Genomic DNA, 55120 nt, shown 5'->3' on the forward strand with positions numbered 1-55120 from the left:
CCATTTCACCGTCGCCGCCGAAGAACCAGACCTTGCGTTCTTCGGTCTTGAGAATGTCGCGGTTCTGAAGATATTTAAGGAAGCGGGCCTGATAGATCGACATGATGGGACCAAGCCCCATCGATACGGTCGGAAACTGCCAGAAATCCGGCATCAGCCATGGATGCGGGTAGGAAGACAGGCCGCCGCCGTCCACCTCCTGGCGGAAACGTTTGAGCTGCTCTTCGGTCAACCGGCCTTCCAGGTAAGCGCGCGAATAAATGCCCGGCGCCGCGTGGCCCTGGAAGTAGATCAGGTCGCCGCCATGTTCCTTGGTGGGTGCACGCCAGAAATGGTTGAACCCGACGTCGTAGAGCGTGGCCGCCGACGCGAAGCTGGCGATATGCCCACCGTATTCACTCGACTTGCGGTTGGCTTGCAGTACCATCGCCAGCGCGTTCCAGCGCACGTATGAACGGATGCGACCCTCGATTTCCTGGTCGCCCGGTATGCGGGCTTCCATTTGCGGCGGGATGGTATTGAGGTAGGCCGTATTCGCCTTGTACGGCAGGTTCGCGCCCGAGCGGCGAGCCTTCTCGACGAGGGACTCGATCAGGAAATGCGCCCGCTCGATTCCCTCCTGCTCGATGACCGCGGCCAGCGCATCGAGCCATTCCCGCGTCTCGCCGGGGTCGACATCGCGGTCGTGTGGGACTTGCGCGAGCGTGAGGGGATTGACTGCTGCCATGTGTGCCTTTACGTACGCTGGGGTTTGAACAATCGGCGGATTATAGTCTTACCGCTCCCCTGGTATCCATGCCCCAAGGGGGAAACGGTTTGTGGACGGGGAGGGATGGTGCGCGGGTGTTTGCACTCAGAGCGCGAACAGGGACAACAGGCCGCGGGCCGCGGTTTCCGGGTCGTTTTCGCCGAAGACGGCATCGACCACGGCCAGCAGATCCGCGCCGGCTTCGATGAGCTCCCCGCCATTTCTTTTCGTGATGCCGCCGATCGCGACGATCGGGATTGCCAGCCGTGATCGGGCGGCTAGCAAGGTATCGAGACGAGCGGGAGAGGCCAGAGGTTTGGTGACTGAGGAGAAGAACCGGCCGAAAGCGACATAGTCTGCACCCTGGGTCGCCGCATGTTCGGCTCGTGCCAACGAGTCGTAACAGGAGATGCCGATGATCGACCGCGCGCCCAGCAGGGCGCGGGCTTCCATTATCGAAACGTCCTCGCGGCCCAAATGTACGCCGTCCGCCCCGATGCTGGCCGCTAACTCGGCGTCATCGTTGATGATGAGCGGGACGTTGAATTCCCGGCAGATACTCCTCAGAAGCGCGGCTTTGCGGGCCCGTTCCGAAGGCAGCTTCTCGCGCAACTGAACTACTGCGGCGCCACCCTGCAAGGCGCTCGTGACTGAGGCGGTAAGCGCCGCATGCGGCTCACCATCGCGCGTGATGACGTAAAGACCGCGGCGCGGGAACGGCAACGGGCCCATGCGCCTGGTCAGGCGTAACGCCTCGCCAGCGACCCGGTTACCAGCCCCACGGGCCCCACATGCCCCAATTCATCGCCGCGTCTTCGTTCATCATTGCCGCCTGCCGCTGTTCGTCGGCGATCGACTTCTGTATGGCGAGCTGCTGATAGCGCTGATAAGCCGCGCCGTCACCAGCGTAGAGGCATTGGCAATATTTGGCGTCGGCGTAAATGAAACGCACCGAGTCGTTTTCGTTGTGCGGAACCAGTTTGAGCTGGGTCAGCGTCTGGAGGTGGGCTTTTTTGTCCGGTGTGTCAGCGTATTTGATCTGGAAGCCCGACGCCGCGAGCATCTGCTCGATGTCGGTGACTTCGTTGCGCTCGATTGCGGCGCACCCACTCATCAGACCGGCTACGGATGCCGCGATGATCACGCCCCGGATGTTCTCTATGCCCATGCCTCGAATCCCTCGTGTGACGAAATACCCAGAGGGACTATTATGCCGGAAGTTCGTGCTGGCTGCCCTCGCCTTGGCCGACCCACGGCCGGTTCGCGCCTAACCGTGTTCCCACAGTTCTACAGACCGCCCCCATACGGGCCCCACATATCCCAGCGCATGCGGTTGGCGTGGTTCCACATGGTCTGTTGCCGCTGCTGGTCCATCTTGGAATTTTTGCGCGCGTAGTCCTGGTACCGCTTGTAGGCGGCCTGATCGCCAACATAGAGGCACTGGCAGTAGGTCGCGTCGGCATAAACAAAGCGGGGCGTGTCGCCGTCCTTGTGTCCTGTGATATCCAGCTGTGGCAGGGACTGGAGATGCGCCATTTTCTCGGGCGTATCCGCGAGCTTCTCTTCAAATCCGGCGGCGATGAGCATTTGTTCGACTTCCGTGACCTGCCCCTTCTCCATGGTCGCACAACCCGACGCAGTAAAGGCTACAAGAAGCGTGGTCAGGCTTCCGGCCCAGTTCGGGCGCAGTCGCGTTGCGGCGTTCATGTTCATCATCGGGTTTCGGTTCTCCGACTTGGTTATGGGTGGATCGGCAGCGTCTGAGGCCGCCGAAGAGCAGGCAGGCTGGTCCGCTTGCGCCATCTCTTCCGGATACTACACGGGGTCCGCGCAGCTTGACAAAGGACTGACTGAGCCATCGCCGGGAAAGCGTTGGGGCGTGCGCTTGGTGAGACTCGCAATCAGAAGGACTGTGGTGGGGTTGAACTGATCGCTTGCGCGGATCGTCCTTGAGCCGGTTGCCGGGGGCGCAGCAGGCCCGCAGTTCGACGAGGACTCCCGTCATTCAAGAGCGCTGCGCAGTGAGGAACCACCCCGATTCAGGTCGGAGGGGTAGTGCATGCTGCGTGGGCGAGCGGCGGGGCGAGCGGGTGTGTGCAGCCAGACGCCAAGGCTCAGGATGCCCAGTACGGCAAGGATCCCGTCGGCAACCCAGACCCAGAACAATCGCGTTCCCGCCTGCGTCATGAGTTCGGCCCCCAGTTGATTGCGAATCTCGTGCAGCAGGTCGGTGCTCGCTTCGCGATAGACAAGATAGCTGGCCACCCCGATGACGAGCAGACCGAAAAGGCGCCGCAGCGCCGTGCCATTGACGAAGCGTGCGATCAGTGCGCCCAGAAGACTGCCGCCGACTGTCCCGCCGACGATGATGCCGGCCAGATCGAGATCGATGCTGACGTGCTGGATGTGCCCCGCGAGGGCGGCGAAAGACTGCAATGCCAGCACCATCAAGGAAGTGCCGACGGCCGACTGCATGGGCAGCCCTCCCAGCAAGGCCAGGGCGGGCACGATCAAAAAGCCGCCGCCGGCACCGACCAGTCCGGTAAGGCAGCCTACCAGAATGCCGTCGAACGCGATGGCCAATAGTGGCAGGTGGGCTGGACACAGCGGGCCTCCGAGCTCACTTTCGGGTGTCCGCCGGCTGCTGCTCAGCATCGCAAACGCCGTCCCGAACATCAGCATCGCGAAACCCAGCAGCAGGACGCTGCTTGGAACGAACTCGGCCAGGCGCCCGCCGGCATAGGCGCCGAGCATGCTGGCGAGCCCGAACGAAAGGCCGGTCTTCCAGCAGACACTCCCGCGCAGGGCGCGACCGATCATGGCCACCGCACTCGTCGTTCCAACGACCAGCAGCGAGGTCGCGATGGCCGCTTTGGGCTCCATGTGGACGAGATAGACCAACAGGGGTAGCGTCAGTATCGAGCCGCCGCCGCCGAGCAGTCCCAGCAGCAGTCCGATCCCCGCCGAGAGGATGACGATCAGCGTCATGACCGGTTTACTCCGTTGCAGTCAGCGAACGGTGCGCTGGAGGTGTCTGGCGTTGAGGTGCGGTTCATCGAAGCAGCTGCTCGGGTCAGTGGCGATGCAGCAGGCTGCCAGCTACTTCCGTGCCAGGGAATGACAACGGGGCGTGCGTTGCGGCACGGGCTCCGGTGGCCGCAGGTCGTCGGTCTGGGGATCTCGCGAGAGAGGGAGGTTCGAATGTCTCGGTCTGTTTCGTAGTGAAACGTGTGAGGCGCCTTGAAACGGGCGCCTTAACGCTCCGCTCGGCGGTCAAAGCGCGGGACTGGGAAAATCTTGACGAGCCGCTCGGACAGCCTGGATGCGCAGGTCGCGTAGCGCTTGTCCGAAGGCTTCGCCGCGGAGGCCGCGTTCCGTCAGGGCCTGGGTCTTTACCTGGCGGGCGGCGTTGCGCGCTGCGCGGATCCAGTCGGCTTGCGGGTAAGGTCGGTTCTCATAACCCGCACGCCCACGGGCGTCGGCTTCGCAGGCCAGGAGAAAGTTCTGGGTGTCGTCGCCGCGATGAAAGGCGTCGATGCGCTGGAGCAGGTCCACGAGCGTCGCGGCACGCAATTCGAAGACACGGTGACACGTCCCGTGATGGAGCATGACCTTCTCGGCCAGTTTGCGGTAGGCATTCGGAACCTTGAGCCGAGTGCACAGATCGCGGAGGGGGGCGAGCCCGCGCTGTTCGTGTCCGTGATGACGCGGGATTAGCTCCGGCGGTGTGGTGCCTTTGCCCAGGTCGTGCATCAATGCCGCGAAGCGCACGCAGGCATCTTCGCTCAGACGGACCGCCTGGTCGAGCACCATCAGGGTATGCAACCCGGTGTCAATCTCCGGATGGTACTCAGCTCGTTGCGGGATACCGAACAGGCGTTCGATCTCCGGAAACAGCACGCGCAACGCACCGCAGGATCTCAACGTTTCGAAAAAGGCGCGAGGCACCGCTTCGCCGAGCGCGCGTTCCAGTTCCAGCCAGACCCGCTCCGGCACCAGCGCGTCAGCTTCCCCGGCAGCGACCATTTCGTCCATCAGGCGCCGCGTCTCCTCGGCAACCGTGAATCCGATGCCCGCGTAGCGAGCGGCAAAGCGCGCAATCCTCAGAATCCTTACTGGGTCCTCCCGGAATGCCGGCGACACGTGGCGCAGGCAGCGGCCTTCGAGATCACGCTGGCCTCCGTAGGGATCGATCAGCCGGCCGTTCTCATCGATTGCCATCGCGTTGATGGTGAGGTCGCGTCGGAGCAGGTCGTCCTCGAGCGTGACGTCGGGGCCAGTATGCACGGCGAAGCCGCGGTATCCCGGCGCCGTTTTGCGCTCGGTTCGCGCCAGCGCGTGCTCCTCGTGCGTTTTCGGGTGCAAAAACACCGGAAAGTCCTTGCCGACGGGTTTGAACCCCAGTGCGATCATCTGCTCAGGCGTGGCGCCGATCACGACCCAGTCGCGTTCTGAAACCGGTCGCCCCAGGAGTTGGTCGCGCACGGCGCCGCCGACGAGATAGCGCTTCATGTTGCGGTTGTTGAAGGGATACCTGATAGGATTCGAGCATTCTAATCGGGGCGTAACGGTCTATGTGGGAATCCCTGCTGCTGTACCTGATCTGTGGGGCCATCGCCGGTCTGGCGGCCGGCTTGTTCGGTATCGGTGGCGGCATCGTGATCGTGCCGTTTCTCGCCTGGTTGCTTCCAGGTCAAGGCTTCCCGGATTCTCTCGTGATGCTGTCGGCAGTCGCCACATCGCTGGCGACTATCGTCGTCACGTCCATATCATCGGTCTCCGCGCATCACCGCCAAGGCGCGGTCTCGTGGCCCACCGTGTGGCGTCTGGCGCCCGGCCTCGTTCTAGGTTCGATCCTGGGGCCACTGGTCGCCCGACACCTGCCGGTGCCGGTGTTCAAGTCGCTGTTCGGACTGTTCCTCTGGTGGGTTGCTGCGCGGACGTTGGGGCAGTCACGGCGCGGCGCCCCGATGCACCCGACTGCGGGCGTGGCCTTTGCCGCTTTCGGGACACTGATCGGGCTCTCATCGGCGGTACTCGGTATCGGCGGAGGCACCTTGAGCGTGCCGTACCTGTTGCGTAACGGTTATCCAATGACCGAAGCCGTTGCCGTGGCCGGTGCCTGCGGATTTCCGATTGCAATCGTCGGCACGGCGACCTACCTCTTGCTAGGCTGGTCGCAGGCCACGATGCCCGTGCCGAGTATTGGCTATGTTTTTCTGCCTGCCTTCGTCGGCATCGTCGCGGCCAGCGTGCCCGCTGCCGCCGTGGGCGCCCGACTCGCGCACCGGCTCCCGACACAACGACTGAAACAGGCGTTTGCGCTGATCCTGATCGGTGTCGGTGCCCGCTTGCTCTGGCAGGGCGGAATGCCACTGGGTTCAGCGCTGTGGCAAACCCTGCGACCGTTGATCATCGAGTGAGGTTCGCTATGTCGAAACCGCGTGTGGAAATCGAGTATTGCACCCAATGCCGCTGGCTGCTGCGCGCGGCCTGGCTGGCGCAGGAGTTGCTGACCACGTTCGAACAGGAGCTTGGCGCCGTCAGTCTCCTGCCGGGTACCGGAGGCACCTTCGTCGTCGCTGTGGATGGAGTTGTCGTCTGGTCCCGGAAAGATGAGGGACGCTTTCCGGAGGCCAAGGAATTAAAGCAGCGTGTGCGGGATTTGATCGCGCCGGAGCGGAACTTAGGGCATTCGGAAGCGCATTTTCCGCCCAGCACTTAGGATGAGCCCAGGTCGGCACCTGACCTCTGCTGGGGGCTGTTCGAAGTAAAATATCCGACCGGCAGAACGTTCCTGGGTGGTTCTGGTGCCGGGATAGAGGCTGGAGGGCGTTGGAGGTGTTCGACATGTCGTTGGGCGAGCGCTGTGAGTTGGTGATGACAGGCGTTGACGAGACGTGCGCGTCTCTTCCAGTAATTCATGAAGTGCTTGCGAAAGTCTTGCGGTGTGATCTCGCCGAAGTCACCCTGCCGACGTTGTCGGACCCGATCAAAGTCCCGGGTGCGTTGTCCCAGGATGATGCGAGGCGCTTGAGCGATGCTTTGCAGAGCTTTGGAATTCAGTGTCACATAAAGCTCGATGATGTGGGCGTTTCGGGTTTGACGCTTGCCCCGCTTGAGGGTGAGTCAGAACCGAGGATCAAGGTCTTCGATTGCCCGGATTGTGGACACTCCATCGATTTCCTAGTGGGCAAACCCGAGCCCGAAAAGTGTCCGTCTTGCGGTTTGGTGTTTTCGAAACACGAATACCAGGTTAAAGAAAAGGCGATTTGTGAGCGCGTAGTTCGCCGCCTGCGGGAGAGCGCCGACAGCGATCAGGAGACTGGGCTGAATGATCGCGAAGCAAAAAATCCAGATGACTAAGCGGAGTCTGGCGACCGTGCTCTAAAAAAAGCGCTTGGCTTCCGTGATCTCCTTGATTCTTGGTGCCATATTGTGCTCGCAGCAACAGCGAGAAGAGAAAGGGAGGGAAGTAATCAATCTGGCTAGATTTTAATCACGCAAATATGTATCCTCTCACCAGCATTGCTTTATATCTTCCGCGCCGGTTTTCCCCTTTACTCCCAGTTGGTTGATCGTAAGGGTCGCGCAGCGGTCAGTTGCCTGTGCGCCTTGCGGCGCAGCCTCAAGGGTGAAAGTCAATGCGGTCGATCCGGACGCAACCTTGATTTTGTAGAAGCCTTCGCCGCTTGGTGCCGGATCTGTGCTGTAACCCAGATTGGTCATGCTGCTGGTGTAGGTTTTGTTGTCAAGAAAGTATTGTTCTTGTTGGGCCAAAGCCTTCATTAATGCCGCTTGCCCGTCGCTACGCCGTGTCTTCATGACTGCGGATTGATACGATGGTAATGCTATGCCGGCCAGAATGCCGACGACGGCCACGGCAATCATTAGTTCAATGAGCGTGTAGCCCTCCGATTTTCGTGCGTTCATGATCTTACTCCTGTTTGTACCAGTAGATTTGCCACAGCGGCTTGCTAAAGACGGGAAGCCTGAATTGTTCTGTCTGTGGGATGTTTCCTGGAGTTATGTAGGTGCTGCCCTTGTAGGAAATGAACACGGGGTCACTCGGTAAGCCGCCACCGGTGATCGTGGCGCGTTCCATGACGATTTCTGCACTCGTTTCTCCCGCCGTATCGTTTCCCGTATTGAAGTTGAAAACGCCGCCGCCGGTGCTTAGGTTGACGACGTAGCTCTGGGATAGGCCCTCCGTGGGTGCGCATTCCAATGCCGGGTCTTCCACATTTTCGTTGGGAAGATACGTGCTGAAGTAGACTCTTCCAAAATAAGTCAGGGGTGAGGTCAGCATCTTCTCGCCACTCGCGGAACTACCCAAATCGAAGCGCCAACCCGACGGAAAGCTGGCAGCAGAATAGACTGTCGCGGTGTCCGTCAGGTCCTGAAGGTCAGTTACCAGCTTTGCGGTGGTGGGTGGATTACCCACTGTAAGGTTCGGGGGGCGCTCCTTGAAAACATAGAACTGATTCTGAACGTTGGTATCGCGCGGCGCCTCGCGGTTGCCGGAACCGATGATCACGGCGTCGAAAGGACCCACACTGTCTTTGGCTGGAACGAAATCAGGGCTGTGAAAGAAGCGGCGGTCAGGCTCGCCGGCATGCCGGCCGACCGACAGGACCGGTACCAAAGTCCAGGTGCTGGTCGGATCCGCCTGGCTGGCGATTGGCGCTGGGAGGTCGCCACGCCAAACCACCCCACCGGTATCGCCGACATACAGCCGGTCAGTCCAGCCATTGCCATCGGTATCGATTGCTGTGACGGTAGAAGGGATCGAGTCCGTACCTGCGGTGAACTTTCGCACCAGACTTCCGTTCGCCGCATCAACTACATAGATGAAGTTGCCTTCCGTATCGTTGGTACCCAGCAAGGCGTTGCTCGGATTGTCGGTTGCCCTCAGGTCCTTGTTGAGGTCGTAGCCGCCGGCGAAAATCAAGACTGGCTTCACGTCTGCTGTCTCGAAGGTGCCCAGATTCACGCGTCCGAGGACCGGGGTTGCGAAAGTCAGGCCGAGGTCGTCGAAGTCTCCGCTCGAGTCGCCCTTGTAGATAGACCAGAGCATCTTCGGCGTGGCCGGGTTGGTGATATCCAAGGCGTAGTAGCCCTTTCCGCCTCGGCGCATGCCGACGTAGGCATAGACCTTGTCGCCGGTGCCGATAGTGCCGTTGCCGTCGACATCATCGGTATAGACCGCGATTCCGCCGTCCAGACCGTAGAGCGGGTTCGCGGCATCGGGGTTGTCCGCGAATTTTTTAACGTTTCCCAGCAAGCGACGGGGAATGAAGGCCCACATCTCCCGGCCATCGTCGGTTCCGTCGCTCAGTTTGTTGCGGAACAGCCGCAGGTAACCGTCGTTGCCGGCCGTCAGCATGTACAAGGCCTGATTGGTGGTCGTATAGCCGCCCGCCGTGCCGTAATTGACCGGCGTTGGTTTGGCGTGGATCGGGTCGCCAAACAACCAGGGTCGAACCGGCTTGCCACTCGGCTTAGCCCAGGGATGGGCCTGCGTTTCCGTTCCCGCATACTCGTTGTAGATATCGAGGCCGCGGATGAATTTGAGCAGGTTGATTGCATCGACGTCGTCACGTACGCCGTTCGCGTTGGTGTCGGTCGAGGCGGCCGCGGCATAGGTCGCGGCGTTGGTCCACGTTACTGTGCCGAGCGCGCCGCTCAGTTTCAACCATTCCCAGGCCGCTGCCGCAGTCGTGCCGTCGGCATTTAGTGCGCGCAGCGGAGCTGCCGTGCCATTCGTGTAGCTGTCGGGTTCCGTAAAGACCTGGCGGGTGCCGGTGCCGTTCGCATCGCCGGGGCTCCCGCTCAGGAAGCCCGGTATCTGCTGGCCCGCACCGCCGCGCCCGACGCTGCGGCCGTCCTTGCCCGCGACCTCGCCTTTGCTGGTGTCGGCATACAACACGTCGAAGCCACTGGCAGTTGTCCAGAAGCTCAGCACGTCGTTCTTGATGCGGCCGTCGGTCGGCGAAATGGCTTCGGTGCCCTGCTGATCCACGACTTTCAGGTTACCGGTGGCGGAGTCCTGATCGATCCTGAAGCGCTTCAGGTTACCGTTCCAACGGACGGATTCCTCAGGCTGAAACAAGCCGAAGAAGACATGTTCGAGCGTATCCACGCGGTTGAACAAATTGCTCGGCACCGTGGCGGAGACGAAGCTGGTGCTGACGCTGAGGATTTGCTTGAAGATATCGGTCAACTGCTGGATCAACACCCTTGGGTCCGAACTCAGAGGCAGGGCCGTATTGGTGCCGCCAGCCGAGGCATAGCCCTTCTGGTTGGCCTGGGTCAGTTGCGACTCGTCAACAAAAAAATACGACGTGACGTTCTGCACGCCGTCTAGGTCACCGGCGGTGCCATAGGTGCCGTCGGCCAGGTCGGCATCCCGCATGAAGCGTATCACGGTCGCGAAATTGTTGTTGTTGCCCGACAGGTTGAGGCTGTTCATGCCGCCGGCGGCCTTCGCGGCCTTGATTGCAGCATCCGAACCGTCTTCCTGCTGCGAGACTGCAAACATGAAGTTGATCGCGAAGATCCGCGTGCAGTCGCCTCTCAATGGACTGATATAGCGGGTGTGATCGTCCTCGATGTCGGTGTCCCATTCCACCAGCGGGTCGTAGAATGTCGTCGTGCCGGGGTTGTCGACGTTCAGATTATCGGCCTTGTTCTTGTCGCCGAAATCCTCCCACCCCTTGTGCCCGTTGTAGATGCCTTGTCCGGTCAGGTAGCGAAAGAACTCGAAGTAGAGTTCCTTGCCCTGGAAGGGGTGTGCCGCATTGCCCTGAGGTAGCGGAATGTGGCTCAGCGCCTCGTGGAAATGATGCTTGTCGGCGTCGAAGCCGTGCAACACATAGCCGCCGTTGCTGCACTGACCGACCGGTCCCGCGCCGCACGCCCCACCGGTCGTGTCGCTGTGATTGATCATCAGCCCAACTTTCACGTTCTGCAGTTCGACCGCCATGTCGTCCAAGACCTTGCGCAACACCGCGCGCAGCAACTGGAAGAATGAGACTGTGCCGGAGGCCGGCAGATAGGTGGGACGAAGGCCATCGCATTCGGTCCCCTGACATACGGTGGAACTCAGGTTCGAGCGCCAATCCACCGTGAACATCACCAGGGGCTGGCTGGATCCTGCGTCGCCGAAGTCTCTTCGCAGGTAGACCTCGGTGTCGTCTGCAAGAAGTCCAGACGAGCAATGACCCACGAGCAACAGGGCCAGCCAATGCCATTTTGCGTTCATGGAGCATCTCCCGCTAATCGGCCCGGATGATCCGCATCAGGCCGGTCATCAGATCGGTTTTCCCGTCGCCGGCGCCGCTGGCGTCGTAGCAGCTTCGTGCTTCGTAATAGGCCGTCTTGAACAGCTTAGAACTGGTCGCAAAGACACGCGGTGGGACTCCGCCTCCCATACCACCGCGCGTGACTTGCAAGGCGCTGGCACTGCCCATCGGTGACGGCAACGTGAGGTTCGTCTCGTCACAACTGATCCAGCGGCCGTTACATAGTGTCGAGGCGTGAGACAGATTGGACGAGCAAAATGTGTATCCTGTGGTACCCAATACCGGCATCAATTCCGGGTGGCCGACCAGATAGTCGAGTCCGGCTTGGGCCTGCTGGAAGGCCACGTTTTGGGCTTCGAGATTGTTGGCGATGCGCAATTCGGCCGTATTCGAGCGGATTGCGGCAAAACCCAGCACGCTGATGATCAACAGCAGGATGAGTCCGGTCACCAGGGCCGCGCCAATCTGGCGCACTCGCAGTTTTGGCGTGTTCATTTCGGCAGGGCCATGTTGAAGGCATTCTGGTAAACGGGGTTTCGCAACTGCACGGTGGTCGTGTAGACCCGCCGCTGGTAGTGGTCGTTGAACGTGGGGTTGCCCGTCAGTGCGCTGCTGACGTTGATCGTGCCGAACTGATAAGTCTTGTCGTCGAGCGGCAACGTCGAGTCCGGCTCCAGGCTGCGGACCAGCACGTAGATTCGCGCATTCAGCGCGCATTCGAGCGGATGATTCGCCGACTTGTATACGTCGCTTTCTCCCACATACCGATCGAGGTGCGTATCCGCGTCGCAGGCCGAGGTGCTGAGGTCCAGGTCGTCGACCCCGAATTGAACATGGAAAAATTCGACGCCCTCGGCGATCTCACCTTCCTCCTCGATCGCTGGGGTGCCGCCATTATGGGTCAGGCCTTTTCGCCGCAATGACGGTATTCCGGTGGCGTCGTCGGTGGCGATGTAGTAGACGCGGACGGTGTAATCCCAATCGACGGGTGATGCGGTAGGGTCGACGCCTGTGGGCGGTGCGCCCCCGCTGGACAAGATGAAGGAACCCGCCTCACCGTCGACCCGGACATACACGTGTCCGGCCTGTCCGGCCTGAGTGTCGCAAACGTAGTTGCCGTCCTTGTTTGTCCGCTGCGACACGCACGAACCCGCAACGTGCTTCACGGCCAGTACGTTCGCTCCGCCTCGGACGGAATAGCTGTCGCCGTCCTGCAGGCATCCGAAGTGCGTGCTCGGTGCATCCGAAGGACTTGACGGCTTGAAGTATTCGACGGCGCGGGTGACGTCGTAAGCCCAGCGGTCGATGTCGGAAGGGCCGCAGTCAGCGCTGAGCGCGATGCCCGGGCCGCCGCTCACGTCGGTGCTGAACCCCCCCCAAAAATCGGCGAGTGACAGGTCGTGGACGAGGACATCGAGCGCAAAGCGCCCCGCGTCCTGCATGCGTGCGAAGCGCTCGGCCTGGTGGTAGTGCTCCCGGCTGCCGAGATAGACGCCTGACAGGGCCAGCGTCACCAGCAGACCCAGCGTCAGGGCGATCATCAGTTCGATCAGCGACAGGCCGGACTGCCGCCGTGGGCGCGGTCGCTTAGTCATGGGAGTGTGCAATATAGGTGCTCAGGACGAGGATACGACGGAATTCGTCGTTGGTTCCGTAACGGCCTTGTCCACAGCTGTTGCCGTCATGTGCATCGGTCATCGCCGCCTTGCCGCGCCATGCCACGGTGACGCGATATTCCCCGGATTCCCCGTTGGCGGGCCCGGTGACGCACAGCGTCGGGTCTACCACGCCGCCCACACTGGTGGTGCCTCGCATTTCGGGCGACCCGTTCAAGACGCCAAGTACCCGATGCAAGTCGAAGTTGGCGAGTTCGGAAGTCGTGCAGTTGATAGTGGTGCAGTTCGTGACCGTCCAGCCGGTGAGGCTGGAAGCGGTCAGGTCCGCCCCGGCAGTAAGGTAGGTCGCCAACGGTGATGTGGCGCTGATCAAACTATGACTGTTCAACCGCATACGCTCAAGCAACTCAAACGCGGCCGCGGCGGCGATCGTCCGCTGCGAGGCTTCGGCGCCGGCCTGTTTACTGACCAGTTGCAGCGCGCCCATTCCGAGCATGCCGATCGCAAAGACGAAGACGGCGACCAGCACTTCAACCAAGGAGAAGCCGCTGGATGAGTGCAGCGCGGTCGCTGGCGTGCTCGTCGCCAGTCTCGGGTCTTCGGGCGTCAGGCAAAGTGTGTACCGGCACATGGCATCGTCTCTAGGGACAGGAAAACGCGTCACCGCTGCTGTCTTCATGATATCCGTCGCCATTGCTGTCGCGGCTCGCCTTGACGCGGCCGGTGCCGCTGAGGATCCTGCCGCGCGCCGAACGCACCAGATCGCCCTGGCACACCTTGAAAGTCCCATTGAAGCCTTCCGCGTTCCCACGCGCGTCGAAAGTAACTCGGCTACGAGAGAACGTGACCGCGAGCGTTCCCTGAACGGCGTCATGCAGGCGCAACACGCCTTCGCGCCCGCCGTCCATCACACCGTCGTTGTCGAGATCGTTGAAGACGAGCCAGCCGTCGTTCCAAGTGCCGCCATTATTGCAGGCCGTGCCGTCGGAATTGCGCTTGCAGACCGTCACCGGAGCATTGCGTTTGATCGCTTCGCTGCGGGCGACTGTCAGGTCGGCGGTCAGGTCATTGGCGAGGAGCGTCGTGCGGTTGTTGGCGATGGTTTCTCGGAAACTGGGCACCGCTAGGCTAAGCACGATTGCGGCGACGGCGATCGTGACCATCATTTCGATTAGAGAGAAACCCGCTGTGCGATTTTGCGTGTTCATGGACAAAGCCTAAGGGAGCCAAGGCCCCTCTCGGCCGACGGGTGTGCGAAACGGCTCACAGAACGCTGAGATTCAGGTGGGTGTTCCAATGTCTGCGCATTTCAAGGGCACTTGCTTTCAATAGTTTTACTGCCGCACTCATGCGGTTTAAGATGCCGTGGAATAGACACTGAGCGCTGATCGCTGACACCTTGGGAAACCGGAAAGTACACCGTGCGACTGAATCCAGAGCAGATCTATGCCATCACCCGGACCATAGGCTGCCTCACTCATGGAACGGCAGACATTTTCCTGTTCGGTTCCCGGCTTGACGATCGCGCGAAGGGGGGGGACGTCGATCTGTTGCTCGAGACCGCAGCTCCGCTGACCCTGCGGGAGCGGGCACGTATGAAGATGGAACTTGAGGCCCAGATCGGTTTGCCGGTCGACATTGTGTGTTATGCACGGGACGCCACCCGCAGCCCATTCCAGCGCATGGTGCGGGCCAAAGCCGTCAGGCTGAAGGCACCTGCGTGAGCGACAGCCCGCTCGACGCGGAACGGGCGCATCTTGCGGGTTTGCTCGAGGCCATCCACCGCTGCGTCTATTTCCTCGATGCAGCGGATCACCGTCAAGCGTGGCCGCTTTCGGGGGAGGGCTTGGCAACCCATAAGAAAGATGTCCCGCTCTTCGAGTCTCTTGCTGCCATGAACGAACGATTTGCCAAACTGCAGGACACCCTCGGGGCCGCTATGCGCCACGCCGCACTTCTCGCGGGTGAGCGGGGCGATACCTTCCTGCGCATTCTGGCCTTCTACGAAAAGATCGCGGTGATCGAATCTATCGAGGAGTGGCAACTTTGCCGAACGACCCGCAATCTCGCAGCGCACGACTACGAAACCGATTACACCGAGATTGCTGAACACTTCAATTCGCTCCACACGCTCATCCCGCATCTGTACGGCACTGCAGGTCGGTTTCTGCGCTACTGCCAAGGTGCATTGGGCGTCATGCCGGATCCCGGTGACTTCGCAGGTGAGTTCGCCGCCATTGTCGGTCCGGCGTGCAGTTCCCTGAATCCTGATGCCTGATCTGCTTGCGCTGAGGTCGGATCGCCCTGAGATTGAGCTGGATTAGCGGTCGGCGGTGGGCCTCGGATATGCCGTCAATGAAGCAAATTCAATCCTTGACAGCAAAAGGAAACCACTGGGGTTGCGCTCATCCCCCCTGCAACAGGGCGCGGAGCCGCTCCCAGTCGAACGACGGTCCCGGATCGGTCTTGCGGTCAGGTGCGATATCGCTATGACCCGTGATGCGCTCCGGTGACAGGTTTGGATACGTTTTCAACAGCGTCCCGATAACTTCCCCAAGTCGATGGTATTGCTCGTCGGTGTACGGAACCGTCTCGGTCCCTTCCAGTTCGATCCCGATCGAAAAGTCATTGCAGGCGGTGCGGTCGCCGTAGCGCGATATTCCGGCGTGGTAAGCGCGCTTGTGAAAGGGGACGTATTGCACGATCTCGCCGTCGCGGCGTAGCAGCAAGTGACTGGAAACGCGGAGATGACAGATGCCTTCGAAGTAGGGATGGGCAGAAGGCTCTAGAGTGTTCGAGAACAGCCGGTCGATCCACGCGCCGCCGAATTCGCCGGGCGGCAGGGAAATGCAGTGGATCACGATCAGGCTGATGTCCTCTTCGTTGGGGCGGTCGTCGAAATTGGGCGTTTCGCCGCGGCGCGCCGCGCTCAACCAGCCCTGATCGATTGCTCCGCCGGCTGTCGTGATCTGCACTGTCATCTTTTGTAATCCGGGTGAAGGGGGCGCGCGTCACGAAACGTAAACGGTCGCTTGATAGCCGGCTGGGTCGATGCTTGCCTGACCAGTTGCCGCGTGTATGATTGGCCTCTCAGAAATCCGTCGCGCCAGCATCGCCATGTCCATTCGTGTGCGTTATTTTGCCAGCCTCCGGGAAAAGATGGGCCGTGTCGAGGAAACCTTGGCGGCCGAAGGACTCGAGACCGTGTCCGACGTCTGGAAAGCGGTCAGCGAAGGACGACCACTACCCGAACAGATTCTGTGCGCGGTGAACATGGATTACGCCACGCCGGAGTCGCTGGTCGCAGACGGTGATGAGGTCGCCTTTTTTCCACCGGTAACGGGGGGTTAACTGTGACGGTCGAGTTGCGCCCGACGCCGTTCGAGCCGTTTGCTGAGTTAAGTCGATTTCACGAGTTGATGGCGGAACAGCGGCGGTCAGCCGGTGCCTTGGCCACCTTCATTGGGACGATGCGCGACTTTAATGAAGGTGACACGGTTACGCGCATGACACTCGAATACTACCCCGGCATGACCGAGCGACAACTCGCGGCGATCGTCGAAACGGCGAAGGCGAGATGGCAGCTCATCGATGCTCTCGTGATCCATCGGGTGGGCGAGGTATGGCCGGGCGACCCGATCGTGCTCGTCGGGGTCTGGTCAACGCACCGTGCAGCCGCATTCGACGCTTGCCGCTACCTTATGGAGGAATTGAAGAGTCGGGCGCCGTTCTGGAAGAAGGAAGCTCTCGGCGTCGGCGAACGCTGGGTCTCGTGCAACACCCCGGGTTATTCGTCATGTGGCTGATCGGGGCCGCTGGCATCCGAGTCGAAGCGGTCATGCGATATCCGCAGTGCGACTGCCGCCGCTGATCAAGCCGTAGCGATGGCTTCAGACGCAGACATGTCAGAGTCCCGGACACACCTTCTTGCCAAGCTGAACGGCGAGACCGGCAAGCTATCCTGGCGCGAGCTTGAACGGCATTTCGCGCGCGGTGCCGTCGTCAAGGTCGACGCGGCGCTTGATCTCGTCGAGGTGGGGGTCAGCCTGGCGCAGGACGACGCAGCGACGCTGGGTGTCTGGCTGGAACAAGGGCTTATCGCACGCGCCAGTGATTCCGACGCCGCGGCGTGGAGCGCCGAGCCGGACAGCCAGTTTTGGGCCGTTGTCGTCGCACCCTGGGTCGTCGTGCAACCGGTGGTCGGCGAGATCGAGGCACCGGTCAGGGTTTGACTGGTCCGATGGACAAAATGCCCATGATGTCGCACCATGCGGCTTTTCGTGTTGGGGCCTAAGGAAACTGGGCGGGTTCGCGCCGGGGTCGTCGTCTTGCTCCGTTGCCATCGGACCATCCGGCTAACTCACCCTTCCGCCAAACCCACGGCGTCGGACACTGATAGACCACACAGCGATGGATCTTCGTTACCCTCCCTCAGTTTATTTTGGTTTGCTGCTGGCTTTCTGCTCGGTGCTGATTGCCGCGGCGCTGTACTTTCAATTCAGTGGCGGGCTGGAACCCTGCCCGCTATGCATTTCGCAGCGCATCATGGTGCTGGTCGTGGGAGCTGTGATGCTGGCAGCCGTACTGCATCGGCCAGGCCGAGTCGGTACCCGCGCGTATGCCGTGGCCGGATTTCTGGCGGCGATCGGCGGCGCTGCAATCTCTGCGCGGCATGTCTGGCTGCAACACCTGCCGCCCGAGGAAGTCCCCTCCTGTGGTCCGGGCCTCGGCTACATGCTGGAGAACTTCCCGATCGGCGATACGGTCAAGGCCATGTTGAGTGGCACCGGTGATTGCGCCAAGGTTGACTGGACGCTGTTCGGCCTCAGCATGCCGGCCTGGGTGCTGTTGTGTTTTCTCGGGCTGGCCGTAGCTAGTCTAGCGCAGGCCTGGAATACCCACGGTGTCGACAATCGCTTCCGCTGAGCGGCCCGCGCAGGGTAATCAAGGCATTACATGGCTTACCTGCAAAGCGTTCTGATCGGGTCAGTTTCCTGATGAGCGTTGCCCCCGTTACGCCGGCTCGTTCAATCCTGATCACGGGATGCTCGTCGGGGATCGGGCGTTGCGCGGCCGACCTGCTGCGAAAGCGCGGCTATCGCGTTTTTGCCAGCGCCCGCAAGCCGGAAGATGTCGAGGCGCTGCGTCGAGATGGTTTCGAAGCCGTGCATCTGGATCTGGCCGATTCCTCGTCGATTCGTGCTGCCGTGGCGTTCGTTCTGGAGGCCACCGGCGGCTCGCTCTACGGCCTGTTCAACAATGGCGCGTACGGTCAGCCCGGGGCGGTCGAGGATTTGCGGCGGGAGGTGCTGGTCGAGCAGTTCCAGACCAATGTCTTCGGCACGCACGAGTTGACCCAACTGGTGGTGCCCGTGATGCGCCGTCAAGGTGGTGGCCGCATCATCCACAACAGCTCGCTACTGGGTCTGGTGTCGCTGAAATACCGCGGGGCCTACAACGCCAGCAAATATGCGCTCGAGGGCTTGGCCGACACTCAGCGCCTGGAACTGGAGGGATCAAACGTTTTCGTCTCGCTGGTCGAGCCCGGTCCCATCCTGAGCCGCTTCCGTGAAAACTCGATGGCCGTCTACCGGCGCACGATCGATGTCGATGCGAGCGTTCACCGTGATCGTTACCGTGAACTGGAAGAACGGCTGGCCAAGCAGGGCGCGGCCGCACCGTTCACGCTCGGGCCGGAGGCGGTGGTTGCTAAGGTCATTCAGGCGCTGGAAGCAGGGCGGCCGAAACCGCGTTATTTCGTGACGTTTCCGACTTATCTCTTCGCCGCGTTGAAGCGCTGCCTGCCGGCTGTCTGGCTCGATCGGGTGTGTGCCCGCGTGAACTGATCCGAGCTCGGCACACGGCGTTTGAGGGAGAAGTGCGCCGGTCGGACGCAAGGGTGTTACCCGGAATCCCGGGAATAAAGGAGGAGTCAGCCGATAAGCCGGGTTCTGTCGTGGGCAGCCATTCATCTGGGACGTACGTCACCGTGCGCCTCAAGCGACCGACCCGGGAGCCGTGCGGGCCACACGTCGGGCCGAAGCCACTGCTCCCCTATTTGGTCTTGCTCCGGGTGGGGTTTACCGTGCCGTTCCCGTTACCGGCAACGCGGTGCGCTCTTACCGCACCATTTCACCCTTACCTCGTGCCGTAAAGGCACGGGGCGGTATATTTTCTGTGGCACTTTCCGTAGGCTCGCGCCCCCCAGGCGTTACCTGGCACCTTACCCTGTGGAGCCCGGACTTTCCTCCCTCCGCGGTCGTTGCCGACGCGAAGAGCGACTGCCTGGCCAACTCCGGCGGCTAGTGTAACCGCAGGCGGTACATCCCGCGAGTGCTGTTCTTGGCACTGCGAGCCGTGTTCGGGAGAGGTCGAGGCGCAGCGGCAATTAGCGGCGCTCCCGCGTAGACACACCCCACGCACGTCGACGAACTGTCCCTATGCCATGACTCGCTGCTCTCTGGGGCGCGAAAAGCGCCGTGGGCTCGGGCCATCATGCGCAGGGGTACTGGAGGCAGGGGCGCCTAACTGGCGATCTTGAATTCGAACAGTTGCTTCGTGGCGTCACGAAGGTGCTGTTCCCAATGGACTCGGTAGCTGAACACCCACATCGACAGGGCCTGGGCCTCGTGCTCCGGCCCGGCGACGTAAAGATTGAGTGCGCGCTTGAGGTCGAAGTAAACATCGGTGATGTCGTCCGCCAGGCTACCGGTCTTGAGTCCGTCACCAGCCTCCAGATCGCCCTCGGACCAATAGTCATCGAGGGAGCCAAGGAAGCTCTTGAGTCTCTGGTACAGGGCAAAACGGGCCTCGAGGTCCTGCAGCATCGAGTACTCGGTATCGCTCGTCATATTGTGCAGCAGGGGTTGAATGCGCTGTTCCAGTTCCAGCATGAGGCTCCCGATCTGCCGTAGCCAGGTCTTGCCGTCGCCTTCGAATGACGCGTACCCTTCCACCTGGCGACAAAAATCCGTGACAGATTCCGCGAAGCGGTTCTCGGCAAGATACTGGTTACGCACTCGGCGCCTCTAGTGGAGTTTTTCCGACTGTTCAGACTGCTAGTCTAGCTTACCGGGCCCGCGCCGTGTCGATGACCCGTCCCCCGCTCGATGGCTGCGGATGGTTGGTTGTAACGGTGCGTGGAGAGTTCGCTCGCTGGCGGTCCATCACTCTCTCTCGCTCGGAGGTTGCGCGTGCCCCTGCCGGTCGTTTTATGCTTCTCAGGCCATGATCCAACCGGCGGCGCCGGGATCCAGGCCGACATCGAGACCCTATTCAGTTTCGGCTGCCATCCGAGCACTGTCGTCACCGCGCTGACCGAGCAGGATACCGTCGACGTCCGTGGTGTATTCCCTCAAGATCCTGCCGTCTTCGTGGCCCAGGCGCGCGCGCTGCTCGCCGATCTGCAGGTATCCGCCGTCAAGATCGGGCTGCTCGGTAGTGCCGATATCGCCCGGGCAATCGTGGAATTGCTCGATGCGCTGCCCGGCGTGCCGGTCGTGCTTGATCCTATCCTTGCCGCCGGCGGCGGACATCCGCTGGCCTCCGAAGCGCTGGCTGCGGTGATCGGCGAATATCTGCTGCCGCGGGTGGACGTCCTGACGCCCAACTCGACGGAGGCGCGGCGGCTGTCGGGACGCGCTACCCTCGACGCATGTGCCGAGCACTTGCTCGGTCGCGGCTGTCGACGGGTGCTGATCACCGGAACGCACGAGGCAGGCGAAGACGTCATCAACCGCCTCTATGGCCCCGAGCGCGTATGCACGCAGCGTGTCGCCCGTTTGCCCGGCACCTATCATGGTTCCGGTTGCACGCTCGCGGCGGCCGTCGCCGGTTGCCTGGCCTTGGGGCTCGACATCGATCACGCGGTTCTTCGGGCGCTCTCGTACACCTGGGACGCGCTCGCAGCCGGCTATGCGGCGGGCCACGGACAATGGTTGCCGAATCGCCGAGTGACACCTCACCTTTCGGTCGATGCGAACTGGCCACCTTAACGCGGGGAGGCGGCGAAACGTCCTGCGCGCAGCGGTGTCGTCCCGCTATCCCCAAGCCACGCCCTGCCTTGTGGAGGCTTATTCGTTCTCCAGGAAAGTCCAGTGTGCGAAGCTTGCCGCTTGCCCACGGAGCATGCCGGTCTGGTCCACCAGGTTCCAGACCGTGGCCTTGTCGATGCGGAAACGCCGACCGCCGCGCGCGATCCGAACGCCCTGATAGTCGTCGATGTAGCCGCGCGTCGTGACTCGTTCCAGCAAGCGCGCGCGTTCCTCCCGGCTGACCGGGGCGGCGGAGAAACGGGACGGCAGCGCGGTGAAGTCCTCCCACGGCATGCCAAACAGGCCTAGCGCGGTTTCGTTGCCGTAATTGAACACCGGGTCGGGCGCCGTGTCGTGCGATACCAGTACGAAGCGGGCGCGGAAAAGGAAACGCGCTGCTTCAGCATCGGATAGCCCCGGATCGACCAGATCGCGCCGGGTCCAGTGCCGGAAGCTGTAGCGCATCAGTGCCACATGGGTCGCCAGATAGTGGTTGTCTTCAGCAGGTTTGGGGAAGTGCATGATCCGGGTTTTCGGTGCCGATGGGCGGACGCGCCGTATACTATGGCGCCTTTCCGACTGACTGCAACTTCCCATGCCGCTGCTTCGCCTGACCGACGTTTCTATAGCTTTCGGTGTCCATCCGCTGCTGGATCACGCGCAGTTGCAACTCGACTGTGGCGAGCGGGTCGGGTTGGTCGGGCGCAATGGCGAGGGCAAGTCGACCTTGCTGAAGATCCTGTCCGGGGAGATTCTGCCGGACAGCGGTGAGCTCTGGCGCCAGGGGGGCTTGAAGACGGCGTTGCTGGCCCAGGCGCCAACCCTGCCGGAGCAGGGGACGATTTATGACGCGGTGGCCGACGCGCTGGGCGAGATCGGCCACTGGATCGCGGAATATCACCGGCTGTCCGAACGGTTGACGTCCGATGGAGACGGCGATCTGCGCCCGCTCGAACGCCTACAGCATCAACTCGAAAGTCACGACGGCTGGAATTTGCGTCAGCGCGTCGAAACGGTGTTGAGTCGGCTTGGTTTGCCGGAGGATAAACCGACCGCGGGGCTTTCGGGCGGCTGGCAACGCCGCGTCGCGCTGGCTCAGGCTCTGGTGCTGGAGCCGGACGTGCTGTTGCTGGATGAACCGACCAACCACCTGGATCTCGATGCAATTCTGTGGCTAGAGGAGCACCTGCTGCAGTTCCCCGGCGCGATTTTGCTGATCACCCATGACCGGGCATTTCTGCAAAGGGTCGCAACCCGGATCGTCGATCTGGACCGCGGCCGGCTGACCTCCTGGACCGGACGTTATGACGATTTCGTCCGGCGCAAGGCGGCGGCGTTGGAGGAGGAAAGCCGTCACAACGCCGAGTTCGACAAGAAGCTGGCCGAAGAGGAAGTCTGGATCCGGCAGGGAATCAAGGCGCGGCGTACCCGGAACGAAGGCCGTGTGCGGGCATTGAAGAAATTGCGCGAGGAGCGCCAAGCGCGCCGCGAGCGGCAGGGTACGGCCAGGCTGGCGCTCGACCAGGCCGAACGCTCCGGTAAGCTGGTCATGGAAGCCGAGAATATCAGTCTCGCGTTCGATGACCACCCTGTCGTGCGCGACTTCTCTACCAGTGTGATGCGCGGTGACCGGATCGGTTTGATCGGTCCGAACGGTGCCGGTAAAACCACGCTGGTGCGTCTGCTGTTGGGCGAATTGCCTCCGGATTCCGGTTCCGTTCGGCTGGGCACGAATCTCAAGGTCGCCTATTTCGATCAGTTGAGGGCTCAGCTGGATCCCGAGCAGACGCTGGTCGAGGCGGTCGGCGATGGTCAGGAATGGATTACCATCGGCGAGCAGCGCACCCACGTGCTCAGCTATCTCGGGAATTTTCTTTTCTCGCCGGCGCGAGCGCGCTCGCCGGTCAAGAGTCTCTCCGGTGGCGAGCAGAACCGCGCGCTGCTGGCACGGCTGTTCAGCCAGCCGTGCAATGTGCTCGTGCTGGACGAACCGACCAACGATCTCGATATCGAAACCTTGGAACTGCTGGAGGAACTACTGGCCGAGTTTCAGGGCACAGTGCTGCTGGTCAGCCACGACCGGGCATTCCTCGACCGGGTTGTTACGAGCACCTTCGTGTTCGAAGGCGATGGTCGAATCGCTGAGTATGTCGGCGGCTACTCCGACTGGGTGCAGCAACGCACCCCTGCCATTGCTCCCGGGGTGGTCGCGCCGGCGACTACAGCCCCGATCCCCGAGCGTTCCCGTCCGCGCAAGAAGCTCAGTTACCGGGAACAGCGCGAACTGGAAGAACTGCCGGCGGAGATCGAGCGTCTGGAGACGCAGCGCGCGGAGTTGACCGCGCTGATCAATGCCCCGGAGTTCTATCGTCGGGAGCAAGCCGAAGTGCAGCGCACGCTCGACGAACTCAAGGCGCTTGAAACGCGGCTGGAGACCAGTTTCGAACGCTGGGGCGAACTCGAGAGTCGGCTGTCCGGCGATGAATCGGATCGAGCCTGAGTGGCGTGTACTGTTCCCTTGGAAGCGCGCCTCACGCTGCGGTACGCCGGGAACGAACGAACAGGTAAACCAGGTAACCCGACGCCATCCATTCGTAACGATGCACCCATGGACTACGTATCCACTGCTGCGCCATCAAAGGCCAATGGAGCTTGATCAGGTACAGTGCAAGAACGTCATTCAGAACAAAAATCACGGTCTCTTCGTTGAGGAGCACCTGTGCCCGTTCCCGAACGCCGGCCCGCCGCGCCAGAACCCGCATCGCCATGGCCGTTTCACGGGCCTCCTGCCACTTTCCGCGTATCCATCGGATCGGCGTCAGCGGCCGTACCCCTGCGCCGCCTGATAGTGGCCTGGCCTCGGTTGTTCGGCTTGTCTGTTCCTTCCCGTCCACTGCGGCGATGAGCCGATAAAGCTGTTTGCCCAGCGCGTTGAAGTCACAGATATGCTCGAGGAAACGGACCGAGAGCTTTCGCTGCCGTGGCGATAGATCGACACGGTAGATTCCTTCGATGCGTCTGAGTTCGGCGACGAGGCGTGCGGCAGTCTGGGGAAAGCAGATCGCCTCGGGAACGTCGAATCGGACATGCCCCGGCGATCGATAACGGAGAATGATGTCCCTGGCGAGGTCCATGATGCGATAGGGAGTTGTATCTGCTGCTAGGCAACCGCCCGCGCCGGTTATGGCGCGGGCGAGCGGCGGTTGAGGTTCCCGGTCTTGGTCGGGGCGACGGTTTGCCGCTATTCCGTGATATCGATCTCTCCGCTTTGCTGGAGGATCTCCTCACGATACTTGTGGATCAGGTAACCCACGGCGATGCCGGCGCCGAACAGGACCACCGGATGCGTCAGAATCCGCCGCAACAGCGAATGTCCACTGGCTGTCGACGCCGTTATCGCCGCGCCGGTTGCCACACCGGCAGTCACTGCACGAGAGTGTGCCATGGCGCCCATACCGGCGCCGTGCTCCATCATCGCGCCCATCGCGCCACCCATCATGTGCTTCATGCCGGCGCCTTCGCCCATCATCTCCTTGGCGGCGTGGAGCGGGCGGCCTGCTTCTTCCACAACCTTCTTTGCGACTTCGGCCGCCTTTGCGCCGTGTACGTGTGCCATGTCGGTTTTCCTTGCTGGTGAACAGATGTGTTGGTCGTTGACTCGCGTCGTGGAGTGCCTACGGGGTGGCGCAATGCGAAATCCCCTTGACTGAACTTCCCCGGTCGAGCGGCGAGTCAGGTTGGCAATCGGGGTCGTGGGGCTCTGACTGCTGAGCGCAGCTGATCGCGGGGGTGCAGTCAAGTATCTCCGCCTTCGGATCGGACCCGCGCAACAGCACGCAAGCTAAGCCGGCTGAGCCCCTTTGTCAACTCAGCCGGCGCCCGTGCGCTGGGTGTCGGATTTTCCGTTTTGCTGGTGTCTGGAGCATGTGGGATCATCGATCTGTCGATTTTTCGTCCAAACTCCTCGACGATATGGAAGTAGGAATTGAAGCGCTGTCGCGATCTCTGTCAAGGACGATGAGGGATGCTTGGCGTCGGCCTTGTTGTGGCTGGCCGGCGTGGCCCGTTGTACTCGCGACGATGCTTGGCGTGTTGCCGCAGTGTCCGGAATGCCCGGAACCGGGGGGTGTCGCGGAGCGTGCGCTCGGCGAACGACGGGGCGGTCAGCCGTACCGGCTGGATGCGCTTAGTGATGATGACGGATTGGTTTGGGTATCTTCAGCGACCGGCGCGAACGGGCAGTGGTGGGCATGTTTCGCATCGGGCTGATCTCCGACACGCATGGGTTGCTCCGCCCCGAAGCCGTATCCGCGCTGACGGGCTGCGACCGTATCGTGCACGCGGGTGACGTTGGTGATCCCACTATCCTTGTGACGCTCCGGACATTGGCTCCCGCCACGGCGGTTCGCGGCAACAACGATCGGGGAGCATGGGCTGACGCATTGCCGGATAGCGCGCATCTGGTGGTCGGAGGGGTCACAATTCACGTTCTGCACGACCTTGCCGCGCTCGATATCTCACCGGCCTCGCGGGTCGTCGTGTCGGGCCATTCGCACCGGCCTTCGGTGGTCGAGCGCGACGGCGTGTTGTACGTCAACCCTGGCAGTGCCGGGCGCCGACGCTTCAAGTTGCCCGTCGCGGTCGGCGAACTTCGGCTGGATGGTGACGCAATCTCGGTGCGGATCATCACGCTGGACTGCGTTACTCCCCGCATGGCCTGAGCGTCATGGCACCGCGATGCCAAGACGCTCGAGCGCTCGGTCCATTTGCTCCGCCCACCCGCGGTTCGCCAGCGGACTCGCCGGGCTCGGGTGGGGTAGGCCGCCGACCCGGACCGCAGTGCCGGCGAGTGCTTCGGCCGCGCGGCGTTCAGCGAAGCGGCCGATCCCGAGTACCCAGCGCGGTTTGAGGATGGCGGTCATGCGCTGCAGGGAGCGGTCGCACGCTGCCGTCACCGCGCGCCGTTCGCCGAGCGGTAATTTGTCCGGCGTCAGATTGGTGCCTGCTTCCAGGAAGAAGCACAGCGGACAGTAGTTGCCGACGAAAAACCGGTCGAAGAACCGTTCCGGATCGCCGTAGCGGTCGCGCGCCCAGCCCCACAGACGCCGCCCGCTGCCCTCGCGGCGGGGGCAGGTGTAGCCGAACACCGGGCGTTTGGGGTGGAGAGAGGCCGGCTCGGCAACCGGCCCGTCGATGCGGAGCCATGTCCGTACCGATTCCACGTCGCCGAAGGGAATCCCTGTTTGCACCATGCCCCAGGGCCCGGGATTCATGCCGACCATCAGTATCTCGCGCTCACCCTGCCCGTAGCGTTCCAGGTAGGTTCGATGCGGCTCCCAAGCGTAATCCAGGGGGTCGTATACGTGGCTGACCGGTGGCACGAACCGGATCCGGCGGAGTTCGGCCTGCAGGGTGGTTGCGTTGTCGATTAGCGTCATGGGTGTGTCCTGATCCGTGCTCGGCAGGAGGGAACAGATTCAACATGCCTCGCGTCCGGCTCATGGGCCGCTGCGAGCGCGGCGTTCGCCGACCATCATATACTTCGGGCGCTGGCTCTTCAGGGACTCTCGAATCCAGTTCCCGTTGCTCTTGACGTCAGTCGATGGGACGTACCAGCCCAGGATGGCTGCGGTACCGGGGCGGTTCTTTGGCCGGCCTTCTGGCGTTCAGTGCCGAGACGAGTGTGGAGCCCATGGCTGCTGTAACCGAATCCGCGCCACGAGTCTCCGCGACCGAAGGCGTTGTCGTCGCAAATCTGGTGCAGATCGAGCAACGTCGTGTCATTGCGGCCGAGATTCACTGGAGAGCCGGGGTCATCCACCGCATTCGTTCATTGGGGGGAGAGCGGTCCGGACTTGGCTACGTGATGCCGGGGTTCGTGGATGCGCATCTGCACATCGAGAGCTCCCTGTTGACGCCGGCGGCATTCGCGCGGATGGCTGTGCGCCATGGAACGGTCGGCGCCATCTGTGATCCGCACGAAATCGCCAATGTGCTGGGTACCGACGGCGTCCGTTTCATGTTGCGCGAAGCGCGCGAAACGCCATTTCATTTTCTGTTCGGCGCCCCTTCGTGTGTTCCCGCGACCCCCTTCGTGACCACCGGTGCCGAACTCGACGTCGCAGCGGTTGAAGCCTTGCTGTTGCAACCCGGTGTCGGGTTCCTGTCGGAGGTGATGAACGTGCCGGCAGTGCTCGCCCGTGACCCCGCCCTCTGCGCGAAAATCGGGAGCGCACGGCGGCTCGGGTTGCCGGTCGACGGCCACGCCCCCGGGCTGCGTGGCGATGGACTCCGTCGGTACGTCGCGGCCGGGATCGACACGGATCACGAATGTGCCACCCTTGAAGAGGCCTTGGAAAAGATTCGCTGTGGCATGCACATACTGATCAGGGAGGGGTCGGCTGCGCGCAACTTCGATGCGCTGCACCCGCTGCTGACCAGTCATACGGAACGCGTGATGCTGTGCAGTGACGACAAGCATCCCGATGCGCTGCTGGATGGACACATCGACCGCATGGTGGCGCGGGCCGTAGCGCTCGGGCATGAGGTCTTTGACGTACTGCGCGCCGCGTGCATCAATCCGGTGCGGCACTACCGACTGCCGGGCGGCCTTTTGCGTGTCGGGGACGCGATGGATGCCATCGAGGTTTCCGATCTCGCATCGTTCGTCGCGCGCCGAACCTGGCTACGTGGCGTTTGTGTCTGGGATGGGAGCGTCAGAGCTCCCCAGGCCGTGATAGGCGCTCCGATTAATCGCTTCGACGCCAACCCCATCGCCCCTGAAGCGTTGGTTCTCGCCGCCCCGGAGGGCCGGCTGTTACGCGTGATCGAGGTGCGTGACGGTGAACTCATAACGAGAGAACTGCGGTTACCGCTCAATCGTGCAGGGCAGGGAATCCTGCCCGACCCCGGCCGCGATATCCTGCTGCTGGCAGTCATGAACCGCTACCACGCGCATCCGCCGGCCGTTGCTTTAGTGCGTGGTTTCGGGTTGCGGGCCGGCGCCCTCGCGTCCAGTGTGGCGCACGATGCGCACAACGTGATCGCGGTCGGTACCGACGCCCAGTCCCTGTGCGCGGCAGCGAATGCGGTGATCGCGGCGCGCGGCGGACTCGCGGTCGCCCTGCGCGGTCGGGTGGAGCTGCTGCCGCTACCGGTCGCCGGACTGATGAGCCGGGAGCCGGGCGAAAAGGTAGCGGAACGCTACGCGAGCCTGGAGCGTCTCGCGCGTCGACTCGGCTGCCCACTGCAGGCGCCGCTGATGGCCCTGTCCTTCCTGACCTTGCTCGTGATACCCGAGCTGAAGCTCAGCGATCGCGGGTTATTCGACACGACGGCCTTACGCTTCACATCCCCGTGGGTCTGACGGCAGGTGCCGTAGGGATCCCACAACGCGCCTGATTAAATTGGCAAGCGATCTCATGCCGCCTCATTGCGCTGCAGCGCAGCGATGATGTCCGCGATGGGCTGCCCATCGAGGTGAGCAGGGACAGGCGCTCCCATCAGTGTCAGCAAGGTCGGGCCGATGTCCACACCCTCGACAGTCGGACCCATCTTGCCCGCTTCGATGCCCGGCCCGGAGGCCATCAGGAAACCGGTCGACCGATGCCCACCGGGTCGGGCGTGTGGGAATGGTCCGATTCGTCCGAGTTGAGGGCTGTCTGCGACGTCCGCTGGTTGCTTGGGGTTCTTGTTCCAGATGGCGATCAGGTCGGGGCCCGGCAGTCGGTCGCGGTCCTGATCCTCGGTGGGGTTGCGGCGGGTTCGTACCACCCTGTCCACGCAGGGTTCACCGGTTCGAGCGTTGGTCAGCCCGTTCAATAGGTCGGTTATTTCCTGACAAACGGCATCGTAGTCGGCCGGGTCCACGACGCCGTCTCGATCGCGTCCCTTCAGGTTGATGCGGATGTGTCCATCAGCGAAGCCTGGTAAGCCAAAGGCTTTCATGCGTGGCCAGAGATCGCTGTACCACATTGCCGGCATCCAGTTTGCCCGCACTTTGCGTGCGCCCAGTTCCCATGGAGACACCAGTCCGTTTGCTGACTTGGGCATGAATCGCTTCGGCAGCCAGGGTTTTACGAGTCTCAGCAGGGGATTGGGTTCATCGTTGAGCACCCAGACTTCGCCGGCCCACGATTTGCGGCCGATGCCGGTCCTGACCGGAGGGGGAGGCACGGACGGATTGCCCGCTGCGAGCGCTACCTGGCCGGGAAAGCTGTACCGGTACATGAGTTCCGGAACGACCGCCATGCTCAACAGATCCGTAACGTTGACACCCATGCCGTGGATCGAGAAACAAAAGACATACGTATCGGCTGGCACATCGGCCAGGATTTCGCCCACGGCCTTGTCCACTGCTTCGTAGATATCAAGGAGTGGGTCTGCATCGGGGATGACCTTATCCTTGTAGCGGTTGTAGACCGGATGGTCTGGATGGCTTAGATGCAATAGGTCGTGGCCACCACTATGGGTCTCCGGAAACACCATCAGAAACAGGTCCAGCGTGTCTCTACGCATCAAGTCCAGGGCGATGTCCCTGCGGGTCTTGATGCTGCGCAGCAGGGCCTGGTACAGCCAGCGAGCGTACTTCGGATCTGACCAATGGCCATGGTCATTCCCAAGCACTTCATTCTTGCCGTATTTTTGATTGATCTGCTCAAGAGCTTCAGCGGGTCTCGAGTGGCTGGGGGTAAATGGGTAGTGCCCTCCCCAGGCGAGTATCTGGAGTCCATTTACTTTGTCCGACAGGCCTGATGCGGGAAGGTCGAAGACAGATACCTTGTAATTCTCACCTACGGCATAAAAGGGTGGGTATTCCTTGAAATCGACGCCGATCTCGGTGCATTCCCGGGAGGTATGATAATCCTCCGGAAAGAATTTCGTCGTATCCCAAAAGCCGGTCTTGTCGGGGCGGCAACTAGTCCATGTCATGCTCCACAGTCGTTCCGTCGAACAGGTTGTGACTGGGCGACCTGCTTGGTTGACCGTATTTTCGATCAGGCAGAAAACGCCCTGCTCTTTGAGTTTTCTTAAATTCTTCAGATGGCCTTTCGCCATCCATCGCTCCATCAAAACAGGATCCGCCGAGTCGATTCCAATGCCGATGATGGGTCGCTTCATAAATCCTCGCGGAGGTAGACATAAAAAAATCAGTGCTGGTATTTCGCTTTTTGGCCGTATGCGCGCGAGAAATCCATTGATGATCAACCATGTCAGTAGAGTGGGCTTTCGGGCAGACACTCGGAACGTCCGCGACCGCGGCTCGCCAGCGCCCTTCTATTTGGTGTGGTAATTGTTCGCATAGTCCTTAGGTATGATGCCTCGCTTGGTACGCTGGCTCAACCCTTGGCTTGTACGAAGCGCTTAGACCCATCGAGGTATTTCCTTGGTGACGCTGTGTTTCCTCAAGATGGCTTCAGTTATGTTGGCTACAAGCGCGCGGTCGTTTGGTGCCCTCGGGTGCAAGCGGTATGCGTGCAAAAGCTGCTGGCATTCTCAAGCCGATCAGTTGGCCATTCTCCAGCTCGCGGTGATGAGGCTCCGCTCGGGTCATCGCAGTAACGCTCCTGCAGCGTCAGTCATATCACATGAAATGGTGAGCAAAACTTGAGGGGGGCGGGTTTTCCTGTACCATTCAAACGGTGACCGAGACGGTCAGGCTGGCGGGCACAACCGTTGCGCGGGCGCGAAAAAGGCGATGTTCTCGTTACTTTGCAGCGTTCGCATGAGGATCGATGCCAGCAGATGATGCGCCCTGAGGCGCGCAATAACTTCGAGCAGCACGATGCCGAGCGTCACCGTCATTATTCCTGCATTTAACGCGGAGGCCTTCATAGGCGAAGCGTTGCAGTCGCTCCAATCGCAGAGCTTCAAGGATTTCGAGGGGATTGTCGTTGACGATGGTTCTGCCGACGGCACGGTCCCGATTGCACAGGCAGCGGCCGGCGCCGATGCGCGATTGAAGGTGTTGGTACAGCCCAGGAACATGGGGGGGGCGTCTGCGATCAACCGGGCCATCGACGAGGCCAGGGGAGACTGGATCACGGTACTGGACTCGGACGATGCCTTCTTTCCCGACCGCCTGCATTATCTGCTTGAGCTTGCCGGACGGTGGAAGGCAGACCTGTGCGCCGATAACCTGTGCTTGACCGAGGTCGAAACCGCCCATCCGCTTGGTTTGTGTCTGGACGAGCGCCGACTGCCCCGAGAGACACTCATTTCGTTCACCGATTTCCTGAAACTTGATGCGCTGGATCCCTACGGGCGGTCGAGGATGGGGGTGGGGTACTTCAAGCCGCTCATAAAAAAGGAGTTCCTTGATCAGAACCACATTCGCTATCGGACCGATCTGACGAGCAACTACGACGGCCTGTTTCACGCCGAATGTCTGCTGGCGGGTGCGCGCTACGCGTTGAGCCCGGAGGCTCGCTACATTTATTTCGTCGCTCGACCGGGATCGATTGGAGCGACGTCGCGGGGTTTGCGCTCCGTTACCAACCGTACGCTCAGGAACCGGATTCTCCTTGAGCACCCGAACCTGGATCGGTTCCCCGGTGCTCGCGAACTGTTGCTAGAACAATCCGCCACGCTGGCCCGGGCGAGGGCCTATATCGAGACCACCCAGGCCTGGAGCGAGGGTGACTATTCGGCGGTAGCCCGTCGCATGGGGCAGCACCTGCCTTACCTGCCTTACTTTGTGGCGCGGTTCGGACGCGCGATCATGCGAAGGTTGCGGAGCGGGCACCGCTAACCAGGATTCCTCTGTCGCCCAGCCCTCCACCCACCCTGTGGGTTCGATGCTCCGGGGACCCGCAACCTGACCGGATACTAAAGTCCGCGTTACAGTCAGGCTCGCGCGCTCCGGGCGGGGTGTGATTCGCGGGGGAACTGTGCCACCATGACCGCCTTTCGAGCCCGGCTGCTCCTGTCGGATCGCGGTGCTCGGCTTAACCGACTTTTCACTTACTGGACGATGCCGCGCTACGCCCTGCCTCTCCTTGCGGTGCTGGTCAGCGCCGTGACTCTGTGCTTTGGTCTGGGTGCCTATCCCCTGTTGCAGCCCGACGAAGGGCGCAACGCCGAGGTGGCGCGGGAGATGCTGGAGTCGGGCGCCTGGTTCGTACCGACCTATGACGGTCTGCCGTATCTCGACAAACCGGCCTTCTTCTTCAAGGCGGTGGCCCTGTCGCTAGGCGCGTTCGGTCAGAGCGAAGCGGCTGCCCGGCTGCCTTCGGTGGTTTTTGCGGCTGCGCTGCTGTTGCTGCTGTATCGTTTTTGCCGGCGACAGTACGATGCCGCGACTGCCGCCGTGGCAGTGATCGTGGTCGCTGCGACCCCGCTTTACATCGCGTTCGCCCGCATCGTGATCTTTGACATGACGCTGGCCTTCTTCGTCTCGGCGGCGATCCTGTTGTGCTTCGAGGCTGGCAGCGCAGACGAAGTGCGGCGGCGGACGCGGTTGTACACACTGGCTGCGGCTTGCGCGGGCTGCGCAACCCTGGTGAAAGGACCGGTGGGGTTTCTTCTGCCGACCCTGGTCATAGCGGTGCATCATGCACTCGGCGGCGAAAGGGGTTGGTGGCGCGAGGCGTTCGCGGCGCGGAATGTCGCGTTGTTCTTCGCGCTGTTTCTGCCCTGGTTCGTCGGCGTGAGCCTGCAACACCCCGATTTTCCGTACTACGGCATCGTCAAGGAGTCGGTCCAGCGTTTCACGACCGACGAGTTCCATCGCACGGCGCCCTTCTACTTCTACGGCGTGATCATCGCGCTGTGTTTTTTTCCATGGAGCGCGCTCCTCCCCGAAGCGATGGTCGCCGTATGGCGCGGACGGTCCAGGCTCGGCGCGGTGGACCGACTGTTCGTCGTCTGGGCCATTGTGGTGGTCGTATTCTTTTCGCTGTCCAGTTCCAAGTTGCCCGGCTATATCCTGACCGCCAGTGTGGCGCTGGGAGTGCTGACGGCCCGCTTGTTCATGCTGGCCGCGACAGGACATCAGCGGGTGGCAGGCATCGTACGTCGCGGCACGTGGTGGTTGGCGATCGTCTCGTCGTGTACGGCGGCTCTGTCCGGCAGCGTTGCGGCGAATCCCGACCGGCTGGGTCGGTTGCCGGTCAAGGTGGCGGAACATCTCGTGCCGCTACAGGGGGCATTCGGTCCGCTGGCGGTCGTGCTCGCAGTCACCGCGGGGCTCGCAGTATTCGGCGCGCTGCGCCGCAACCCACCCTACAGCTTTGCGGCCTTCGTCCTCTTTCCGCTCGCGCTGACGATGCTGACGGTTCAGCACATCGGGCCGTATGCAACGCAGCGTTCCGCTCAGGCGCTGGCGGGCGCGATACCGCCTCTCGCCGACGACGTGGAGGTGGCCTGCTACCTGTGTCTCCCGAACGGCCTGCCCTACTACCTGGGGCGTCCGGTCACCGTGATCACCTTCCGGGATGGGCGCGAGTTCGAGAGCAACTACATCCGGTTTCGCCTGCTCGCGGATCCGAACTGGCCCGATGCAGCCGTCCGGGAGCCCGAAGTCGAGCGCTGGGTGACCGGGCGCGTGAAACCTGTCTACCTGCTGGTGCGGCGCACCGACCGGGAATACGTGCGCCGGCGGCTACAGCGTCCCGAACTCGAGTTTACCCGTCTGCATCCGGATTACTGGGGTACCTGGGTTCCGCCGCGGGCCCCGCGGTGAAGCATTCGACGGCGTAGGCGACACCATGCAGTACTTACCGATTTTCGCAAAGGTGGCCGGCGAGACCTGTTTGGTTGTCGGTGGCGGCGAAGTGGCGTCACGCAAGATTGCCACGCTGCTGCGCGCCGGTGCGCGAGTGACGGTCGTGTCCCCGGAGCTCGTCCCGGTAGTGGCCGAGTTGGTGACCCGGGGCCTCATCGCGCATGTTGCCAAGCCATTCGAGCCCGATGACCTGGAAGAGGTCGCGCTGGTCGTGTCAGCCACCGGCGTGCGGGCTGTCAACGAGGCGGTGGTCGCAGCGGCGCGTGAGCGCGGCATTGCCTGCAACGTGGTGGATTGCCCGGAGCTGTGCACGTTCATTTTCCCGGCTATAGTCGACCGCTCGCCGGTGATCATTGCGGTCTCCACCGGTGGCGCATCACCGGTGCTTGCGCGCCTGGTGCGCGCGCAACTGGAGACCCTGCTGCCGGCGGCCTACGGACGGCTGGCCGAGCTGGCCGAGCGGTTCCGGACACGGGTCAAGCAGGCTTTGACCAATGGCGATCAGCGGCGCCGGTTCTGGGAGCAATGCCTGCGCGGTCCGGTCGCCGAACTGGCGCTGGCCGGCCGGGAGGACGAGGCAGCGGCGCAGTTGGAGCGGCTGATCGAAGTTGCGGCCGGTCGATCGTCGGCGGTCGGAATGGTGTCCCTCGTCGGCGCGGGCCCGGGCGATCCGGACCTCCTGACCCTGCGGGCCTTTCGCCTGATACAGGAAGCCGATGTCGTCGTCTACGACCGACTGGTTTCGCCTGCAGTCATGGCCTTGGTCCGCAACGATGCCGAACGGATTTATGCGGGCAAGGAACGCAGCCGGCATACCTTGCCGCAGGAAGATATCAACCGTCTGCTCGCGCGTCTGGCGCGAGCGGGGCAGCATGTCGTGCGGCTAAAGGGTGGGGACCCGTTCATCTTCGGGCGCGGCGGCGAGGAGATCGAGACCTTGATGGATGAGGGTATCCCGTTTCAGGTCGTGCCCGGCATCACTGCAGCTTCCGGCTGCGCTGCCTATGCCGGGATTCCACTGACCCACCGCGACTGCGCGCAGTCGGTCACGTTCGTGACCGGGCATTTGAAGGAGGGGTCGGTCGGCGACCTGGACTGGGAGCGGCTTGCGCAGCCACAGCAGACACTCGTGATCTATATGGGGCTCCAGGGCCTTGAGCAGATCTGTGAAGCGTTGATCGCACACGGCTGCGAGCCCGACCGTCCTGCCGCGCTGGTCCAGCAGGGAACGACTCCCGGACAGAAAGTCATTCTCGGCACGGTTTCTACCTTGCCGGGCAAGGTCGCGATGGTGGGCGCCAGCGCGCCGACCCTGGTGATCGTCGGTCAGGTCGTCCGCTTACGGCAGAAGCTGGCCTGGTTTCAGGCCGCCGCGGGACTGCCGCGCGCGCCTTGAGGGCCTCCGGGGTGTTCCGCCAAGCCGAACATACGGCTTGGGTTCAGTCCAAGATCCCCTGCGTCTACGGACCGGGCATGCGATCGGGATGGCTGCTATACGGCGGCGCTGCTTGCGGGCTGCGCTGTTGCAGGCTGAGGTAGCGACAGTCCCACCCGATAGCCGGGCGACCGTAGGTCAGCGGAACGGAGATTTCTCGGGCGCTGCGGGGGCTGCCCCGACGTGAAGCGCCTTTAGGGTGATGCGCAGTGCCGGCAGGCCGGTATCGGCGCTGGGCGTATAGGTCAATGCCGCCTCCTCGAAGGGCGGCGTCCCGTGCGGCAGTACGAAGAACAGGAAACCGCGTGCCGACTCGCCGCGCCTGAGATCGACGGTCCGCAATTCCTTCCGCGTATAGTCTTCGCGGCGACCGTCGGCGGCCTCGTCGTCGCGTTGGTTCAGCATCAGGGAGCCCAGCAGACCGGCAACCCGGCCCGCCAGAGCGCCGATCGGGCCGGCCAAGCCACCCACCATGCCAGCGCCGGTCACGGCGTAGTGGGCTACGCCTGGTTTGGGCGGAAACAGCAGTGCCACTTCAGGGCCCGGGCGCGGCGTCGTCGTCTCACCGCCGGGCAAGGCCAGCGAGAACTGTTCGGGTGCGACGTGCAGGGGAAGATCCGCAGCATTACTGACGACGACCTGGACCGGCAGCACGGCGATCGAGGCAAAATCGGCGGCGAAGATCGCTTCCTGTCGCTCGGGTTGGACGTGAGGGTCGGCGCCGAGCGAGATGGACCCTTGCCGGACCGAGTGCGGCATTGCCGGGATCGGCGCGCTGGCCGCTTCCCGCGCTTCGTAGGCCGCACACCCGGTCAGCAACAGGCAGCTGCTCAACAGTGCCGCAGTTGCGGTCGCAGCGAGTCCGCCACGCGATGGCACTTGAACGTCGAGTCGATGCGGTAACATCGGGACACCGGAAGGGTGGTGGGCTTGCTGTCAGGCCATGAGGATCGCTCAGCTGAGGGCGCGGAGCAAGCCGGCTGGTGCAATGGCGCCCTTCCGCGACCTACGTGTTCACGCCTATTGCCATGCCGCGGGGGGCGGATTAGTCTCCATTCGATAAGGCATCGGCTCGAAGCTGACGGGTCATCAGACAGCAGGTCCTTCGCTACACTGTGGGTTGTCGCGGTGCCCGCGTGCCAGTGGCGGGTTGTCGGCGTCACCGATTTCGTGCCGTTCGCGGCAAAGGAGGTTCAAGATGAACGGATGTAAAGCATTGAGGCTCGCAGTACTGGGAGTCGCGCTTTCGCCGGTCGCCGCCGTAGCGGGCGGCTGGGGATTCCTCGCTCAGGCGCTGATGGTCGAAGACATCAGCTCGAGCCGGAATGGGGGCAGTCTGGCGGCCTATTACGGCGCGGTCGGCGTGAACGTCTTTTCAACGACCAGCAGTGCCTGGTGCCGGACCGGACTCTACGACGCCACGCACACTCAGTATCTGGCGTTCTGGAACGCGCGCACGTCCGCTCCGACCAGCTTCGGGTTTGGGTTCGGGTTCGTTGCGCAAAACGATGACTGGGGCACGAACTCGACCGCGATGACGGAGAGTCTGACGTCCACGACCGGTCAAGGCTACGTGGTCGGCAAGGCCGCTATCCTGGCCGAGGAACTCCCACTGGCGGATTTCGGGATCAATATCCCGGACGCTCAGGCGACCGAGCTTTACCAGGCCTTCATCACCCTGGCGATCGAGCAGCGCTTGGCAAAGTCGCGCCGTCACTTGGGCGCCGTGCTGGCCCAGGCCGCGAGGCGGCGGACCGACCGCTTCCCGGCGATGCTGGTCGATGCCTATGCGGAGACGATCGCCGGCAGCTGCGGTACGGACACGGCCCAGGTTGCCAAGCAGATCGAGCGCCAGGAAAAGGCCTTTCGCCGCCATGTCCAAACCTATGGATCGCTGGTCTTTTCGCGCGGAAAAGAGGGCTTTCACTCGATCGTCGCGAATTGGGCGGCGCTGACCGCGGCCGTCTGGAACAACCAGGGTGTCCACTCCGTGTCGGCGGTCACGTTGCGGCGTCTGGCCGGATACTACTTGCCGCTCGCCGACGAGTTGATCCGCGACGATTACCTCGCCGAACTCCGGGCGACGGCCGACCAAGTGGAAACCGAACTGGTAAGACAGTTGTTTGCGCCCTGAAGCGCCGGTAGGCGTAGCGGGCTGGTGGCGTCCAGTCGCCGCCCCCCGCCTTCAGTGTCGCGTGCGCAAGGCCTCAGCCGTTTTCGCGTGTACCGCGCCGAAGCCGCCGTTGCTCATGAAGACGATGTGATCGCCGGCTCGGGCTTCGGTTCGCAGGTGATCGATGATGGCGTCGAGCGTGGGTAATACGCGGATATGCGTTGAGCTTGCCGCGACGCGCGCCGCATCCCAGCCCAGGTCCGGCGCCTGGTAGATGATCGCCCGGTCGGCGCTGGCGAGCGATGCGGCCAGCGCATCGACGTGCACTCCCATCTTCATCGTGTTCGAGCGCGGTTCCAGGATCGCGATGATCCGGGACTCACCGACCCGCGCCCGCAAGCCCTCCAGCGTTGTCGCGATGGCTGTCGGGTGATGGGCGAAGTCGTCATACAGGGTAACGCCGTCGACTGTCGCGTGGATCTCCAGTCGGCGCTTCACGTTACGGAAGCTGCCGAGCGCGGCCGTGGCACGCTCTGGCTCGACTCCCGCATGGCGAGCTGCGGCAATGGCGGCCAGCGCATTGCGGGCATTGTGATGCCCGCTGAGTTCCCAAGCGACTTCGCCCACGGAACGGCCCTGCCAGAACACTTCAAAGCGGCTGGCATCCGCTGCCGCGAGGCGCGCTTGCCAATCGGCCGACCCCGATGGATCCAGGCCTGTCAGACCGGTGTGCTGCACCGGAGTCCAGCAGCCCATCGCCACGACCGCATCCAGATTGCCATCGTCCGCAGGCCGAATGATCAGTCCCTCACCGGGGATGCTGCGAATCAGATGGTGGAACTGTCGCTGGATGGCCGCGAGGTCAGGGAAAATGTCCGCATGATCGTATTCCAGGTTGTTCAGGATCGCGGTTCGCGGACGGTAATGGACGAACTTCGAGCGCTTGTCGAAAAACGCCGTGTCGTACTCGTCGGCTTCGATGACGAAGAAGCGGCTCCCGCCGAGCCGCGCGGACAAACCGAAATTGAGTGGCACGCCCCCGACCAGGAAGCCGGGTTCCAGCCCGGCCTGCTCCAGAATCCAGGCCAGCATGCTGGTCGTCGTGGTTTTGCCGTGGGTCCCGGCCACGGCCAGAACCCACCGCTTGGTCAGCACGAAGTCATGCAGCCACTGTGCTCCTGAGGTGTAGGCCAGGCCCCGGTTCAGGACGGCTTCGACCTCGGGATTGCCCCGCGACAGGGCATTGCCGATGATGACGAGTTCCGGCGCCGGGTCGAGGTTGTCAGCCGCGAAGCCGCTCATCAGGCCGATCCCGTGGCGCTCGAGCTGCGTGCTCATCGGGGGATACACGTTCTGGTCCGAGCCGGTGACGTGATGGCCCAGTTCTTTGGCCATGATCGCGAGCCCTCCCATGAAGGTCCCGCAGATGCCGAGGATATGTATGTGCAAGTGGCAATACCTGTCGTAAGGAGCGGCATTCAGCGATGTCTGGCGGAGAATTCGCCGCCCGTGGCACGACCGAAGTTCGTGCCGACGTGGGGCTTCGCCGAAATCGCTGCAGCGCGGTGGGTGTCGTTCAACGAGAGCCAGCGGACTTTGCCGCGCATCAGGCCGAGTCGGCCGCGGCGTGAAGATTTGTGGCGATCCCGGTTTGGCTTAAACTAGACGCCGTAGCGTAGCCACCTTTAGTCACATGAGCAAGAAGCACTGCATACAGATCGAAGCTGTTTCCCGGTACCTGGAATCCCAATCGGCGCCGGAAGCCGGACGTTACGTCTTCTCCTACACGATTACGATCGTCAACAATGGCAGCGTTCCGGCGAAGCTTCTGTCGCGTCACTGGGTGATCACCGACAGTGATGGGAAAGTGCAGGAGGTGCGCGGTGACGGTGTCGTCGGCGAGCAGCCGCATCTGGTCCCGGGGCAATCCTTCCGCTACACGAGCGCGGCCATGATCGAGACGCCGCTGGGCACGATGCAGGGCGAATATCAGATGGTGTCGGACGACGGGCAGCATTTCGATGCCGAGATCGCGCCGTTCGTGCTCGCGATCCCTCGCGTTCTGCACTGAGTTTCTCCGCGCATGGCGCTGCATGCCGTCGGCGACGTGCAGGGCTGTCATGCGGAACTGCTGAGTCTGCTCGACGAAATCCGCTTTGATCCGGCCCGGGATCGGCTGCTGCTGACCGGGGATCTCGTCAATCGTGGCCCTCGATCGCTCGAGACCTTGCGCCTCATCAGATCGCTGGGAGCGGCAGCGACCACGGTACTGGGCAATCATGACCTGCATCTGCTGGCAGTGGCCTTCGGGATTTCCCGCACGAAGCGGAAGGACACATTTCACGATGTCCTCGATGCACCGGACCGCGACGAGTTGCTGAACTGGCTCCGGCGGCAACCACTCTGTCATCGCGAAGGCCGCTACACCTTGGTGCATGCGGGTTTGTCGCCTTACTGGACGGTAGACGAGGCGCGCGCCCGCGCCGCCGAGGTGGAAGCCGTGCTGCGGGGGCCCGACTGCGCCGCATTCCTGCGCCAGATGTATGGCAATGAGCCGGATCGCTGGTCGGAGCAGGCGACCGGCTGGGATCGCCTGCGCTACATCGTCAACGCCTTCACTCGCATGCGCTACGTCGCGCCGGATTGGCGGCTCGACTTCCGCGACAAGGGGCTGCCCGGTACGCAGCGTGACGGGCTCCTGCCGTGGTTCGAGATCCCGGGTCGGCGCAGCGCCGGTGCAGCAATCGTGTTCGGGCACTGGTCGACGCTGGGGTTCAGGGTGTCGGGCGGATGCCATGCGCTCGATACCGGATGCCTCTGGGGCGGCGAACTGACCGCGCTGCGTCTCGACGGAGTGTCTCAACGGGTTGCAGTGCCGTGCCTGAACGGAGCCGAGGGTTATCAGCCGAAGGGGTAGCGCGGTCGCGCCCGATCCGTATCGCCGGAAGGGCTACGGCACGATCTCGTGGATCTCGATCGACTGAACGGTCGTGGTGTTGCTGGGCAGCGGTGCGCTGAGGCCCTGCAGGTCGCCCGGTGACGGTGTCGGCTTGCCGCTCTTCGAGATGCGTGCGCCGATCACGATCCGCTCGAAGGACGAGAGCTTGCGTCCGGCCATCATGGCCATCGAATCGTCCAGCGTCACCTCCAATGGCAGGTCACGTACCTGACGACGCACCACCGCGAGCGGCATCGGCGGGCCCTCGCTGGCACGGGCAAAGATGAACACGCTGTCGTCGGGCGCCGCTCTGGACTTGAGGGCGGGGGACAGGGTCACATGGACAGCAATGCGGGCGCCGGAAGCCGGCTGGGGAGCGACTGCGGGCGCGTCGCCGGATGGTGCGGCAGCCTCGGCCTGCGCGATGTAGTCGGCGACGGTTCGATACTCTTCGCTATCGGGCGGCAGTTGCTTTGCCAGCGCGCGCCAGTAACCGGCCGCCGCGGCCATCTCGTTGCGCTCTGCCGCGCCCAGACCGGCCAGCCATAGGCCAGTCGGGTGCCTTGGATCCCGCGCGAGGATGCCGTCAACCAGTTTCGCGGGTTCGCCGGCCATCGAGCCACCGTTGTTCTCGGCCAGCGCCTGCGCGTACAACGCGGTGATGTCGAGGTTGTCGGGAGCGAGCTTGCGTGCGAACTCGTAAGCCGTCAGCGCCTTTGCTGAGTTGCCCATGGCTTCCAGCGAGCGTCCGAGCAACAGCCATCCCTGCAGATCGTTCGGCTCTTTTGCGAGCTTGGCTGCCAGTTGTTCGACGGTGGCTTGCAGGGACTCGCGAGCCTCGGCGGTGGAGGCGGGCGGTGCGCGCACCAGATCCAGCCGTCCGAGTTGCCCGTACAACAACAGGCCGCCCGCGACGGCACCCAGGATGCCGGCGACGACGGCTGTGCGTCCCGCCGCGGCGGATTTCGATGGCGCTGCGTCAGGCGCAGCATCCAGATCGTCGAGCAGTGTGCGGTCCAGTTCTGTCTGCAGTGCCGCTGCCTGACCGGCATCGAGATCCTCGGCTTCCAGTTCATGGCGCCGCTGCTGATGGATCAGTAGATTCAGATCGCGGCGGGCGAGGCTTGCCTGCCGACCCCGGCTGAGCAACACCGGCAGGATAAGGCCTAGCCCGAACAGCACCAGCAGCGCTGCCAGACTCCAGAACTCGGTCATCGGTTCATTTCCGGGTATCGCCTTCCAGTTGGCGCAGTCGCTCGCGCTCAGCTGCGTTTAGCTCGGGCGACCGCGTAGCGGCGTGCTGCCGGGTGCGGGATCGGATGAACAGCAGGCCGCCGGCCAATGCCAAGAACGGGCCGAGCCATAGCAACCAGGTCATGGGCTTGACCGGCGGGCGGTACAACACGAAGTCGCCATATCGCTCCACCAGAAACTGGACCGCTTCTTCGTCGCTCTTGCCGCTCCGAATGATCTGGTAGACCTCGTCGCGAAGGTCGCGCGCCAGGTCCGCGTCGGAGTCGGCCAGGGACTGGTTTTGACAAACGAGACAGCGCAATTCCTCAACCAGCTGCTCGTAACGCAGCTGTTCGGTGGTGTCCTTGAAGGTCCGGATTTCGGTGGCGCTCGCAACGGGAACGCAGCCGCAGCACAGAACGAGCAGGCAGGCCCGGACAGAGCGCTTCAACCCGGCTCTCCTTTGAGCTGCTGGACGAGTGGCAGCAGAATGTCGTCGATTGCCTCACGCGTCAGCGGGCCGGTGAACTTGTGCCGGATGATGCCCTTGCGGTCGATCACGAAGGTCTCGGGGACGCCGTAGACGCCCCAATCGATGCCGATGCGCCCGTCCGCATCGAACGCGCTGCTGCGATACGGATTGCCGAGCCGCGCCAGCCATTCCAGGGCGGCATTCCGCTCGTCCTTGTAATTAAGGCCGTAAATGGGCACGCGGTCGGTCTTCGCGAGTTCCACGAGCAACGGATGTTCCTGTCGGCACGAAACGCACCACGAGGCCCAGACGTTCAACAGGCTGACCTGTCCGCGGAACACCTCGCTGGTCAGCGCCTCGTCCGGTGCATGCAGTTGCGGCACGGAGAAAGCCGGTGCCGGCTTCCCGATGAAGGGTGACGGCACTTCGCGCGGATTGAGTGTCAGCCCTACGCCGAGTAGCACGACCATCAGCACGAAAACGACCAGCGGGATCAGGAAGGTCAGGCGCAAGGGCAGGGTTCCCCCGGGTTCAGGCAGTGGCCGACGAAGGCGCCGCTGACAGCGCGGCCTTCTGGCGTGCGGCGACGCGATAACGCTTGTCGCTCGCGGCCAGCACGCCGCCGAGTGCCATACACAGGCCGCCCAGCCAGATCCATCGAATGAACGGCTTATAGTAGAGGCGGACGCTCCAGGCGCCGTTGTCCATCGGTTCACCCAGCGCGACGTAAAGGTCGCGGGTGAGGCCCGGGTCGATCGCCGCTTCGGTCATCGTGTTGCGTTGGACCCGGTAGGCGCGCTTTTCGGGCTTGAGTATCACCTCGCGGGTACCCGAGCGCACCGCGAATTCGCCTTGAGAGGCCGTGTAGTTCGGGCCTTCCACGCGGGTTGTCCCGCGAAAGGTGAACGCGTAGTCGCCGATTGTCACGGTCTCGCTTGGCGCGAGGCGGACGGTCTTCTCGACCGTGTAGCAGCCCGACAGGGCGATGCCGATCAACACCACGGCCAGCCCGGCGTGGGCAAGGGTCATGCCGTAGACGCCGCGCGACTGGGAGCGGAGGCCCGCCAGCCAGTGTTCGCGCAGACGAACGCGGCTCCAGAGCGTATAGCCGGCCGTGGCCACAAGCCAGATCGCCAGCGTGATCGTGGCGAAGGTCTTGATGTCGCGCAGGTTCCAGAACACCGCCATGGTGACGATCCCAGCGGTAACGCTCAGCAGGGCCAGCCAACGGGTTCGGCGTGCAATGGCGGTCAGACTGGCACTGCGCCACGGAAACAGCAGACCCGTGCCGGCCAGCAGGAATACCGGGGCCATCACCGGCGCGAACACGGCATCGAAATAGGGCGGTCCGACCGAGATCTTGCCGAGGCCGAGCGCGTCGACCACCAGTGGATACAGCGTACCCAGCAGGATGCTACCGGCAGCCGTGACCAGCAGGACGTTATTCAGCAACAGCAGGTTTTCGCGCGAGACGAGTTCGTAGCGCGCGTTGTCACGGACAGCGGGTGCGCGCAAGCCATACAGCATGAGAGATCCGCCGATCACGACGCCGAGCAGCACCAGGATGAACAGTCCGCGGGCCGGGTCGGTCGCGAAGGCATGCACGGAGGTCAGCACGCCCGAGCGGACCAGGAAGGTGCCCAGCAGGCTCAGCGAAAATGCAAAGATGGCCAGCAACACCGTCCAGGCCTTGAACGCCCCGCGCTTCTCGGTCACGGCCAGCGAATGGATCAGTGCAGTCGCGACCAGCCATGGCATGAATGAGGCGTTTTCCACCGGGTCCCAGAACCACCAGCCGCCCCAGCCGAGTTCGTAGTACGCCCACCAGGAACCCAGCGTGATGCCGGCTGTCAGGAACGTCCACGCGACCAATGTCCATGGGCGCGACCAGCGGGCCCAGGCTGCATCCAGCGATCCGCTCAGCAGTGCGGCGACGGCGAAGCTGAACGCGACGCTGAGGCCGACGTAACCCATATAGAGCATCGGCGGATGGATCGTCATGCCGAAATCCTGCAGCAGCGGGTTCAGGTCATTGCCGTCCGCAGGTGGTACCGCCAAGCGCTCGAATGGATTCGAAGTCAGCAGGATGAACAGCAGGATGCCGATGCTGACCAGCCCCATGACACCGAGCACGCGGGCCACGAAGTCCTCGGTCAGGCTGCGGCTGAAAATGGTCACCGCCAGCGTCCACAGCCCCAGGATGGTCGCCCAGAGCAGCATCGAGCCCTCGTGTCCGCCCCAGACCGCGGACAGGCGATAGTAGAGGGGCAGCGCGCTGTTGGAGTGCTGTGCGACGTAGGCGACCGAGAAGTCGTTGAGGGCGAAGCTGGCCGCCAGGCACCCGAACGCCGCGAGCAGGAAGAAACACTGTGCGCGCCCGGCGCCCCGGGCAACCGCCATCCACAGCGGTACGCCACCCGCGGCACCGGCCAATGGGAAACCGGCCTGCAGCAGTGCCATCATCAAGGCCATGACCAGGGCCAGATGGCCGAGTTCGGCGATCATTTCGGTTGCCAGGCCTGGTAATCGAGGACGGGCTTGCCGTCGGCGCCGTGCTTCACGGTGTCGGCGATTTCGGGCGGCATGTAGTTTTCGTCGTGCTTGGCGAGGACCTCGGTGGCTTCGAACACGCCGTCCTGATTCAACTGCCCGATCGAGATGATCCCCTGGCCTTCCCGGAAAAGGTCCGGAAGGATGCCACTGTAGGTGACCGCGACGCTCGCCGGACCGTCGGTGACCTCGAATCCCACCTTCAGACTGCCGGCATCGCGCTTCACGCTGCCCGGAACGACCAGGCCGCCGACGCGGAATGGATAGCCTTTGGGCGCTTCGCCCGCGGCGACCTGTGATGGAGTGTAGAAGTACAGCAGGTTCTTCTGGAATGCGGACAGAGCAAAAAATGCAGCGACCGCGATCCCGATAAGGATGCCGCTCACCGCCAGCATGCGCTGATGCCGCCGTGTCATGCGGAACTCTTGCGCTGTTGGTACAAGGCTGAGAATCGTCGCTGCACACGGGTGTGGCGGCGGCGCGCCGCGATCAGGTTGGCGGCGAGCACGAGCGCGGCCAGCCCGTAGGCCGGCCACACGTAGGCGGCATAGCCGCCCATGTTCAGAAAGTGTTCGAAGTCCATCGTGAGGTCGTGCGCCTGGCGCTGTCGTTCAGTGTTTGTGGCGGCGAGGGGACTGGCACTGTAGCGGCCGGCCTCTTCACACCCCCTTAGAGTGTATCGAGGATAGCGCGTTTCACCGCATCGAGTTGGGCTTCGACAGTGCGCGGCTTGGTCGTGCATTGCCCGATGGCCGTGTCCGGATCCTTGAGGCCGTGTCCGGTCAGGGTGCAAACGACCGTACTGCCCTCGGGGATGCGGCCCCGTTCGATGTCATGGATTGCGCCGGCTACCGAAATCGCCGAGGCAGGCTCGCAAAAGATGCCTTCCTTCTCGGCGAGCAGTTTTTGCGCCGCCAGAATCTCCTGATCGGTGAAGCCGGCGAACCAGCCGCCCGATTCACGTTGCGCGCGCCAGGCCCCGTCCCAGGATTGCGGGTGCCCGATGCGGATTGCGGTGGCGATGGTCTCGGGATGGTCGATCATTTCGCCGGTCAGGAAAGGTGCGGCGCCCGCGGCCTGATAACCCAGCATGATCGGTCGCCGGTCGGTCACCGGTGGATGGCGCTCGGTGCCGATCGCATATTCGCTGTAGCCCTTCCAGTAGGCAGTGATGTTGCCGGCATTGCCGACCGGGAGGCAATGATAGGTGGGGGCCTCGCCCAGTTCGTCGACGATCTCGAACGCCGCTGTCTTCTGCCCGTCGATACGGAACGGGTTGATCGAATTGACGATCGTGACCGGCGCATGGTCGGCGATCTCCTTCACGATCCGCATGCCGTCATCGAAATTGCCCTTGATCTGCAGCACGACCGCGCCGTACAGCATGGCTTGGGCCAGCTTGCCCATGGCGATTTTGCCGTCGGGAATCAATACGAAGGCCGTGATGCCGGCACGTCCGGCATACGCGGCGGCGGCGGCAGACGTGTTGCCGGTCGACGCGCAGATGATCGCCCGGCTGCCCTCCTCGACGGCTTTCGACACGGCCATGGTCATGCCGCGGTCCTTGAAGGAGCCCGTGGGGTTCAGCCCCTCGAACTTGACATACAACGCAACGTCCCTTCCGATCAGCCTCGGGATGTTGTGGAGTTGGATCAACGGCGTGTTGCCCTCGCCAAGGCTGATCGGACAGGTCTTGTCCGTGCAGGGCAGGCGGTCGCGGTAGCGGTGGATGAGTCCGATGTAGCGGTTGGCTGAAGGCATGATGGCAGTCGTTGCGAAAGGGCTGGGGCGTCGGGCGTAACGCGCGAGTCCGGCTTTGGGGCTCGGGCTTACTTCAGGGTTTCGAGGCGGATCCGCACGGCGGGACCCTGGATCGTGTCGAGGGCTTCGATCTGCGCCAGCGCCGCATTCAGCTCCCGCTCCAGCACCCGGTGGGTGATCATGATGATCGGCAGATGACTCGCGCCCGTGGGTGCCTCCTTCTGTATCAAGGCCTCGATGCTGATGCCCTGGTTGGCGAGGATCCGGGCGATGTCCGCCAGCACGCCCGGTTTGTCTTCGGCGTTCAGTCTCAGGTAGTAGGCCGTTTCGACCTCGTCGATACCGAGTACCGGGATGTCGGAGATCGACTGCGGCTGGAACGCGAGATGCGGGACGCGATTCTCGGAATCGGAAGTCAGCGTGCGCACGACATCGACCAGATCCGCCACGACCGAGGACGCCGTCGGCTCGGCGCCGGCGCCGGCGCCATAGTACAGCGTGGGCCCTACCGCGTCGCCCTTGACCAGGATGGCGTTCATGACGCCCGCCACGTTGGCGATCAGCCTGCGCTCGGGAATCAGGGTCGGGTGCACCCGCAGTTCCACCCCCCGTTCCGTCCGCCGCGCGATGCCCAGCAATTTGATCCTATAGCCCAGGGCTTCCGCATAGGCGACGTCCGTGGCGGTGATGCCGGTGATGCCTTCGACGTAGACGCGCTGGAACTGCAGCGGGATGCCGAACGCGATCGAGGCCAGGATCGTCAGCTTGTGCGCGGTGTCCGTACCCTCGATGTCGAAGGCGGGGTCGGCCTCGGCATAACCCAGCGCCTGGGCCTCCTTCAGCACGCTGTCGAAATCGCGCCCTTTGTCGCGCATTTCGGTCAGGATGAAGTTGCAGGTCCCGTTGATGATCCCGGCAACCCACTCGACGCGATTGCCGGCCAGGCCCTCACGCAAGGTCTTGATGATCGGGATGCCGCCTGCCACGGCGGCTTCGAAGGCCACCATCAACCCGCGTCGGCTCGCCTCGGCGAATATCTCGTTGCCGTGCAGCGCAATCAGCATCTTGTTCGCGGTAACGACATGCTTGCCCCGGTTCAGGGCCCGCAGCACCAGATCTTTGGCCGGTACTTCGCCGCCGATCAGCTCGACGACGATCTGGATGTCGGGATCGTCGACGACTGCATGCGGATCGGTGGTGACTTCCAGCCCGCTGGTGTCGCAAATTCGGGCGCGCGCGAGGTTGCGAGTCGCAATCCGGGCGATCTGAATCTCGCGGCCGGCGCGCCGGCTGATCTCGCTGGCATTTCGACGCAGCACGTTGACGGTGCCGCCGCCGACCGTACCCAGCCCGAGCAGGCCAATCTTTACCGGCTTCACTGACAGGTCCTCACGTGGCATCTGGACCGGCGATCATACTGCATTGTCCCGCCGCAGCATATGACGGATACCGCGCACGGCCTGTCGCGTCCGGTGTTCGTTCTCGATCAGGCTGAAACGCACGTGGTCGTCGCCGAACTCACCGAAGCCGATGCCGGGCGACACGGCGACTTGCGCATCGAGCAACAGCTTTTTCGCAAATTCCAGCGAGCCCATCGTGCGGTACTGCTCCGGGATCGGAGCCCAGACGAACATGGTGCCGCGCGGCTTCTCGACGTGCCAGCCGATGTCGTTCAGGCCCTTGCACAGCGTATCCCGGCGTGATCGATAGAGTTCGCAGATCTCGTGGACGCAATCCTGGGGGCCTTCCAGCGCGGTGATCGCAGCGACCTGAATCGGGGTGAACATCCCGTAGTCCAGATAGGACTTGATGCGGGCCAGCGCTGCGACCAGTTCGGGGTTGCCACACATGAAACCCACGCGCCAGCCCGGCATGTTGTAGCTCTTCGATAGCGTGAAGAACTCGACGGCGACTTCGGTCGCATGTGGGACCTGCAGGATCGACGGGGCGACGTACCCGTCGAAGACGAGGTCGGCGTAAGCGAGGTCATGGACCACCCAGATCCGGTATTCCCGCGCGATTTCGATGACCTTCTCGAAGAAGTCCAAATCGACGCACTGCGTCGTCGGATTGCCCGGAAAGTTCAGGACCAGCATCTTCGGCTTCGGCCAGGATGTCTTGATGGCCTTTTCGAGTTCCTCGAAGAAGTCGACACCGTCGACTAAAGGCACGTGGCGCACATCCGCCCCGGCGAGTACGAAGCCATACGGATGGATCGGATAGGCGGGGTTGGGCACGAGCACCGCGTCGCCGGGTCCCATCGTGGCCATCGCCAGATGAGCCAGGCCTTCCTTCGAGCCGATCGTTACGATCGCCTGAGTGTCCAGATCCAGTTCGACGTCGAAGCGGTCCCGGTACCAGTTGCAGATGGCGCGGCGCAGGCGTGGAATGCCACGCGACACCGAATAGCGGTGGTTGGTGTCCTTGCGCGAAACCTCAACCAGTTTGTCGACGATGTGCTTGGGTGTCGGACGGTCCGGATTACCCATGCCGAAGTCGATGATGTCGCTGCCGGCCGCTCGTTCCTTCGCCTTCAGTTCATTGACGATGTTGAAGACGTATGGCGGCAAGCGTTTGATGCGCTGAAATTCTTCCATTCGCGGCTCGGCTGGCAGAGATCGTTAGGGGAGGGTAGTCGTACGCGGTAATGCGTCGTGACAAAACGTCTAAAAATAAGATCCGCGGTGATTCTTGTCAAACTCGGCTTGGGCGCTACTGCCGCGGGGCGATGGTGGGTTCGGGAATTGATTAAATTGCGGTGCAGATGGTAATCTTTCTCATCTGTGAATGCCGGTCAGGTGCCGACCATGAAACGCGCTCGTTCCGTTGTTGTTCCGATTGCCGCTGCTGCGGCATGTATGGTCTCGCTGTCCGTGCCGGGTTGGGCCGAAGGTCCGGTTCTCAGCGGTCAGCGATTCCTGCCGCTGAAAGCCCGGCTCGGGCAGAAACTGTTTTTCGATTCCGACCTGTCCACGCCGCCCGGTCAGTCGTGCTCGAGTTGTCACGACCCGAACAGCGGGTTCGCGGATCCCGATCCACGCACGCCCACCTCGAAAGGTGTGACCCCAGGCCGCTTCGGTAGTCGCAATGCTCCGACAGCCGCCTACGCGGCCTTCGCTCCGGCATTCCATTACGACCCGGCTGAGGCGCTTTTCGTCGGCGGACAATTCCTCGACGGTCGCGCCGCGACCCTGGAAGAGCAGGCTGCCATGCCGTTCTTGAACCCGCTCGAGATGGCCAATCCGGACAAGGCGACCGTCGTTCGGAAGGTGCGCCAAGCTGGCTACGCCGATCTGTTCCGCGCCGTTTACGGGCCCAGGGCGTTGGCCGAGGTCGATCGTGCCTACGACCGTATAGCAGATGCGATTGCCACGTTCGAGAACACTCGCCTGATGAACCGCTTCAGTTCCAAGTACGACGCATATCTCGCCGGGAAGGTCGCGCTGACCCCAGCCGAAGCGAACGGGCTGCGTCTGTTCGAGGATCCGGACAAGGGCAACTGCGCCGCATGTCATCCCAGTGCCCCGGGGCCGGGCCGGACCCCGCCGCTGTTCACAGACTACACCTATGACAATCTCGGCGTGCCTCGCAATCCGGCGAATCCTTTCTACGGTTTGCACGCGGAGTTCAATCCGGACCAGCGTGAGTTCGTCGACAGGGGTTTGGGAGCGGTTCTCGCGCGGCCCTCGGAAGACGGAAAGTTCAAGGTGCCGACGCTGCGCAACGTCGCCGTCAGCGGGCCGTACATGCACAACGGTTACTTCGCCAGCCTTCGGGCAGTGGTTGCCTTCTACAACGATCGTGACGTCAGGCCGGCGTGCAAGTCACGGTTCGTCAGCGAGGCAAGCGCCTTGCATAGGGGCTGTTGGCCCCGGCCCGAGGTGACCGACAACGTGAATCGGAATGAACTCGGCCGACTGGGTCTGACCGATCAGGAAGTCGACGACATCGTGGCCTTCCTGCAGACCCTGACCGACGGTTACCGGTTGCCGTCCGTGACGGAGTGACTCCGGTCGCTAGGCCTGTTCACGGCCCGATGGGTTGGTCGCGGCTCAGCCGGACCCAGCCCTGGACGATGCGGTAGACGATCCACATCAGATCGCCGCTGAGGATCATCAGGCCGAGCGGGCCCGCCATCAGCGTGAGTGCTCCGGCGACGCCCACCGCGAGGCTGATCCAGAATGTCTGGATCTGCCAGCGGAAGTGTGATGCCAGCCATGAGTTGCCCGCTTTGGGCAGTTGCGTGTGGCTGATGATCGCGCTGATCGGGTAAGTGATGCCGGCAATGACTGCGCCGGCCTGGAGTAGGTAAGCAATTTGAGCGAGTTGCTTGGTTGTCATGACGATGTGCCGGTTTGTTCTCGCTGCGGAGGGGCGTGGTGACTCGCTACTTCAGCGGTCCGAATGGCTCAGCGCCGATTGCCGCCAGCCCGGCCCGTGCGCAGGTCTCGTCCAGGCGTACGCCCGGTGCACCGCCAACTCCGATGGCACCGACGACGGTGCCGTTCAGGGTGATGGGGAAGCCGCCGCCGAGAAGCAGGATCGAGTCGTTCATGTCGTGCAGTCCCGCCAGTTCCGCGGAGCCGGCCGCGATTTCTGCGAGGACTTGGGTGGGTTGGCGCAGGCTCGCGGCCGTGTAGGCCTTGCGTCGGCTGCTTTCCACGGTGTGCGGTCCGGCGCCATCGGCCCGTGCGGCCAGCACGGTCACACCGGCAGCATCGGTCACGGTCACGCTGACACGGTGGCCATCCGTCTGGCACTGTCGCAAACTCGCGGCCGCGGCCTTTTGCGCGAGTTCCAACGAGATGTGAGCGACCGCGACGAGATTCTCCGCCCGGAGCGGTGACCCGAACGAGGATAGCGCGAAGGCTGCAAGGACAGTTGCCACGTGACTCACGGAAGCGACGCCTCGCTGCGTGGGGTGTGTCTTCATGTCGAGCTCCGGGTCAATCCGATACGAGTGAGAGTTTCGACTGCGTGGCGCGATCGGATGTTCCGCTCGGTGTATGGGTCTGACGCAGGCGGGCGTCGAACTCCTGCAGGCGTTCGCGCGTGCCGATATCCATCCAGAAACCGGGGTACAACTCGCCCGTGACGCGCCCGTGGGCCATGGCTTCACGCAACAGTGGCGCCAGGGCACAACGGCCCTCGGGCAGGTTGGCGAACAGCGCAGGCCGGTAGAGGCCGATCCCGGCAAAGGTATGACGCTCCGCGCCGTCCGGCATCAGTGTCTGGCCGTGCAAGGCGAAGTCTCCGACCGGATGGTGCTCCGGGTTGGCGGTCAGGACCAGATGGGCGTCGCCGGGCGGCGTACGGTGCAGGCGCTCGAAGGGAAAATCGGTTGCGATGTCGCCGTTTACGACCAGAAAAGGGTCGTCCCCGAGCAGCGGCAGGGCATGGCGGATGCCGCCGGCCGTCTCAAGTGGCTCCGGACCCTCATCCGAGTAAGCGATGCTGACACTCCAGCGGTGTCCGTCGCCGAGGTGCTCCCGAATCTGGTCGCCCAAGTAAGCCAGATTGACCACCAGTTCGCGAAATCCGGCTTGGGCGAGCGCGACGATCAGGTGCTCGATCAGCGGCCGCTCTCCGGCTTCGAGCAGGGGTTTCGGCGTGTGGTCGGTCAGTGGCCGCAGCCGTTCGCCGCGGCCGGCCGCGAGGATCATGGCCTTCATGCGAAGACGGCGCGCCGGTGCGCCGGTTCGGCAGTGGACCGGAGAAATTCGCCGAAATCGGCGAATTCCGGATATTTCGTGCATACGCTGTCGACGTAGGCCAGCGTCCGCGGAATGTCTTTGAGGTAACCGCCCTTGCCATCGCGGAGCTGAAGGCGGGCGAAAATGCCGACGGCCTTCAGGTGCCGCTGCATGCCCATCAGGTCGAACCACCGCTCGAAGCGGGGAGCGTCCGACGCGGCCAGCAGATCGTGTGCGATGGCCTGCTCTAGGTACTCCTGTCGCCAACGTGAGACCCGTGACTCGGGCCAGGCGACGTAGCAGTCCCTCAAGAGGGACACCAGGTCATAGCTGATCGGACCGATGACGGCGTCCTGGAAGTCCAGGATGCCCGGATTGCCGGAGGCACAGACCATCAGGTTGCGCGAGTGGTAGTCACGGTGGACGAAGACGCGCGGTTGCTCCAGGGCCGAGGTCACCAGCGTCGCGCTGACGCGTTCAAACAGGGACGAGGCATCGCCATCGAACTGGCTGCCGAGCAGCCGACCCAGGAACCAGTCGCGGAAGATATCCAGTTCGCGTCGCAGCAGCGCGGCGTCGTAGACGGGGCATCCGCAGTCTTCGGTGTCGATCCCCGTCTGCAGGCGAACCAGCGCGGCGATCGCGTCCCGGTAGAGCTGATCCGAATTGTCTGCCCCGAGCGTTTCCAGATAATGGCGGCTGCCGAGGTCGCTGAGAACGGCAAAGCCTCGCTCCAGGTCGACGGCATGCACGGCGGGCACCGTCACGCCGGTCTCGCGCATCAAGGTTGCGACATCGATGAAGGCCCGGAGATTCTCCGTAGCCGGAGGGGCGTCCATGACGACCCAGGACAGGTCGTCGATGCGGGTGCGAAAGTAGCGGCGGAAGCTGGCATCCCCGGAGGCGGGAACGAGCCTGCGCTGACATCCGGGCAAGGCCTGTTCGAGCCAGATCGACAATTCGGTGCAGCGTGTATCCTGGGGAGTGGTCATGCGTCTCTTGTGGTCGGCGAAAATTGCTTCGCGAGCGGAATGATGGGTTAAAATCAGGGCATTGTATGAGTTCCCGAGTTAGAAGAGAAACCAGGCCTCACGGCCAAGGCAGCGCGCCCAGCCGCCGTTGCGTGTAAGATGCCCAGTCCTTCGACCGCTTTCGGACGCCTTGCGCCCCTCAGTGCTGCCAGACTTTCTCCACCCTAGGTCCCTAGTCCCGGTCCTGAGAGGCCTCGCGGGCATCTGGCTGTGCGCGTATTTTGGTGCGCGTGCAGCCGTCGCGGTACCTGCTCCGACATCCGTCGATGCGCAGCCTGCCTCCCGGATGGTGATTCGCAAGCCCGCGGAAGTCGCGCATGTCGAAGTTCCACAGGGCCGTGCGGCAGGCATCACGGATGCGAAGTCCGGCTGGACCTGCCGCCAGGGTGACGAAGAAAAGGAATGGAAGTGCTCCCTCGCCGGCCCGGATCCCCGTGGAGAAACGCACGTGGTGCGCGAGCCGGGGGAGGAAATCGAGAATTGGTCCGAGCAGACCGACATCACGGACGAAGACGAAAAGCGGTTCCGGCCGCTGATGAGCAGCTTTCCATCCGATCCCTGGCTGCTGAATTGCGGGAAGCGGGAAGCGTACCGGGGCACGGACTTTCTGCTGTCGCCTGCCGATCGGTCGGCGCGCGAACGCGCACCGATCGAGATCCGTTCCGATTATGGTGAGTTGCACGGTGATGAAGTCGCCAATTTCTCCGGCGCGGCTCAGGTCACGCGCGCCGATCAGAAGCTGTCGGCGGATTTCATGAGCCGCAATGCCTTTGTGAACACGATGAATGCGAACGGGAACATGACCTATGTGGAGAAGGGCATGGCTTTCTCGAGCGACAGCGGCTTTCTTGACCTCGGGAAAGACAAGGGCGTGCTGCGCAATTCACAGTTCGTGCTGTCCACCGTCCCGGCACGCGGCACCTCGCGCCTGACCTTCTTCGATAACAAGGATCTCTCGCGCTACGAGCAGTTTGCCTACACCAGTTGCCCACCCGGCAACCGCGACTGGGTCCTGCACGCCGACAAGGTGAAGATCAACAAGGCCACCGGCCAGGGATCCGGTAGTCACGCTTGGATGGAATTCAAGGGTGTCCCGATGTTCTATACACCCTACATGTCGTTTCCGACCGACGACCGGCGGCAAACGGGCTTGCTGGCTCCCAGCTTCGGCTACTCTTCGGTGCGCGGTTTCGATCTGACGGTGCCCTATTACTTCAACCTCGCGCCGAACTACGATCTGACGGTCTGGCCGAGGCTGCTGACCGAGCGCGGCGTGTTGTTGCACGGCGATTTTCGCTATCTGACTCCCTACAACCAGGGGCGACTGATCGGCGAGGTTCTGCCGGACGATTGGGAGACGCACCAGACGCGTGGTGAGGTCGGGCTGCTCGATAACGCGACCTGGACCGAGAATCTGCGATCGCACGTGGACCTGAACTGGGTCTCCGATCAACAGTATCTGAACCAGCTCAGTAACCAACTCGCGCTGATCGATTTCAACTTCGTGCGCAGTAACGCGTCGGTAACCTATACAGGAGACACCGGTGGTTACGGCGCCTATGGCGTGACGACCTCCGCCGACACGTTCCAGACGATCAATCCCTTGATCACGCCAGAGCAACGCCCCTTCTATCGGCTTCCGGCAACGAACGTTTTCCACTACCTGCCGATCGCAGACACCGGTTTGAACGTGACGACCAACGCCGAGTTCGTCAATTTCGTCAGCGACGTGAATCCGGCGGGTCAGCGCTTCAACCTGAAGCCCCGTCTGCAGTTTCCGCTGCGCAGCGCAGCGGGTTTCGTCACGCCCAGTGTCAGCATGCAGTTGACGCAGTACATGATGAGCGACCTGGTCAACGCGAACGATCCTGCCGACAGCGGCAAGCAGAACCAGCAGGTCGTCGACAGCAGTCTGACGCGCGCATTGCCCATCGTGTCGCTGGATAGTGGCCTGTTCTTCGAACGGGATCTGGATATCGGGAAGGCGGGGTACACGCACACCTTCGAACCGCGCTTGTTCTATGTGTATATCCCCTATCAGAATCAGGATCAGTTTCCGCTCTATGACACGATCAACTACGACTTCAACTATTACCAGTTATTCCGCGAGAACCGTTTCACCGGCAACGACCGACTGGGGGACACCAATCAGATTACGTTGGCGATGACCTCCCGGCTTTCGGATCTGGCCAGCGGCAGGGACCGCTTCAGAGCGACGATCGGTGAGATCTTTTATTTCCAGGGTCGTCGCGTGACCTTGCCCATCTCGAATGTCGGGACGATCTACTACCCGGATCAGGCGACGACGTTTTCCAACCTGATCGGCGATATGAGCGCGGCGATCACCGACCGCTGGTGGGTCGATGTCGGCGGGCAGTACAACCCCTATGACAATCAGTTCGAGCGGCGCCAGGTTTCGCTGCGTTACGACGCCCGTAACAACGACCTGCTGAACCTGACCTACCTCTA

At 62.8% G+C, this 55120-nt stretch carries 57 protein-coding genes and 1 other RNA gene (2 of these 58 only partly in view); 22 read left to right on the forward strand and 36 right to left on the reverse strand.

Annotated elements, in window-relative coordinates; all coding sequences use genetic code 11:
• The 6 genes from aceE to BWR02_RS10560 all read right to left on the reverse strand — a co-directional run.
• A protein-coding gene (aceE, locus tag BWR02_RS10535) for a pyruvate dehydrogenase (acetyl-transferring), homodimeric type (RefSeq protein ID WP_139557721.1) crosses the window boundary here: on the reverse strand, window positions 1–727 show its beginning. Its footprint begins 1958 nt before the window's first position; 727 of the gene's 2685 nt are visible here — the first part of the coding sequence; the start codon lies at window positions 725–727; its stop codon lies beyond the left edge, outside the window.
• Between the two features lie 126 nt (window positions 728–853).
• Complete coding sequence (thiE, locus tag BWR02_RS10540) at window positions 854–1480, reverse strand: thiamine phosphate synthase (protein ID WP_139557723.1); 627 nt, start codon at window positions 1478–1480, stop codon at window positions 854–856.
• Between the two features lie 37 nt (window positions 1481–1517).
• Window positions 1518–1892, reverse strand: a complete 375-nt coding sequence (locus BWR02_RS10545) for a hypothetical protein (RefSeq protein WP_201276229.1) — start codon at window positions 1890–1892, stop codon at window positions 1518–1520.
• 143 nt (window positions 1893–2035) lie between these two features.
• Window positions 2036–2464: a hypothetical protein gene (locus BWR02_RS10550; RefSeq protein ID WP_139557725.1), complete on the reverse strand. Its 429-nt coding sequence runs from the start codon at window positions 2462–2464 to the stop codon at window positions 2036–2038.
• Between the two features lie 285 nt (window positions 2465–2749).
• Window positions 2750–3736 (reverse strand): sulfite exporter TauE/SafE family protein, encoded by a 987-nt coding sequence (locus BWR02_RS10555; protein ID WP_139557727.1) that lies wholly within the window; start codon window positions 3734–3736, stop codon window positions 2750–2752.
• 285 nt (window positions 3737–4021) lie between these two features.
• Window positions 4022–5260: a multifunctional CCA addition/repair protein gene (locus BWR02_RS10560; protein WP_139557728.1), complete on the reverse strand. Its 1239-nt coding sequence runs from the start codon at window positions 5258–5260 to the stop codon at window positions 4022–4024.
• 62 nt (window positions 5261–5322) lie between these two features.
• On the opposite strand from BWR02_RS10560, the gene BWR02_RS10565 reads away from it, so the two are divergent.
• The 3 genes from BWR02_RS10565 (at window position 5323) to BWR02_RS10575 (ending at window position 7114) form a co-directional block, all read left to right on the forward strand.
• A complete protein-coding gene (locus BWR02_RS10565; protein ID WP_139557729.1) occupies window positions 5323–6171 on the forward strand; it encodes a sulfite exporter TauE/SafE family protein in 849 nt (282 codons plus the stop codon).
• 8 nt (window positions 6172–6179) lie between these two features.
• On the forward strand, window positions 6180–6473 hold the full coding sequence (locus BWR02_RS10570; protein ID WP_139557731.1) for an Rdx family protein: 294 nt from the start codon (window positions 6180–6182) through the stop codon (window positions 6471–6473).
• Between the two features lie 116 nt (window positions 6474–6589).
• Entirely contained in the window at window positions 6590–7114 is a 525-nt protein-coding gene (locus BWR02_RS10575) for a hypothetical protein (protein WP_139557733.1), read from the forward strand.
• 153 nt (window positions 7115–7267) lie between these two features.
• Here BWR02_RS10575 and BWR02_RS10580 read toward each other — a convergent pair whose 3' ends face one another.
• The 6 genes from BWR02_RS10580 to BWR02_RS10605 are packed head-to-tail and all read right to left on the reverse strand — an operon-like array spanning window position 7268 to window position 13876.
• Window positions 7268–7681: a type IV pilin protein gene (locus tag BWR02_RS10580; protein ID WP_139557734.1), complete on the reverse strand. Its 414-nt coding sequence runs from the start codon at window positions 7679–7681 to the stop codon at window positions 7268–7270.
• Window positions 7682–7685: 4 nt separating this feature from the next.
• Window positions 7686–11012: a pilus assembly protein gene (locus tag BWR02_RS10585; RefSeq protein WP_139557736.1), complete on the reverse strand. Its 3327-nt coding sequence runs from the start codon at window positions 11010–11012 to the stop codon at window positions 7686–7688.
• Window positions 11013–11025: 13 nt separating this feature from the next.
• Window positions 11026–11547 (reverse strand): pilus assembly PilX family protein, encoded by a 522-nt coding sequence (locus BWR02_RS10590; protein WP_139557738.1) that lies wholly within the window; start codon window positions 11545–11547, stop codon window positions 11026–11028.
• The gene (locus tag BWR02_RS10595; RefSeq protein ID WP_139557740.1) at window positions 11544–12647 is read right to left on the reverse strand and encodes a PilW family protein; all 1104 of its coding nucleotides are present in this window, start codon (window positions 12645–12647) and stop codon (window positions 11544–11546) included. The genes BWR02_RS10590 and BWR02_RS10595 overlap by 4 nt, the downstream gene beginning before the upstream one ends.
• Window positions 12640–13362: a type IV pilus modification protein PilV gene (pilV, locus tag BWR02_RS10600; protein WP_162560103.1), complete on the reverse strand. Its 723-nt coding sequence runs from the start codon at window positions 13360–13362 to the stop codon at window positions 12640–12642. The genes BWR02_RS10595 and pilV overlap by 8 nt, the downstream gene beginning before the upstream one ends.
• The gene (locus BWR02_RS10605; protein ID WP_407941067.1) at window positions 13310–13876 is read right to left on the reverse strand and encodes a GspH/FimT family pseudopilin; all 567 of its coding nucleotides are present in this window, start codon (window positions 13874–13876) and stop codon (window positions 13310–13312) included. Before BWR02_RS10605 ends, pilV begins: the two co-directional genes overlap by 53 nt.
• A gap of 213 nt (window positions 13877–14089) precedes the next feature.
• Between BWR02_RS10605 and BWR02_RS10610 the strand changes: the two genes are divergently transcribed.
• Together BWR02_RS10610 and BWR02_RS10615 are read left to right on the forward strand one after the other, a co-directional pair.
• Window positions 14090–14392 (forward strand): nucleotidyltransferase family protein, encoded by a 303-nt coding sequence (locus BWR02_RS10610; RefSeq protein WP_139557744.1) that lies wholly within the window; start codon window positions 14090–14092, stop codon window positions 14390–14392.
• Window positions 14389–14946 (forward strand): hypothetical protein, encoded by a 558-nt coding sequence (locus tag BWR02_RS10615; RefSeq protein ID WP_139557746.1) that lies wholly within the window; start codon window positions 14389–14391, stop codon window positions 14944–14946. Before BWR02_RS10610 ends, BWR02_RS10615 begins: the two co-directional genes overlap by 4 nt.
• Before the next feature lie 127 nt (window positions 14947–15073).
• On the opposite strand, the gene ampD is transcribed toward BWR02_RS10615, so the two are convergent.
• Window positions 15074–15649, reverse strand: a complete 576-nt coding sequence (gene ampD / locus BWR02_RS10620) for a 1,6-anhydro-N-acetylmuramyl-L-alanine amidase AmpD (protein WP_139557747.1) — start codon at window positions 15647–15649, stop codon at window positions 15074–15076.
• Window positions 15650–15785: 136 nt separating this feature from the next.
• Here ampD and moaD point away from each other — a divergent pair, with 136 nt between their 5' ends.
• The 5 genes from moaD (at window position 15786) to BWR02_RS10645 (ending at window position 18514) form a co-directional block, all read left to right on the forward strand.
• Entirely contained in the window at window positions 15786–16019 is a 234-nt protein-coding gene (moaD, locus tag BWR02_RS10625) for a molybdopterin converting factor subunit 1 (protein ID WP_129883751.1), read from the forward strand.
• A 68-nt stretch (window positions 16020–16087) separates the two neighbouring features.
• Window positions 16088–16474 (forward strand): molybdenum cofactor biosynthesis protein MoaE, encoded by a 387-nt coding sequence (locus tag BWR02_RS10630; RefSeq protein WP_201276234.1) that lies wholly within the window; start codon window positions 16088–16090, stop codon window positions 16472–16474.
• A 96-nt stretch (window positions 16475–16570) separates the two neighbouring features.
• Complete coding sequence (locus BWR02_RS10635) at window positions 16571–16900, forward strand: DUF2288 family protein (RefSeq protein WP_139557856.1); 330 nt, start codon at window positions 16571–16573, stop codon at window positions 16898–16900.
• A 178-nt stretch (window positions 16901–17078) separates the two neighbouring features.
• A complete protein-coding gene (locus BWR02_RS10640; protein WP_139557751.1) occupies window positions 17079–17594 on the forward strand; it encodes a disulfide bond formation protein B in 516 nt (171 codons plus the stop codon).
• A gap of 71 nt (window positions 17595–17665) precedes the next feature.
• Window positions 17666–18514 (forward strand): SDR family oxidoreductase, encoded by an 849-nt coding sequence (locus tag BWR02_RS10645; protein ID WP_139557752.1) that lies wholly within the window; start codon window positions 17666–17668, stop codon window positions 18512–18514.
• Window positions 18515–18592: 78 nt separating this feature from the next.
• On the opposite strand, the gene rnpB is transcribed toward BWR02_RS10645, so the two are convergent.
• Window positions 18593–18965: RNase P RNA component class A (gene rnpB, locus BWR02_RS10650), an RNA gene on the reverse strand.
• A gap of 227 nt (window positions 18966–19192) precedes the next feature.
• Entirely contained in the window at window positions 19193–19687 is a 495-nt protein-coding gene (locus BWR02_RS10655; RefSeq protein ID WP_139557754.1) for a DUF5063 domain-containing protein, read from the reverse strand.
• Between the two features lie 174 nt (window positions 19688–19861).
• Between BWR02_RS10655 and thiD the strand changes: the two genes are divergently transcribed.
• Window positions 19862–20662 (forward strand): bifunctional hydroxymethylpyrimidine kinase/phosphomethylpyrimidine kinase, encoded by an 801-nt coding sequence (gene thiD / locus BWR02_RS10660; RefSeq protein WP_328591518.1) that lies wholly within the window; start codon window positions 19862–19864, stop codon window positions 20660–20662.
• Between the two features lie 78 nt (window positions 20663–20740).
• Here the strand turns inward: thiD and BWR02_RS10665 are convergent, their stop codons facing one another.
• The gene (locus BWR02_RS10665) at window positions 20741–21223 is read right to left on the reverse strand and encodes an MEKHLA domain-containing protein (protein ID WP_139557758.1); all 483 of its coding nucleotides are present in this window, start codon (window positions 21221–21223) and stop codon (window positions 20741–20743) included.
• A 73-nt stretch (window positions 21224–21296) separates the two neighbouring features.
• Between BWR02_RS10665 and BWR02_RS10670 the strand changes: the two genes are divergently transcribed.
• On the forward strand, window positions 21297–23201 hold the full coding sequence (locus BWR02_RS10670) for an ATP-binding cassette domain-containing protein (protein WP_139557760.1): 1905 nt from the start codon (window positions 21297–21299) through the stop codon (window positions 23199–23201).
• 31 nt (window positions 23202–23232) lie between these two features.
• Here BWR02_RS10670 and BWR02_RS10675 read toward each other — a convergent pair whose 3' ends face one another.
• Both BWR02_RS10675 and BWR02_RS10680 read right to left on the reverse strand, forming a co-directional pair.
• The gene (locus BWR02_RS10675) at window positions 23233–23835 is read right to left on the reverse strand and encodes a cation transporter (protein WP_139557762.1); all 603 of its coding nucleotides are present in this window, start codon (window positions 23833–23835) and stop codon (window positions 23233–23235) included.
• A 107-nt stretch (window positions 23836–23942) separates the two neighbouring features.
• Window positions 23943–24317, reverse strand: coding sequence for a hypothetical protein (locus BWR02_RS10680; RefSeq protein ID WP_139557764.1), 375 nt, complete (start codon window positions 24315–24317; stop codon window positions 23943–23945).
• A gap of 592 nt (window positions 24318–24909) precedes the next feature.
• On the opposite strand from BWR02_RS10680, the gene BWR02_RS10685 reads away from it, so the two are divergent.
• The gene (locus BWR02_RS10685) at window positions 24910–25422 is read left to right on the forward strand and encodes a metallophosphoesterase family protein (protein ID WP_236102126.1); all 513 of its coding nucleotides are present in this window, start codon (window positions 24910–24912) and stop codon (window positions 25420–25422) included.
• Between the two features lie 3 nt (window positions 25423–25425).
• Here BWR02_RS10685 and BWR02_RS10690 read toward each other — a convergent pair whose 3' ends face one another.
• Window positions 25426–26139 (reverse strand): single-strand selective monofunctional uracil-DNA glycosylase, encoded by a 714-nt coding sequence (locus tag BWR02_RS10690; RefSeq protein ID WP_139557766.1) that lies wholly within the window; start codon window positions 26137–26139, stop codon window positions 25426–25428.
• Window positions 26140–26393: 254 nt separating this feature from the next.
• Here BWR02_RS10690 and ade point away from each other — a divergent pair, with 254 nt between their 5' ends.
• Window positions 26394–28067 (forward strand): adenine deaminase, encoded by a 1674-nt coding sequence (ade, locus tag BWR02_RS10695; protein WP_139557768.1) that lies wholly within the window; start codon window positions 26394–26396, stop codon window positions 28065–28067.
• 53 nt (window positions 28068–28120) lie between these two features.
• Here the strand turns inward: ade and BWR02_RS10700 are convergent, their stop codons facing one another.
• Complete coding sequence (locus BWR02_RS10700; protein WP_139557770.1) at window positions 28121–29821, reverse strand: alkaline phosphatase family protein; 1701 nt, start codon at window positions 29819–29821, stop codon at window positions 28121–28123.
• Between the two features lie 534 nt (window positions 29822–30355).
• Window positions 30356–30499, reverse strand: coding sequence for a hypothetical protein (locus tag BWR02_RS20865; protein WP_162560105.1), 144 nt, complete (start codon window positions 30497–30499; stop codon window positions 30356–30358).
• On the opposite strand from BWR02_RS20865, the gene BWR02_RS10705 reads away from it, so the two are divergent.
• The 3 genes from BWR02_RS10705 to cysG all read left to right on the forward strand — a co-directional run bounded on the left by BWR02_RS10705 (window position 30486) and on the right by cysG (window position 34821).
• Window positions 30486–31451, forward strand: a complete 966-nt coding sequence (locus BWR02_RS10705; protein ID WP_139557772.1) for a glycosyltransferase family 2 protein — start codon at window positions 30486–30488, stop codon at window positions 31449–31451. The genes BWR02_RS20865 and BWR02_RS10705 overlap by 14 nt on opposite strands.
• 147 nt (window positions 31452–31598) lie before the next feature.
• The gene (locus BWR02_RS10710; protein WP_139557773.1) at window positions 31599–33383 is read left to right on the forward strand and encodes an ArnT family glycosyltransferase; all 1785 of its coding nucleotides are present in this window, start codon (window positions 31599–31601) and stop codon (window positions 33381–33383) included.
• A gap of 25 nt (window positions 33384–33408) precedes the next feature.
• Window positions 33409–34821: a siroheme synthase CysG gene (gene cysG / locus BWR02_RS10715; RefSeq protein ID WP_139557775.1), complete on the forward strand. Its 1413-nt coding sequence runs from the start codon at window positions 33409–33411 to the stop codon at window positions 34819–34821.
• Window positions 34822–34998: 177 nt separating this feature from the next.
• Here the strand turns inward: cysG and BWR02_RS10720 are convergent, their stop codons facing one another.
• Window positions 34999–35694 carry a hypothetical protein gene (locus BWR02_RS10720; protein ID WP_139557777.1) on the reverse strand — a complete coding sequence of 232 codons (696 nt, stop codon included), beginning with the start codon at window positions 35692–35694 and terminating at the stop codon, window positions 34999–35001.
• Between the two features lie 364 nt (window positions 35695–36058).
• On the opposite strand from BWR02_RS10720, the gene BWR02_RS10725 reads away from it, so the two are divergent.
• Complete coding sequence (locus BWR02_RS10725) at window positions 36059–36994, forward strand: hypothetical protein (RefSeq protein WP_139557779.1); 936 nt, start codon at window positions 36059–36061, stop codon at window positions 36992–36994.
• 51 nt (window positions 36995–37045) lie between these two features.
• Here the strand turns inward: BWR02_RS10725 and mpl are convergent, their stop codons facing one another.
• Window positions 37046–38422, reverse strand: coding sequence for a UDP-N-acetylmuramate:L-alanyl-gamma-D-glutamyl-meso-diaminopimelate ligase (mpl, locus tag BWR02_RS10730; protein WP_139557780.1), 1377 nt, complete (start codon window positions 38420–38422; stop codon window positions 37046–37048).
• Window positions 38423–38666: 244 nt separating this feature from the next.
• On the opposite strand from mpl, the gene apaG reads away from it, so the two are divergent.
• Entirely contained in the window at window positions 38667–39044 is a 378-nt protein-coding gene (apaG, locus tag BWR02_RS10735; protein WP_129883732.1) for a Co2+/Mg2+ efflux facilitator ApaG/CorD, read from the forward strand.
• A gap of 12 nt (window positions 39045–39056) precedes the next feature.
• A complete protein-coding gene (locus BWR02_RS10740) occupies window positions 39057–39890 on the forward strand; it encodes a symmetrical bis(5'-nucleosyl)-tetraphosphatase (protein WP_139557781.1) in 834 nt (277 codons plus the stop codon).
• Between the two features lie 33 nt (window positions 39891–39923).
• Here BWR02_RS10740 and ccmI read toward each other — a convergent pair whose 3' ends face one another.
• The 9 genes from ccmI to alaC all read right to left on the reverse strand — a co-directional run bounded on the left by ccmI (window position 39924) and on the right by alaC (window position 48524).
• Entirely contained in the window at window positions 39924–41126 is a 1203-nt protein-coding gene (ccmI, locus tag BWR02_RS10745; protein WP_139557782.1) for a c-type cytochrome biogenesis protein CcmI, read from the reverse strand.
• Window positions 41127–41130: 4 nt separating this feature from the next.
• Entirely contained in the window at window positions 41131–41595 is a 465-nt protein-coding gene (locus tag BWR02_RS10750) for a cytochrome c-type biogenesis protein (RefSeq protein ID WP_236102128.1), read from the reverse strand.
• Window positions 41592–42122: a DsbE family thiol:disulfide interchange protein gene (locus tag BWR02_RS10755; RefSeq protein WP_328591520.1), complete on the reverse strand. Its 531-nt coding sequence runs from the start codon at window positions 42120–42122 to the stop codon at window positions 41592–41594. Before BWR02_RS10755 ends, BWR02_RS10750 begins: the two co-directional genes overlap by 4 nt.
• 25 nt (window positions 42123–42147) lie before the next feature.
• Complete coding sequence (locus BWR02_RS10760) at window positions 42148–44121, reverse strand: heme lyase CcmF/NrfE family subunit (RefSeq protein ID WP_139557784.1); 1974 nt, start codon at window positions 44119–44121, stop codon at window positions 42148–42150.
• Window positions 44118–44582 (reverse strand): cytochrome c maturation protein CcmE, encoded by a 465-nt coding sequence (gene ccmE, locus BWR02_RS10765; RefSeq protein ID WP_139557785.1) that lies wholly within the window; start codon window positions 44580–44582, stop codon window positions 44118–44120. The genes BWR02_RS10760 and ccmE overlap by 4 nt, the downstream gene beginning before the upstream one ends.
• Entirely contained in the window at window positions 44579–44749 is a 171-nt protein-coding gene (gene ccmD, locus BWR02_RS10770) for a heme exporter protein CcmD (protein ID WP_129883727.1), read from the reverse strand. Before ccmD ends, ccmE begins: the two co-directional genes overlap by 4 nt.
• 86 nt (window positions 44750–44835) lie before the next feature.
• Window positions 44836–45927 carry a threonine synthase gene (gene thrC / locus BWR02_RS10775; protein WP_139557786.1) on the reverse strand — a complete coding sequence of 364 codons (1092 nt, stop codon included), beginning with the start codon at window positions 45925–45927 and terminating at the stop codon, window positions 44836–44838.
• 68 nt (window positions 45928–45995) lie between these two features.
• Window positions 45996–47306 (reverse strand): homoserine dehydrogenase, encoded by a 1311-nt coding sequence (locus BWR02_RS10780; RefSeq protein WP_139557787.1) that lies wholly within the window; start codon window positions 47304–47306, stop codon window positions 45996–45998.
• A gap of 33 nt (window positions 47307–47339) precedes the next feature.
• A complete protein-coding gene (alaC, locus tag BWR02_RS10785) occupies window positions 47340–48524 on the reverse strand; it encodes an alanine transaminase (protein WP_139557788.1) in 1185 nt (394 codons plus the stop codon).
• Window positions 48525–48734: 210 nt separating this feature from the next.
• Here alaC and BWR02_RS10790 point away from each other — a divergent pair, with 210 nt between their 5' ends.
• Window positions 48735–49934: a cytochrome-c peroxidase gene (locus BWR02_RS10790; protein WP_236102130.1), complete on the forward strand. Its 1200-nt coding sequence runs from the start codon at window positions 48735–48737 to the stop codon at window positions 49932–49934.
• 19 nt (window positions 49935–49953) lie between these two features.
• On the opposite strand, the gene BWR02_RS10795 is transcribed toward BWR02_RS10790, so the two are convergent.
• Genes BWR02_RS10795 through BWR02_RS10810 form a run of 4 tightly spaced genes read right to left on the reverse strand, consistent with a single transcriptional unit; the run spans window position 49954 to window position 52612 of the window.
• Window positions 49954–50268 carry a DUF4870 family protein gene (locus BWR02_RS10795; RefSeq protein WP_139557789.1) on the reverse strand — a complete coding sequence of 105 codons (315 nt, stop codon included), beginning with the start codon at window positions 50266–50268 and terminating at the stop codon, window positions 49954–49956.
• 46 nt (window positions 50269–50314) lie between these two features.
• Complete coding sequence (locus tag BWR02_RS10800; protein ID WP_139557790.1) at window positions 50315–50860, reverse strand: GlcG/HbpS family heme-binding protein; 546 nt, start codon at window positions 50858–50860, stop codon at window positions 50315–50317.
• 13 nt (window positions 50861–50873) lie between these two features.
• Window positions 50874–51599: an N-acetylmuramate alpha-1-phosphate uridylyltransferase MurU gene (gene murU, locus BWR02_RS10805; RefSeq protein ID WP_139557791.1), complete on the reverse strand. Its 726-nt coding sequence runs from the start codon at window positions 51597–51599 to the stop codon at window positions 50874–50876.
• Window positions 51596–52612, reverse strand: a complete 1017-nt coding sequence (locus BWR02_RS10810) for an aminoglycoside phosphotransferase family protein (protein ID WP_139557792.1) — start codon at window positions 52610–52612, stop codon at window positions 51596–51598. The genes murU and BWR02_RS10810 overlap by 4 nt, the downstream gene beginning before the upstream one ends.
• A 325-nt stretch (window positions 52613–52937) precedes the next feature.
• Here BWR02_RS10810 and BWR02_RS10815 point away from each other — a divergent pair, with 325 nt between their 5' ends.
• Window positions 52938–55120: the 5' portion of an LPS-assembly protein LptD gene (locus BWR02_RS10815; RefSeq protein ID WP_139557793.1), read on the forward strand. It continues 364 nt past the right edge of the window; 2183 of the gene's 2547 nt are visible here — the first part of the coding sequence; the start codon lies at window positions 52938–52940; its stop codon lies off the right edge, out of view.

Source organism: Methylotetracoccus oryzae (genome assembly GCF_006175985.1).
Lineage (GTDB): Bacteria > Pseudomonadota > Gammaproteobacteria > Methylococcales > Methylococcaceae > Methylotetracoccus > Methylotetracoccus oryzae.

Excerpts from the sequence above, each read along its gene's own strand:
- thiE (WP_139557723.1), bottom strand. The coding sequence starts at position 1,480 with ATGGGCCCGTTGCCGTTCCCGCGCCGCGGTCTTTACGTCATCACGCGC.
- BWR02_RS10550 (WP_139557725.1), bottom strand. The coding sequence starts at position 2,464 with ATGATGAACATGAACGCCGCAACGCGACTGCGCCCGAACTGGGCCGGA.
- BWR02_RS10555 (WP_139557727.1), bottom strand. The coding sequence starts at position 3,736 with ATGACGCTGATCGTCATCCTCTCGGCGGGGATCGGACTGCTGCTGGGA.
- BWR02_RS10560 (WP_139557728.1), bottom strand. The coding sequence starts at position 5,260 with ATGAAGCGCTATCTCGTCGGCGGCGCCGTGCGCGACCAACTCCTGGGG.
- BWR02_RS10565 (WP_139557729.1), top strand. The coding sequence starts at position 5,323 with ATGTGGGAATCCCTGCTGCTGTACCTGATCTGTGGGGCCATCGCCGGT.
- BWR02_RS10570 (WP_139557731.1), top strand. The coding sequence starts at position 6,180 with ATGTCGAAACCGCGTGTGGAAATCGAGTATTGCACCCAATGCCGCTGG.
- BWR02_RS10580 (WP_139557734.1), bottom strand. The coding sequence starts at position 7,681 with ATGAACGCACGAAAATCGGAGGGCTACACGCTCATTGAACTAATGATT.
- BWR02_RS10585 (WP_139557736.1), bottom strand. The coding sequence starts at position 11,012 with ATGAACGCAAAATGGCATTGGCTGGCCCTGTTGCTCGTGGGTCATTGC.
- BWR02_RS10590 (WP_139557738.1), bottom strand. The coding sequence starts at position 11,547 with ATGAACACGCCAAAACTGCGAGTGCGCCAGATTGGCGCGGCCCTGGTG.
- BWR02_RS10595 (WP_139557740.1), bottom strand. The coding sequence starts at position 12,647 with ATGACTAAGCGACCGCGCCCACGGCGGCAGTCCGGCCTGTCGCTGATC.
- pilV (WP_162560103.1), bottom strand. The coding sequence starts at position 13,362 with ATGGCGACGGATATCATGAAGACAGCAGCGGTGACGCGTTTTCCTGTC.
- BWR02_RS10605 (WP_407941067.1), bottom strand. The coding sequence starts at position 13,876 with ATGAACACGCAAAATCGCACAGCGGGTTTCTCTCTAATCGAAATGATG.
- ampD (WP_139557747.1), bottom strand. The coding sequence starts at position 15,649 with ATGACAGTGCAGATCACGACAGCCGGCGGAGCAATCGATCAGGGCTGG.
- moaD (WP_129883751.1), top strand. The coding sequence starts at position 15,786 with ATGTCCATTCGTGTGCGTTATTTTGCCAGCCTCCGGGAAAAGATGGGC.
- BWR02_RS10630 (WP_201276234.1), top strand. The coding sequence starts at position 16,088 with ATGGCGGAACAGCGGCGGTCAGCCGGTGCCTTGGCCACCTTCATTGGG.
- BWR02_RS10635 (WP_139557856.1), top strand. The coding sequence starts at position 16,571 with ATGTCAGAGTCCCGGACACACCTTCTTGCCAAGCTGAACGGCGAGACC.
- BWR02_RS10640 (WP_139557751.1), top strand. The coding sequence starts at position 17,079 with ATGGATCTTCGTTACCCTCCCTCAGTTTATTTTGGTTTGCTGCTGGCT.
- BWR02_RS10645 (WP_139557752.1), top strand. The coding sequence starts at position 17,666 with ATGAGCGTTGCCCCCGTTACGCCGGCTCGTTCAATCCTGATCACGGGA.
- BWR02_RS10665 (WP_139557758.1), bottom strand. The coding sequence starts at position 21,223 with ATGCACTTCCCCAAACCTGCTGAAGACAACCACTATCTGGCGACCCAT.
- BWR02_RS10670 (WP_139557760.1), top strand. The coding sequence starts at position 21,297 with ATGCCGCTGCTTCGCCTGACCGACGTTTCTATAGCTTTCGGTGTCCAT.
- BWR02_RS10675 (WP_139557762.1), bottom strand. The coding sequence starts at position 23,835 with ATGGACCTCGCCAGGGACATCATTCTCCGTTATCGATCGCCGGGGCAT.
- BWR02_RS10680 (WP_139557764.1), bottom strand. The coding sequence starts at position 24,317 with ATGGCACACGTACACGGCGCAAAGGCGGCCGAAGTCGCAAAGAAGGTT.
- BWR02_RS10690 (WP_139557766.1), bottom strand. The coding sequence starts at position 26,139 with ATGACGCTAATCGACAACGCAACCACCCTGCAGGCCGAACTCCGCCGG.
- ade (WP_139557768.1), top strand. The coding sequence starts at position 26,394 with ATGGCTGCTGTAACCGAATCCGCGCCACGAGTCTCCGCGACCGAAGGC.
- BWR02_RS10700 (WP_139557770.1), bottom strand. The coding sequence starts at position 29,821 with ATGAAGCGACCCATCATCGGCATTGGAATCGACTCGGCGGATCCTGTT.
- BWR02_RS10705 (WP_139557772.1), top strand. The coding sequence starts at position 30,486 with ATGCCGAGCGTCACCGTCATTATTCCTGCATTTAACGCGGAGGCCTTC.
- BWR02_RS10710 (WP_139557773.1), top strand. The coding sequence starts at position 31,599 with ATGACCGCCTTTCGAGCCCGGCTGCTCCTGTCGGATCGCGGTGCTCGG.
- cysG (WP_139557775.1), top strand. The coding sequence starts at position 33,409 with ATGCAGTACTTACCGATTTTCGCAAAGGTGGCCGGCGAGACCTGTTTG.
- BWR02_RS10725 (WP_139557779.1), top strand. The coding sequence starts at position 36,059 with ATGAACGGATGTAAAGCATTGAGGCTCGCAGTACTGGGAGTCGCGCTT.
- apaG (WP_129883732.1), top strand. The coding sequence starts at position 38,667 with ATGAGCAAGAAGCACTGCATACAGATCGAAGCTGTTTCCCGGTACCTG.
- BWR02_RS10740 (WP_139557781.1), top strand. The coding sequence starts at position 39,057 with ATGGCGCTGCATGCCGTCGGCGACGTGCAGGGCTGTCATGCGGAACTG.
- ccmI (WP_139557782.1), bottom strand. The coding sequence starts at position 41,126 with ATGACCGAGTTCTGGAGTCTGGCAGCGCTGCTGGTGCTGTTCGGGCTA.
- BWR02_RS10760 (WP_139557784.1), bottom strand. The coding sequence starts at position 44,121 with ATGATCGCCGAACTCGGCCATCTGGCCCTGGTCATGGCCTTGATGATG.
- ccmE (WP_139557785.1), bottom strand. The coding sequence starts at position 44,582 with ATGACACGGCGGCATCAGCGCATGCTGGCGGTGAGCGGCATCCTTATC.
- ccmD (WP_129883727.1), bottom strand. The coding sequence starts at position 44,749 with ATGGACTTCGAACACTTTCTGAACATGGGCGGCTATGCCGCCTACGTG.
- thrC (WP_139557786.1), bottom strand. The coding sequence starts at position 45,927 with ATGCCTTCAGCCAACCGCTACATCGGACTCATCCACCGCTACCGCGAC.
- alaC (WP_139557788.1), bottom strand. The coding sequence starts at position 48,524 with ATGGAAGAATTTCAGCGCATCAAACGCTTGCCGCCATACGTCTTCAAC.
- BWR02_RS10790 (WP_236102130.1), top strand. The coding sequence starts at position 48,735 with ATGAAACGCGCTCGTTCCGTTGTTGTTCCGATTGCCGCTGCTGCGGCA.
- BWR02_RS10795 (WP_139557789.1), bottom strand. The coding sequence starts at position 50,268 with ATGACAACCAAGCAACTCGCTCAAATTGCTTACCTACTCCAGGCCGGC.
- BWR02_RS10800 (WP_139557790.1), bottom strand. The coding sequence starts at position 50,860 with ATGAAGACACACCCCACGCAGCGAGGCGTCGCTTCCGTGAGTCACGTG.
- murU (WP_139557791.1), bottom strand. The coding sequence starts at position 51,599 with ATGAAGGCCATGATCCTCGCGGCCGGCCGCGGCGAACGGCTGCGGCCA.
- BWR02_RS10810 (WP_139557792.1), bottom strand. The coding sequence starts at position 52,612 with ATGACCACTCCCCAGGATACACGCTGCACCGAATTGTCGATCTGGCTC.